General features: G+C 59.6%; 57 protein-coding genes and 2 tRNA genes (2 of these 59 only partly in view). 21 read left to right on the top strand and 38 right to left on the bottom strand.

From position 1 onward, the window contains the following. The 3 genes in view from IEV88_RS05195 to IEV88_RS05185 are tightly spaced (at most 46 nt apart) and all read right to left on the bottom strand, a layout consistent with a single transcriptional unit that may run on beyond the window. Positions 1-789, bottom strand: partial view of a homoserine dehydrogenase gene (locus tag IEV88_RS05195; RefSeq protein WP_188160199.1) — the 5' portion only. Its footprint begins 519 nt before the window's first position; only the first 789 of its 1,308 coding nucleotides appear in the window; its start codon is at positions 787-789; the stop codon falls past the left edge of the window. A gap of 46 nt (positions 790-835) precedes the next feature. Beyond that, positions 836-2,020 carry an LL-diaminopimelate aminotransferase gene (locus IEV88_RS05190; RefSeq protein ID WP_188160198.1) on the bottom strand — a complete coding sequence of 395 codons (1,185 nt, stop codon included), beginning with the start codon at positions 2,018-2,020 and terminating at the stop codon, positions 836-838. A gap of 42 nt (positions 2,021-2,062) precedes the next feature. Beyond that, positions 2,063-2,527: a hypothetical protein gene (locus IEV88_RS05185; protein WP_188160197.1), complete on the bottom strand. Its 465-nt coding sequence runs from the start codon at positions 2,525-2,527 to the stop codon at positions 2,063-2,065. A gap of 79 nt (positions 2,528-2,606) precedes the next feature. Here IEV88_RS05185 and IEV88_RS05180 point away from each other — a divergent pair, with 79 nt between their 5' ends. Together IEV88_RS05180 and IEV88_RS15220 are read left to right on the top strand one after the other, a co-directional pair. Then, on the top strand, positions 2,607-4,637 hold the full coding sequence (locus IEV88_RS05180) for a PHA/PHB synthase family protein (RefSeq protein WP_188160196.1): 2,031 nt from the start codon (positions 2,607-2,609) through the stop codon (positions 4,635-4,637). Positions 4,638-4,734: 97 nt separating this feature from the next. Then, positions 4,735-4,923 carry a hypothetical protein gene (locus IEV88_RS15220; RefSeq protein ID WP_206711353.1) on the top strand — a complete coding sequence of 63 codons (189 nt, stop codon included), beginning with the start codon at positions 4,735-4,737 and terminating at the stop codon, positions 4,921-4,923. A gap of 137 nt (positions 4,924-5,060) precedes the next feature. Here the strand turns inward: IEV88_RS15220 and rpsI are convergent, their stop codons facing one another. Both rpsI and rplM read right to left on the bottom strand, forming a co-directional pair. After that, on the bottom strand, positions 5,061-5,552 hold the full coding sequence (gene rpsI, locus IEV88_RS05170; RefSeq protein WP_188160194.1) for a 30S ribosomal protein S9: 492 nt from the start codon (positions 5,550-5,552) through the stop codon (positions 5,061-5,063). A gap of 12 nt (positions 5,553-5,564) precedes the next feature. Beyond that, entirely contained in the window at positions 5,565-6,032 is a 468-nt protein-coding gene (rplM, locus tag IEV88_RS05165) for a 50S ribosomal protein L13 (protein WP_188160193.1), read from the bottom strand. Positions 6,033-6,185: 153 nt separating this feature from the next. On the opposite strand from rplM, the gene IEV88_RS05160 reads away from it, so the two are divergent. Beyond that, positions 6,186-7,463: a hypothetical protein gene (locus tag IEV88_RS05160; RefSeq protein WP_188160192.1), complete on the top strand. Its 1,278-nt coding sequence runs from the start codon at positions 6,186-6,188 to the stop codon at positions 7,461-7,463. On the opposite strand, the gene IEV88_RS05155 is transcribed toward IEV88_RS05160, so the two are convergent. Next, entirely contained in the window at positions 7,460-8,665 is a 1,206-nt protein-coding gene (locus IEV88_RS05155; protein ID WP_206711352.1) for a COX15/CtaA family protein, read from the bottom strand. The genes IEV88_RS05160 and IEV88_RS05155 overlap by 4 nt on opposite strands. Positions 8,666-8,696: 31 nt before the next feature. Here IEV88_RS05155 and IEV88_RS05150 point away from each other — a divergent pair, with 31 nt between their 5' ends. Together IEV88_RS05150 and IEV88_RS05145 are read left to right on the top strand one after the other, a co-directional pair. Next, complete coding sequence (locus IEV88_RS05150) at positions 8,697-8,915, top strand: DUF2842 domain-containing protein (RefSeq protein WP_188160191.1); 219 nt, start codon at positions 8,697-8,699, stop codon at positions 8,913-8,915. A gap of 105 nt (positions 8,916-9,020) precedes the next feature. Then, a tRNA-Pro gene (locus tag IEV88_RS05145) sits at positions 9,021-9,097 on the top strand. 29 nt (positions 9,098-9,126) lie between these two features. Here the strand turns inward: IEV88_RS05145 and IEV88_RS05140 are convergent. The 6 genes from IEV88_RS05140 to IEV88_RS05115 all read right to left on the bottom strand — a co-directional run bounded on the left by IEV88_RS05140 (position 9,127) and on the right by IEV88_RS05115 (position 13,320). Next, the gene (locus tag IEV88_RS05140) at positions 9,127-9,621 is read right to left on the bottom strand and encodes a MerR family transcriptional regulator (RefSeq protein ID WP_188160190.1); all 495 of its coding nucleotides are present in this window, start codon (positions 9,619-9,621) and stop codon (positions 9,127-9,129) included. An 11-nt stretch (positions 9,622-9,632) separates the two neighbouring features. After that, positions 9,633-9,956: an integration host factor subunit alpha gene (locus tag IEV88_RS05135; RefSeq protein ID WP_188160189.1), complete on the bottom strand. Its 324-nt coding sequence runs from the start codon at positions 9,954-9,956 to the stop codon at positions 9,633-9,635. 114 nt (positions 9,957-10,070) lie between these two features. After that, a complete protein-coding gene (locus IEV88_RS05130; RefSeq protein WP_188160188.1) occupies positions 10,071-11,042 on the bottom strand; it encodes a beta-ketoacyl-ACP synthase III in 972 nt (323 codons plus the stop codon). After that, a complete protein-coding gene (plsX, locus tag IEV88_RS05125) occupies positions 11,042-12,133 on the bottom strand; it encodes a phosphate acyltransferase PlsX (RefSeq protein WP_188160187.1) in 1,092 nt (363 codons plus the stop codon). Before plsX ends, IEV88_RS05130 begins: the two co-directional genes overlap by 1 nt. Before the next feature lie 102 nt (positions 12,134-12,235). Next, positions 12,236-12,763 (bottom strand): YceD family protein, encoded by a 528-nt coding sequence (locus IEV88_RS05120; protein WP_188160186.1) that lies wholly within the window; start codon positions 12,761-12,763, stop codon positions 12,236-12,238. Then, complete coding sequence (locus tag IEV88_RS05115; RefSeq protein ID WP_188160185.1) at positions 12,763-13,320, bottom strand: ubiquinol-cytochrome C chaperone family protein; 558 nt, start codon at positions 13,318-13,320, stop codon at positions 12,763-12,765. Before IEV88_RS05115 ends, IEV88_RS05120 begins: the two co-directional genes overlap by 1 nt. A 122-nt stretch (positions 13,321-13,442) precedes the next feature. Here IEV88_RS05115 and IEV88_RS05110 point away from each other — a divergent pair, with 122 nt between their 5' ends. Continuing rightward, positions 13,443-13,904, top strand: a complete 462-nt coding sequence (locus IEV88_RS05110) for an outer membrane protein assembly factor BamE (protein WP_188160184.1) — start codon at positions 13,443-13,445, stop codon at positions 13,902-13,904. 12 nt (positions 13,905-13,916) lie between these two features. Here the strand turns inward: IEV88_RS05110 and thiL are convergent, their stop codons facing one another. The 4 genes from thiL to glyA are packed head-to-tail and all read right to left on the bottom strand — an operon-like array spanning position 13,917 to position 17,268. Next, positions 13,917-14,906 carry a thiamine-phosphate kinase gene (gene thiL, locus IEV88_RS05105; protein WP_188160183.1) on the bottom strand — a complete coding sequence of 330 codons (990 nt, stop codon included), beginning with the start codon at positions 14,904-14,906 and terminating at the stop codon, positions 13,917-13,919. Positions 14,907-14,951: 45 nt separating this feature from the next. Continuing rightward, entirely contained in the window at positions 14,952-15,449 is a 498-nt protein-coding gene (gene nusB, locus IEV88_RS05100) for a transcription antitermination factor NusB (protein WP_229731408.1), read from the bottom strand. Beyond that, positions 15,446-15,919 (bottom strand): transcriptional regulator NrdR, encoded by a 474-nt coding sequence (gene nrdR, locus IEV88_RS05095; protein WP_188160182.1) that lies wholly within the window; start codon positions 15,917-15,919, stop codon positions 15,446-15,448. Before nrdR ends, nusB begins: the two co-directional genes overlap by 4 nt. A gap of 50 nt (positions 15,920-15,969) precedes the next feature. After that, positions 15,970-17,268, bottom strand: coding sequence for a serine hydroxymethyltransferase (gene glyA / locus IEV88_RS05090; RefSeq protein ID WP_188160181.1), 1,299 nt, complete (start codon positions 17,266-17,268; stop codon positions 15,970-15,972). 300 nt (positions 17,269-17,568) lie between these two features. Here glyA and IEV88_RS05085 point away from each other — a divergent pair, with 300 nt between their 5' ends. Next, on the top strand, positions 17,569-18,036 hold the full coding sequence (locus IEV88_RS05085; protein WP_188160180.1) for a Ros/MucR family transcriptional regulator: 468 nt from the start codon (positions 17,569-17,571) through the stop codon (positions 18,034-18,036). Between the two features lie 54 nt (positions 18,037-18,090). Here the strand turns inward: IEV88_RS05085 and hemA are convergent, their stop codons facing one another. Beyond that, positions 18,091-19,311, bottom strand: coding sequence for a 5-aminolevulinate synthase (gene hemA, locus IEV88_RS05080; protein WP_188160179.1), 1,221 nt, complete (start codon positions 19,309-19,311; stop codon positions 18,091-18,093). 112 nt (positions 19,312-19,423) lie between these two features. Next, on the bottom strand, positions 19,424-19,945 hold the full coding sequence (ldtR, locus tag IEV88_RS05075; protein ID WP_188160178.1) for a transcriptional regulator LdtR: 522 nt from the start codon (positions 19,943-19,945) through the stop codon (positions 19,424-19,426). A 147-nt stretch (positions 19,946-20,092) separates the two neighbouring features. On the opposite strand from ldtR, the gene hemB reads away from it, so the two are divergent. Then, a complete protein-coding gene (gene hemB, locus IEV88_RS05070; protein WP_188160177.1) occupies positions 20,093-21,097 on the top strand; it encodes a porphobilinogen synthase in 1,005 nt (334 codons plus the stop codon). On the opposite strand, the gene IEV88_RS05065 is transcribed toward hemB, so the two are convergent. Both IEV88_RS05065 and IEV88_RS05060 read right to left on the bottom strand, forming a co-directional pair. After that, on the bottom strand, positions 21,094-21,957 hold the full coding sequence (locus tag IEV88_RS05065) for an NAD(P)-dependent oxidoreductase (protein ID WP_188160176.1): 864 nt from the start codon (positions 21,955-21,957) through the stop codon (positions 21,094-21,096). The two genes, hemB and IEV88_RS05065, sit on opposite strands and share 4 nt — an antisense overlap. A gap of 25 nt (positions 21,958-21,982) precedes the next feature. Continuing rightward, positions 21,983-22,468: a flavin reductase family protein gene (locus IEV88_RS05060; protein WP_188160175.1), complete on the bottom strand. Its 486-nt coding sequence runs from the start codon at positions 22,466-22,468 to the stop codon at positions 21,983-21,985. A gap of 200 nt (positions 22,469-22,668) precedes the next feature. Here IEV88_RS05060 and IEV88_RS05055 point away from each other — a divergent pair, with 200 nt between their 5' ends. The 6 genes from IEV88_RS05055 to IEV88_RS05030 all read left to right on the top strand — a co-directional run bounded on the left by IEV88_RS05055 (position 22,669) and on the right by IEV88_RS05030 (position 30,441). Continuing rightward, positions 22,669-24,522 (top strand): SLC13 family permease, encoded by a 1,854-nt coding sequence (locus tag IEV88_RS05055; protein WP_188160174.1) that lies wholly within the window; start codon positions 22,669-22,671, stop codon positions 24,520-24,522. A 103-nt stretch (positions 24,523-24,625) separates the two neighbouring features. After that, positions 24,626-25,366: an arginyltransferase gene (locus IEV88_RS05050; RefSeq protein ID WP_188160173.1), complete on the top strand. Its 741-nt coding sequence runs from the start codon at positions 24,626-24,628 to the stop codon at positions 25,364-25,366. Between the two features lie 82 nt (positions 25,367-25,448). Then, the gene (locus IEV88_RS05045; protein ID WP_229731407.1) at positions 25,449-26,627 is read left to right on the top strand and encodes a TRAP transporter substrate-binding protein; all 1,179 of its coding nucleotides are present in this window, start codon (positions 25,449-25,451) and stop codon (positions 26,625-26,627) included. Continuing rightward, complete coding sequence (locus IEV88_RS05040) at positions 26,627-27,253, top strand: TRAP transporter small permease subunit (protein ID WP_229731406.1); 627 nt, start codon at positions 26,627-26,629, stop codon at positions 27,251-27,253. Before IEV88_RS05045 ends, IEV88_RS05040 begins: the two co-directional genes overlap by 1 nt. Then, positions 27,253-28,875: a TRAP transporter large permease gene (locus tag IEV88_RS05035; protein ID WP_188160171.1), complete on the top strand. Its 1,623-nt coding sequence runs from the start codon at positions 27,253-27,255 to the stop codon at positions 28,873-28,875. Before IEV88_RS05040 ends, IEV88_RS05035 begins: the two co-directional genes overlap by 1 nt. A gap of 78 nt (positions 28,876-28,953) precedes the next feature. Then, complete coding sequence (locus IEV88_RS05030; protein ID WP_188160170.1) at positions 28,954-30,441, top strand: glycosyltransferase family protein; 1,488 nt, start codon at positions 28,954-28,956, stop codon at positions 30,439-30,441. On the opposite strand, the gene IEV88_RS05025 is transcribed toward IEV88_RS05030, so the two are convergent. After that, positions 30,399-31,382: a M48 family metallopeptidase gene (locus IEV88_RS05025; protein ID WP_188160169.1), complete on the bottom strand. Its 984-nt coding sequence runs from the start codon at positions 31,380-31,382 to the stop codon at positions 30,399-30,401. The two genes, IEV88_RS05030 and IEV88_RS05025, sit on opposite strands and share 43 nt — an antisense overlap. 37 nt (positions 31,383-31,419) lie before the next feature. Continuing rightward, complete coding sequence (locus IEV88_RS05020; RefSeq protein ID WP_188160168.1) at positions 31,420-31,986, bottom strand: LemA family protein; 567 nt, start codon at positions 31,984-31,986, stop codon at positions 31,420-31,422. Positions 31,987-32,095: 109 nt separating this feature from the next. Here IEV88_RS05020 and IEV88_RS05015 point away from each other — a divergent pair, with 109 nt between their 5' ends. Further along, a complete protein-coding gene (locus IEV88_RS05015; protein ID WP_188160167.1) occupies positions 32,096-32,773 on the top strand; it encodes a DUF6498-containing protein in 678 nt (225 codons plus the stop codon). A gap of 99 nt (positions 32,774-32,872) precedes the next feature. Here IEV88_RS05015 and parC read toward each other — a convergent pair whose 3' ends face one another. The 11 genes from parC to folK form a co-directional block, all read right to left on the bottom strand. Further along, entirely contained in the window at positions 32,873-35,116 is a 2,244-nt protein-coding gene (gene parC / locus IEV88_RS05010) for a DNA topoisomerase IV subunit A (protein ID WP_188160166.1), read from the bottom strand. Between the two features lie 74 nt (positions 35,117-35,190). Next, positions 35,191-35,931 carry a DNA repair protein RecO gene (gene recO, locus IEV88_RS05005; protein ID WP_188160165.1) on the bottom strand — a complete coding sequence of 247 codons (741 nt, stop codon included), beginning with the start codon at positions 35,929-35,931 and terminating at the stop codon, positions 35,191-35,193. 1 nt (position 35,932) lies between these two features. Next, positions 35,933-36,889: a GTPase Era gene (era, locus tag IEV88_RS05000; protein WP_373291177.1), complete on the bottom strand. Its 957-nt coding sequence runs from the start codon at positions 36,887-36,889 to the stop codon at positions 35,933-35,935. Next, positions 36,873-37,583: a ribonuclease III gene (gene rnc, locus IEV88_RS04995; RefSeq protein WP_229731405.1), complete on the bottom strand. Its 711-nt coding sequence runs from the start codon at positions 37,581-37,583 to the stop codon at positions 36,873-36,875. Before rnc ends, era begins: the two co-directional genes overlap by 17 nt. Positions 37,584-37,587: 4 nt before the next feature. Beyond that, on the bottom strand, positions 37,588-38,406 hold the full coding sequence (lepB, locus tag IEV88_RS04990; protein ID WP_206711350.1) for a signal peptidase I: 819 nt from the start codon (positions 38,404-38,406) through the stop codon (positions 37,588-37,590). Positions 38,407-38,419: 13 nt separating this feature from the next. Further along, the gene (acpS, locus tag IEV88_RS04985) at positions 38,420-38,836 is read right to left on the bottom strand and encodes a holo-ACP synthase (protein WP_188160162.1); all 417 of its coding nucleotides are present in this window, start codon (positions 38,834-38,836) and stop codon (positions 38,420-38,422) included. 5 nt (positions 38,837-38,841) lie between these two features. Continuing rightward, complete coding sequence (locus tag IEV88_RS04980) at positions 38,842-39,636, bottom strand: pyridoxine 5'-phosphate synthase (protein WP_188160161.1); 795 nt, start codon at positions 39,634-39,636, stop codon at positions 38,842-38,844. Then, complete coding sequence (gene pyrE / locus IEV88_RS04975; RefSeq protein WP_188160548.1) at positions 39,636-40,220, bottom strand: orotate phosphoribosyltransferase; 585 nt, start codon at positions 40,218-40,220, stop codon at positions 39,636-39,638. Before pyrE ends, IEV88_RS04980 begins: the two co-directional genes overlap by 1 nt. A 27-nt stretch (positions 40,221-40,247) precedes the next feature. Continuing rightward, a complete protein-coding gene (locus tag IEV88_RS04970; protein ID WP_188160160.1) occupies positions 40,248-42,770 on the bottom strand; it encodes a RelA/SpoT family protein in 2,523 nt (840 codons plus the stop codon). 88 nt (positions 42,771-42,858) lie between these two features. After that, entirely contained in the window at positions 42,859-43,221 is a 363-nt protein-coding gene (gene rpoZ, locus IEV88_RS04965) for a DNA-directed RNA polymerase subunit omega (protein WP_188160159.1), read from the bottom strand. A 91-nt stretch (positions 43,222-43,312) separates the two neighbouring features. Next, the gene (folK, locus tag IEV88_RS04960; protein ID WP_188481201.1) at positions 43,313-43,819 is read right to left on the bottom strand and encodes a 2-amino-4-hydroxy-6-hydroxymethyldihydropteridine diphosphokinase; all 507 of its coding nucleotides are present in this window, start codon (positions 43,817-43,819) and stop codon (positions 43,313-43,315) included. A gap of 100 nt (positions 43,820-43,919) precedes the next feature. Between folK and IEV88_RS04955 the strand changes: the two genes are divergently transcribed. Both IEV88_RS04955 and IEV88_RS04950 read left to right on the top strand, forming a co-directional pair. Beyond that, positions 43,920-44,522, top strand: coding sequence for a LabA-like NYN domain-containing protein (locus IEV88_RS04955; RefSeq protein WP_188160157.1), 603 nt, complete (start codon positions 43,920-43,922; stop codon positions 44,520-44,522). 12 nt (positions 44,523-44,534) lie between these two features. Continuing rightward, positions 44,535-45,215, top strand: coding sequence for a uracil-DNA glycosylase (locus tag IEV88_RS04950; protein ID WP_188160156.1), 681 nt, complete (start codon positions 44,535-44,537; stop codon positions 45,213-45,215). Here IEV88_RS04950 and IEV88_RS04945 read toward each other — a convergent pair. The 3 genes from IEV88_RS04945 to dapA are packed head-to-tail and all read right to left on the bottom strand — an operon-like array spanning position 45,208 to position 46,802. After that, entirely contained in the window at positions 45,208-45,378 is a 171-nt protein-coding gene (locus IEV88_RS04945; protein ID WP_188160155.1) for a hypothetical protein, read from the bottom strand. The two genes, IEV88_RS04950 and IEV88_RS04945, sit on opposite strands and share 8 nt — an antisense overlap. A gap of 23 nt (positions 45,379-45,401) precedes the next feature. Then, entirely contained in the window at positions 45,402-45,887 is a 486-nt protein-coding gene (gene smpB, locus IEV88_RS04940) for an SsrA-binding protein SmpB (protein WP_188160154.1), read from the bottom strand. Positions 45,888-45,908: 21 nt separating this feature from the next. Next, on the bottom strand, positions 45,909-46,802 hold the full coding sequence (gene dapA / locus IEV88_RS04935; RefSeq protein ID WP_188160153.1) for a 4-hydroxy-tetrahydrodipicolinate synthase: 894 nt from the start codon (positions 46,800-46,802) through the stop codon (positions 45,909-45,911). Between the two features lie 237 nt (positions 46,803-47,039). Between dapA and IEV88_RS04930 the strand changes: the two genes are divergently transcribed. The 3 genes from IEV88_RS04930 to IEV88_RS04920 all read left to right on the top strand — a co-directional run bounded on the left by IEV88_RS04930 (position 47,040) and on the right by IEV88_RS04920 (position 50,642). Beyond that, the gene (locus IEV88_RS04930) at positions 47,040-49,376 is read left to right on the top strand and encodes a lytic transglycosylase domain-containing protein (protein ID WP_206711349.1); all 2,337 of its coding nucleotides are present in this window, start codon (positions 47,040-47,042) and stop codon (positions 49,374-49,376) included. Positions 49,377-49,393: 17 nt separating this feature from the next. After that, positions 49,394-50,446, top strand: coding sequence for a glycoside hydrolase family 5 protein (locus tag IEV88_RS04925; protein WP_188160151.1), 1,053 nt, complete (start codon positions 49,394-49,396; stop codon positions 50,444-50,446). A gap of 104 nt (positions 50,447-50,550) precedes the next feature. Then, positions 50,551-50,642 (top strand) — tRNA-Ser (locus IEV88_RS04920). Positions 50,643-50,659: 17 nt separating this feature from the next. On the opposite strand, the gene IEV88_RS04915 is transcribed toward IEV88_RS04920, so the two are convergent. Together IEV88_RS04915 and IEV88_RS04910 are read right to left on the bottom strand one after the other, a co-directional pair. Next, positions 50,660-51,979 (bottom strand): ABC1 kinase family protein, encoded by a 1,320-nt coding sequence (locus IEV88_RS04915; protein WP_188160150.1) that lies wholly within the window; start codon positions 51,977-51,979, stop codon positions 50,660-50,662. Positions 51,980-52,175: 196 nt separating this feature from the next. Then, on the bottom strand, positions 52,176-55,340 hold the full coding sequence (locus IEV88_RS04910; protein WP_188160149.1) for a glycoside hydrolase family 2 TIM barrel-domain containing protein: 3,165 nt from the start codon (positions 55,338-55,340) through the stop codon (positions 52,176-52,178). 245 nt (positions 55,341-55,585) lie between these two features. Between IEV88_RS04910 and IEV88_RS04905 the strand changes: the two genes are divergently transcribed. Next, positions 55,586-55,623, top strand: partial view of a GNAT family N-acetyltransferase gene (locus IEV88_RS04905; protein WP_188160148.1) — the beginning only. Its footprint extends 1,099 nt past the window's final position; the window shows 38 of its 1,137 coding nt (coding positions 1-38); its start codon is at positions 55,586-55,588; its stop codon lies beyond the right edge, outside the window.

The following is a 55,623-nucleotide window of genomic DNA, read 5'->3' as shown; positions in this document are numbered from 1 at the left end:
GTGCACGCTGAGTTCGAGTCCGCTTTCCGAACGCGTCGCAATGCCAAGCAGTCTGATGCGATAGTTGAGCTGCCTGGCGGCGGCGATATCTTCGGCAGTGATTTTTTGAATACCCGAAATGGAGATCGTCTTGAAATCTACGGCGGCATCGAAGCCGATGATCGCGAGGATGCACAGCTTGTGGGCGGCGTCGAAACCGCCGACATCGAAGGTCGGATCGGCCTCGGCATACCCGAGCCGCTGGGCTTCCTGAAGCGCCGCCTCATAGGTCGCGCCGGTTTCGGCCATCTGGGTCAGCATGTAATTGCAGGTGCCGTTGAGGATGCCGACGATGCGATGGATCGAGCTCGCCGCCGCGCCGCCGCGCAGGGCATGGATCGCGGGGATGCCGGCAGCCACAGCGGCCTCATAGAACAGGGACACGCCCTTCTGCTCGGCGAGCCGGGCCAGGTGAAGGCCGTGCTCGGCGATCAGCGCCTTGTTGGCGGTAATGACGTGCTTGCCGGCAGACAGCGCCGCCTCGACGGCGGCACGGGCAGTGCCATCGGCGCCGCCGACGAGCTCAATGAAGATGTCGATATCGGAGCGCGCGAGTTCGACGGGATCGTCATACCATTTGATGCCCTCAAGGGGCACACCGCGGTCGCGATGGCGGTTGCGGGCGCTGATACCGGCGATCTCCACCTCAATGCCGGCACGGTCGAAACGCTCGCTCTTCTGCATCAGGATGGACAGCAGGCCACCGCCCACGACGCCGAGGCCAGCAACGCCAACGCGCAACTTTGTCATCGAAAAACCCTTACCTTTAGACATTCCTGTTAAAGGGAAGGCCTTATCAGGCGGCAGAGCGTCTGGCTAGAAGCTGTTTGATATTTCTTGCCGCCTGGCGGATGCGCTGTTCATTCTCGACCAGACCGATGCGCACGAAGCCTTCGCCCGCTTCGCCGAAGCCGACACCCGGCGCGACCGCGACATCGGCCTCTTCCATGAGCATCTTGGAAAAGGCGAGCGACCCCATATCGGCATATTTCGCCGGCAGGGGTGCCCACGCGAACATGGACGCCGGGGGTACGGGGATATCCCATCCTGCATTGGCAAAGCTCTTGACCAGCGTGTCGCGGCGCGACTTGTAGATCGCGCGGATATCATCGACACAGTCCTGCGGTCCATCGAGAGCCGCCGCAGCCGCGACCTGGATCGGCGTATAGGCGCCGTAATCGAGGTAGGACTTGACCCGGGCCAGCGCCTTGATCATCCGCTCATTACCAACTGCCATACCCACGCGCCAGCCGGCCATTGAATAGGTCTTGGACAGTGAGTTGACCTCGACAGCGATATCGAGCGCGCCCGGCACTTCCAGCAACGACACTGCAGGCTCGTCGAAATAGATTTCCGAATAGGCAAGGTCCGACAGGATCAGCGTGTCATGCTTGCGGGCAAGCGCGACGGCATCCTTGTAGAAGTCGAGATTGACCATCTGCGCCGTCGGGTTCGACGGATAGTTGATCACTACCGCTTTTGGTTTTGGCAGCACGTTCTCCAGGGCATGGGCGACACCGGACAGATAGGTTTCCGGGTCAGGCGCATTGATCGCCTGGATCAGGCCGCCAGCAATGATGAAGCCATAGGCATGGATCGGATAGGCCGGGTTCGGCGCAAGGATGACATCGCCGGGCCCGGTGATTGCCTGGGCAAGGTTGGCAAAGCCCTCCTTCGAGCCGAGCGTCGCGACCACCTGCGTGTCAGGGTTCAACTTCACCCGGAACCGGCGCTCGTAATAGCGCGCGATCGACTTGCGCAGGCCATTGATGCCCTTGGAAGCCGAATACCGGTTGGTCTTGGGCTTGCGCACTGTCTCGATCAGCTTGTCGGTAATGTGCTGCGGCGTCGGCATGTCCGGGTTGCCCATGCCGAAATCGATGACGTCACGCCCCTGCCCGCGCAACTGGGCCTTCAGCCGGTTAACCTCCTCGAAAACATACGGAGGCAAGCGTTGAATACGATAAAACTCTTCTGTCATGTGAATCACGTGCTGTGAAAGATGTCTGCTAAAGGCGCCGGTCTAGCGGTCGCTCTTGGGTGGCTTGCCGCCCAGCTTGGGCAGCGGCTGGCTCGTCTGCCGTTTCGCCGCTGCCTGGTCGGCCTGCTTTGCGGCCTCCAGCCGCACGATGGCCTCCTCGAGGGGAAGCTCCACCTGTTTACCGTTGAGATTTGTCACGACAACCGTTTGCTGGCGCTCGGCTTTGGCCCGGGCAATATCCAGGGTAATCTGTTCGGCGAGCAGGTCATGGTCGCGCATCAGGGAGGTAAACTGGGCCTCTACGACAGCAGGGGTCTCCGGTACCGGACGCTCGTTCGGCCGTTGCGACAGCACGGGAAAGGCAAGGTCCTCACGCTGCTCGACCTCGGCAAAAGCCTCGTTCTCGCTTTCATAGGCGCCTTGTCTTTCGCCAAGGGCCGGTATGCTGCTACAAGAGCTGGCAAGAAGAGCGAGGGCGGCTACATAAAGGCTGGATCTGGCAAGCATATCATCGAGAATCCGGTTTATCTGGTTCTCCCTGCTTACACCAAGACATAGACAAAAATAAGTTCTCATGACCGACAGAATGAAAAAAAACCCCGGCGAAGAGACCGAAACGGCCAAAAAACCGTCGAAAAAGAAGAAATCATCTTCCGGTCGGCCAGCCAGGTCCGCCGAAAAACCCGCCAAGGCCTCTCCCGGACGCAAGAAGGCAGGCTCCAGCAAGCCGAAAGCGACTCAGTCTGCGAGTGACAGGCGCAAGGATGCCGGTGCTTCCGCCAAGCCGGCGCCCGAGCAGATTGCAAAGGCGGCACCTGGTGGCCACTCAGCGAACCATCTGTTCAGTGACTATGAGACGATGGCGACCTATGTCGCGGAACTGCAGGAAAAGGGTCAGGGCATCCTCTCCGGCATGGTCGATCAGCACGCCGCGAAAGGCCGAAACAAGGTACAGGCGCCGAGCGATCCGCTGAATATGCAGGACACGATGGCGGATGTGTTCACCAATGTGTTTTCCGACCCCTACAACGTCATGCGCATGCAGTTCGGCATGTGGGAAGACACCGCACGCCTTGCCGAATCCATGGTCAAGAAAGCGACCGGCAACGACGTCGACCCGGTTGCCGAGCCCCATGCAGGCGACAGGCGTTTCGCCCATCCGGCATGGACAGAAAACCAGACCCTCGATTATCTGAAACAGTCCTATCTGATCCAGTGCAAATGGGCGCGGGAACTCGTCAACAAGGCAGAGGGTGTCGATGAGCACACCCGGCGCAAGGCGAGCTTTTATATGGAGCAGTTCCTCGCCGCGATGGCGCCGACCAATTTCGCCACGACCAATCCGGAAGTGATCGAGGAAGCGATGAAGACGCGGGGGGAAAACTTCCTGCGCGGTTTCCGCAATTTCATCGACGACATGGAGCGCGGCCATGGCGAACTGCTGATGAAACAGGCTGACATGAACTATTTCAAGGTCGGCGAGAACCTGGCGATGACGCCGGGCAAGGTCGTCTATCAGAACGACCTGATGCAGTTGATCCAGTATGCCCCGACGACGGATGACGTCGCGACACGGCCGATGCTGATCATTCCGCCGTGGATCAACAAGTTCTATATTCTAGATCTGCAGCCGGATACATCGCTGATCCGATGGCTGGTCGCTCAGGGCCGGACCGTCTTCGTCGTTTCGTGGGTCAATCCGGGGTCGGATCTCGCCCACAAGAGTTTCGCCGATTACATGCATGAAGGGATTTTCGACGCGCTGGAGGCGATCGAGAAGGCCACCGGTGAAAACCAGGTCGACACGATCGGTTATTGCATCGGCGGGACGCTGCTTGGCTGTACTCTCGCCTACATGGCGGCCAAGAAAGACGAGCGCATCCAGTCTGCCACATTCTTCACCGCGCAGATGGACTTCCGGGAAGCCGGTGAATTGCTGCTGTTCATTGACGACCAGCAAATCGCCAATCTCGAAAAGCAGATCGACGCGGCCGGCGGCGTGATGGAAGCCTCTGCCATGAGCAAGACCTTCAACATGTTGCGTCCGGTCGACCTTATCTGGTCCGTATACATCGACAATTACCTGAAGGGCAAAGAGCCCAAACAGTTCGACCTGCTCTACTGGAATTCCGATTCTACCGGCATGTCGAAAGAGGTCTACCTGTTCTATCTGCGCGAATTCTATCAGAGCAACCGCCTGTCGCAGGGCGAGCTGGTGCTCGACAATGTCCGCCTCGACCTGGGCCGGGTGAAGATCCCGGTCTTCATGCAGGCCGGCGAGAAGGACCATATCGCCCCGCCCCGCTCGATCTATCGGTCGGCCCGGCTCTATGGCGGTCCGACCCGGTTCATGCTCGCCGGTTCCGGCCATATTGCCGGCGTCGTGAACCATCCGGACCGGCGGAAATATCACTATTCCACCAATGATGCGCTGCCGGAAACGATGGAAGACTGGGTCGAAGGCGCGACACGGCACGATTACTCCTGGTGGCCCTACTGGATGGAATGGCTGAACGAGGTCAGCCGAGGCACCGTCCCAGCCCGTGTGCCCGGCGATGGCAAGCTGAAGGTCATCGAGGATGCGCCCGGCTCCTATGTCAAGGTGACCACGGTTTAACGCCGAACCGTCAGGGGCAATCCGTTAAGGAATTGTTAACCATCTCGAATCGTCGCTTACTGATCATGGTCGAAATCTTCTTAATTGGGAGGGTGCCATGTCAGCGAATAAATCTGCTACGAGAGAGCTTTACGAGAAACTCGCCGCGTCACCGCAGCGACGCCGGGCAATTGCCGAAAACATCTTCAGGCAGTTGCGCAATGCCGGCAGTTCCTCTTCTTCGGGCTTCTCGCCGGACGGCGCGACCAGATACACGGCGATGATCCGTACAAGGACGGCTGAATAATTCCCATTTGTTGCCTGCCCACCCCAGAAACCCATCAGGCAACGAACAAAAGCCCCGCTGACAAGCGGGGCTTTCTTCATGGTCAGGGCAATAAAAAACCCCGCTCGAAGGCGGGGTTTTTGGTGTTTCGTCGGGGTCTAGCGTTTGGAGAACTGGAACGAACGGCGGGCTTTTGCCTTGCCGTATTTCTTCCGTTCGACGGCGCGTGAGTCGCGGGTCAGGAACCCGCCCTTTTTCAGGACGCCGCGCAGGCCCGGCTCGTAATAGGTCAGCGCGCGGGAGATGCCGTGACGCACGGCACCGGCCTGACCGGACGGGCCCGAGCCTTTTACGGTGCAGTAGATGTCGAACTGGTCATTGCGCTCGGCGGCGACCAGCGGCTGTTTGATGATCATCTGCAGAACCGGACGACCGAAATATTCGGTGTGATCCTTGTGGTTGACGATGATCTTGCCATTGCCCGGCTTGATCCAGACGCGGGCGACTGCCGTCTTGCGCTTGCCGGTGGCATAGGCGCGGCCATGCTCGTCGATCTTCGGCTCGGCGACAGTGTTTTCCTGCGGAGCGTCGGTCATGCCAGCGGCAGCGGCGACGTCTTTCAGGTCTTCAAGAGTGTTCGTTTCGCTCATCGTGATGTTCCTTTAGCCGCGCAGCGTGTTCTTTTCGTTCATGGATGCAATATCCAGCGGTTCAGGCTGCTGGGCTTCATGCGGATGGTTCGGGCCGGCATAGACCTTGAGGTTGCCAAGTTGCTGGCGCGCCAGCGGGCTTTCCTTCGGCAGCATGCGCTCGACGGCCTTCTTGATCACGCGCTCTGGGAAACGGCCGTCGAGGATCTTGTCCGCGGTGCGTTCCTTGATGCCGCCCGGATAGCCGGTGTGCCAGAAATACTTCTTGTCGGTGCGTTTCTTGCCGGTGAAGACGACTTTATCGGCGTTGACGATGATGACATAGTCACCGCAATCGACATTCGGCGTGTAGATCGGCAGGTGCTTGCCACGCAGGCGCATCGCCACCAGGGAAGCGAGACGGCCGACGACGAGACCCTCGGCGTCGATCACGACCCATTTCTTTTCTACTTCCGCCATCTTGGCGTTATAGGTTTTCATGATGTGTATCCTGTTTGAAGTTCGGAGAAGCGGCTTTTATAGATGTAGCCGTTCAAGTCAATGTCTTTGTGAAAAAAGCAGGAAAAACAACCTCTTTTATGTGCGGTAAATAGATACCACATAAATTCCCCATCAAAATCAGGACTTTGTTTCATGGTAAATTTCTCCAGACGCAGGCTCACAGGCACCGCCGCCCTCCTCGCACTTCTCGCCGCGTGCTCCCAGCAGCAGGGCGGCAGAGAAAACCAGACCGATGAGAGCGCTGTCGAACGCCGCGACGACGTTGCTGTAGAGGACCGGTCAGATGAGGGCCCGATCCAGTCATTGGACCGCGATGACGAGGCCGGTGATGGGGGTGCAACGCCTGCCCCTGAGGAGATGAGAACAGATATCCCGGTGACCGATGAGCTCGGCAGTTTCGCCAGCGAAGTGCATGGCCTGGCATTATGGGCCCACCCGACGGTGGCCTATCAAGGCGCCGTTCTGGCAGCCAATGGCGATGCCGGCCTGATCGCCATCGACTTTGAAAAGGGAAATCCGGATGCCGTTGAAGGCACTTTCGTCGGTGGCCTCGCTGTCACCTATCCTGACTGGACGCGGGGCGATGAATCGCTGATCGCTGCCTATGATGCCGACAGCGGCTATCGCTTCTTCGACATCGACGCGGAAGCACTGACCTTCCGAGAGTGGGAGGTATCCGGTGCCAATGCCCTGCCTGCCGATCCGCTACAGATCTGCGTCGTCGCACGGGGCGATGCTGCTATCGCAGATATTGCAGTGATAGGTCAGGAAAATACCATAAGCCACGCTTCCATAAACCAGAATCAGGATGGAAGCCTGAGCATGTCGGCACCTGTCACGGTTAACGTGCCACAGCCGCTAGCCTGCGCCGGTGATGACAGCCATGGCATCATCGTCATCGCGACCGGAACGGGCAAGCTCGTCGCGGTCGGGACCGGCGGCGAAACGAGTGACGGTTCTGATCCTGATGACAGGCCTTTCGTCGATCGCATCGCGACCTTGCCGTCTTCCGACGTTAATGGCATTGCGACAAGTTTACAGAGCGGCCAAGGCCAGATTCTGCTTTCCTACCGGGGTGAAGATGCCCGGTTTTTCGGCTATGACATCGAGACCGGCGAAGAACTCGGTGCTTTCACGGTCTCGCCGTTGAGCGAGATTGACGGTGTCTCCGGCCTCAACCTGTTTGCGGCCGATGGCGGCAATTTCGGCGGCATCTACCGCAAGGGTGTTCTTGCCACGATCGGCGGCGATGAGACCCGGACTCTCAAATTGGCGCCGCTGTCGACGGCCTTGCGCAACTGGTCCTTGTTCGACGCAGACGTTCTCAATCGCCGGGATATCACCCAGAAAGATGAGCCGGTCGACGACGGCGCTCTCGACTTCTCCGTGCCCGACTTTGAGGACCTTTAGGTCGCGCTTGCTTGCGCCATGGGCGATGCCTTGAGGTGAAAGGCATTGTAAAGAACAGCCGCAATCAGGACGAGCGCGCCAAGCTGGTGCAGCAGCGCGACGGAGACCGGCACCGCCGCCACGATCGTCCAGATGCCGAGCAGCATCTGGAAGAAAACCCCCATCACGATGAGCCCTGCCCGTTTCCGGAATGGTTTGCCAGCCCTTGCCATGGAGAGCCAGAGGGCGATGGCCGCCGCGAAGACCAGATAGGCACCGATCCGGTGGTTGAATTGAACCGCGGCCATCGTCTCGAACAGGTCATGGAATCCTGGATTGGCCGAGAAATATCCGCTCGGGAAGAACTCGCCATTCATCAGCGGCCACGAAGTATAGGCCTTGCCCGCCCGCAGCCCCGCGACGAGTGCGCCCAAAAGGATCTGCAGTCCCATCAGGGCGCCGAACAGCACCGTTGCAAGCCAGAATTTTTGCCGCTCGCCTGACACCTCACCCGCACGGCTGTGCAGGCTGAGATTGAAAGCGAGCCAGAGGAAGTATCCGAAGATGCAGAACGCCAGCCCCAGATGCGCCGCAAGCCGGTATTGGCTGACATCGACCCGATCGACAAGACCGGAGGACACCATGTACCAGCCGAGCGCCCCTTGCAGACCGATGAGCACGATCCCGGCGCCGGTTTTCACTTTAAGGGCGGTCGTTTTCATTGCGCCGGAAAACAGGAAGACCAGCCAAGGGATGAGATAGGCCATGCCGATAAACCGGCCGAGATTGCGATGGCCCCATTCCCACCAATAGATCGTCTTGAATTCCTCGAGGCTCATGCCCTTGTTGACCCGCTGATATTCGGGGATCTGGCGATATTTCTCGAACTCTTCCATCCAGGCCTGCTCACCAATGGGCGGGAATGCCCCCATGATGACGTCCCATTCGGTGATCGACAGCCCTGAATCCGTCAGCCGCGTCGCGCCGCCGACAGTGACGATCGCCGCGACGAGACCGCACATCACGTAGAGCCAAATGGCCATGCGCCTGGCGGTGCGCTGGTCGTGCGCGCCATAGAACTGGCGAACGGGAAAAGACCCGGCGCGGGCCTGTGCCTTTTCTTCAAGCGCCGCTGCCGGCGTGGCGCCGCCTGCGGCTTCTGTGACGGGTGACTTGTTCATGCCATCGCCATATAGAGAGCCTTCGAGACGGGCAAGTGCCATAGCGCCGCGCCCCTGACCCGAAAGACAAGAGATGAAACTGCACCCCAGAACAAAGAAGCTGATCGGCCTGATCCTGTTCCTGCCAGCGCTGCTGATCTATGCCGGGATCGTCGTGACGATTGCCGATCACATTCCCGATCACTGGGCAGTGTATCTCGTCTATTACGTCATCATGGGCACCATCTGGGCGTTCCCTCTGAAGCCTGCCATGGCGTGGATGAACCGGCCAGTCGATGACACGGACGACTGAAAAGAGCCCGCCAAAAACCTGCTCTGAAGCGTCGATGAGTTGTTGCGTGCCATGGTCGACCGACATATAGTCCGCCCCTCGCCGGGATGACCCGCCGGCGAATGTCGGAGCGTAGCGCAGTCTGGTAGCGCACTACACTGGGGGTGTAGGGGTCGTCGGTTCAAATCCGGCCGCTCCGACCATTTTTCTCATCCGGCAAAGCAGAAGCACCTCAGCTCTCGTCCAGCGCGACGATCGTGTCGATCGCCAGCGTCGCCTCGTCGAGATTGTCCTGCACCGCCTCGAGCCGCCTGAGCAGGTCGCGCAGGGTCTCCTTCGAGATCACGACATGATCTTCCTCCCGGATCGCCGGGATGGCGCGCGCCGGTGCATCGTCCTGCCCGTCCTCATCGTCCGCCGGGGCCGGCTTCATCTCGATCTCTTCACCGGCAAAGGCGCGGCGGCCGATCTCCGCGACGAACTGGGCACCATTATCCTTGAAAATCTTCTGTACGCCCTTGGTAGTGTACTGTTCCTTGTACAGAAGGGTCTTGACGCCATTCAGCAGCTCCAGGTCATAGCTGCGATAATAACGCCGTCCCCCTGCCCGGCGCATCGGCCGGATGGTGCCGAACACATCTTCCCAATGGCGCAATACGTGCTGGGGCAGGTCGAGCTGCTCCGCCGCTTCGCTGATGGTTCTGAATGCGTCCGGTGCTTTCGCCATAATTGAGCGGCCTAGTCCGCCGCCTTGCCATTGAGGGCACGCATGGAGTCGTTGATCTGGTCCTTGAGGACATGGGATGGACGGAACGTCAGCACCCGTCGCGGTTTGATGGGCACTTCCTCTCCGGTCTTGGGATTGCGCCCGATTCGCTGGTTCTTTTCACGAACGGAAAACGTGCCGAACGAAGAGAGCTTCACGGTCTCGCCTGTCTCGAGTTTTCCAGCCATGGTTTCGAGGATCGTTTCCACCAGTTCAGCGGACTCGTTACGGGAGAGACCGACATTCCGGTAGACGGCTTCGGTAAGGTCGGCCCGCGTGAGTGTTTTGCCTGACATGCTCGTTCCTCAATCGGTGAGGCTTAGGATTAAACAGCCTAAAGTCACGGCGGTCAACCAAGGAAAGCTTATAAGTCCTTGAAAAAAAGGGAATTTAGCGGCGCAGAAACAGGCCTAGTAGCGTAGTAATGCGGCGCCCCAGGTCAGCCCGCCACCCATGCCTTCCAGCATGATCAGGTCGCCGCGCTTGAACTTGCCGTCCTTCACGGCCTCGTTGAAGGCGAGCGGGATTGAGGCGGCAGAGGTGTTGCCGTGCATCGCTATTGTGGAAATCACCTGGTCGTCGCGCAGGTCGAGTTTCTTGGCGACGCCATTGATGATGCGCTGGTTCGCCTGGTGGGGGACGAACCAGTCGACGGTCGTCGGATCGATGCCGGCAGCAGCGGCAGCGCCTTCCATCGCCTCTGAGATCTTATTGACGGCTTCCTTGAACACCTTGTTGCCCTGCATCCGCAGGTGCCCGATCGTGCCGGTCGCGGAGACGCCGCCATCGACATAGAGTAGCTCGGTCAAGCGACCATCGCAGCGCAGATAGCTGGAAAGGATGCCGCGGCCATTGGCTTCGTCCTCATCCATGGCAGAGACGACAAAGGCACCGGCACCATCGCCAAACAGCACGCAGGTGCCGCGATCTTCCCAGTCGAGGATGCGCGAGAAGGTCTCAGCGCCGATCACCAGCGCCCGCTTGTGTTGTCCGCTGACGAGGAATTTTTCGGCGATCGAGAGGGCATAGACGAAACCGGTGCAGACCGCCTGGATATCGAAAGCGGCACCCGCCGTAATGCCGAGCTTTGCCTGGGTAATGGCAGCGGTTGCAGGAAAAGTCAGGTCAGGCGTTGCCGTGGCTATGATCACGAGGTCGATATCATCCGGCCCGACACCGGCATGGTCCATCGCACGGCGGCCGGCCTCGGTGGCGAGATCGGAGGTTCTCTGTCCTTCAGCAGCGACATGGCGCTGACGGATGCCGGTGCGTTCGGTAATCCACTCGTCACTCGTGTCGACCCGGGCAGCCAGTTCGTCATTCGTCACGACACGGTCTGGCAGATATCCACCAACCCCTTCGACCACAGCCTTCAAACTCATTAAACTACTGCCTCTCGCGGTTCGCCGCTGTCGTCTGTCTCGCTGGCTGGCGGAAGCTTTTCTGCCCGTGCCTTGACCTTGGCGATGGTAGACTTGATTTCGTCCTGGAACGGTTGGCGTACCAGACTGTCAGCAACTTTCAAGGCCGATGCGACGCCTTCGGCGTCAGCCCCGCCATGGCTTTTGATCACCAGCCCGTTGAGGCCGAGCAATGGCGCGCCATTGACGTTGGACGGGTTTGCCTTCGACCGCATTTTCGACAGGCCGCCATACATCAGCAGAGCCCCGAGTTTCGCGGCAAGATTGGATGTCACGGCCTCACGCACCCAGCCGGCGATCATCCGAGCCGTCCCCTCAGCCGCTTTCAGGGCAATATTACCGGTAAACCCGTCGGTCACGACGACATCGACCGTGCCCTTGGCAATGTCGTCACCCTCGACGAAACCGGCAAATTCCATTTCGGGGTCGGCATCGCGCAGGGTCAGGGCAGCGGTGCGGATCAGTTCATGCCCCTTAAGCTCTTCGGCGCCGACGTTGAGCAGGCCAACGACCGGCTTTGCCTTGCCCGTCATGGCGCGATAATAGGCCTCGCCCATGATCGCAAACTGGACCAGTTGCTCGGCGGTTGCCTCGACATTGGCGCCGACATCAAGCACCACCGTCTTGCCGTCTTTCATTGTCGGCCAGAGAGCCGTGATCGCCGGGCGGTCGACCCCTTCGATCATGCGCAGCTGCATCACGGACATTGCCATCAGCGCGCCGGTGTTGCCGCAGGAGACGACAGCCGCCGTCTGGCCTTCCTTGACCGTCTTGATCGCGTTCCACATGGAGGTATTGCGGCCGCGGCGCACGGCCTGGCTCGGCTTGTCGTCCATCGTGATGACGCCGTCGGCATGGATGATGTCGTAGCGGCCATCGGGAAAAGCAATTTTTTCCTCGGCGATGATGCGGCGCAACTCGGCCTCGTTACCGACGAGGACGAGCCTAGACTTCAGTCCCTCGTTCAGCGCCTTGGCGCAGCCGTTCAACATGGCTGAGAGGCCGCCATCTCCCCCCATCACGTCTACGGCGATCGACAGATCTGTGGTCATACTGTTCCAAACGTTTCAGTAGCGGGTGTGTGCAAAATACAGAGTCTTTCCCGTCGCGCAATGGACAGGGAGACGCCTCTTACCCCCGGTTGACCGAAATTGCTAATCCTGCTTGAGCGATTTGAGCGAAGCGAACGGCGACAATGATGGCTGCTCCGCCTCGTCCTTCACCGGTTCGGCCCCCTCCTTGCGCGGGAACGGCTCCATGGCGAGCGACACCTGCTGGACGGCCTGCTCGGCGAGGTCGATCGTGTCGCCCGTGATCGGGTCGGGCGCTTCGATATCGATCTCCACCTCGCCGGCGAGGTCCGGCACTTCATCAACCACTTCAAGTTCGAAGGAAAAATCATCGTCGATGCCTTCATCCATCGGCTCAAGACTTGTGACGCAGGTTCGGACGAGCTGTGCCTTCACATGGCCCTCGATCAGGATGATCTGACCGCTGCGGCTGATCTCGAAAGATGCCTCGACGGATGAGGCGGATTCGGTCTCCAGCCTGTGCGCCACCTTTTGGAGCGCATTCTCCGGAAAGACGACAGTGTACGATTTCGGTCGGGGGGAGATGTCGTCGATCCGGATCGGTTTTTCGAAGCCATTATCCGGCTTTTGATCGGTGAGATGGTCTATCATCAGGCGGTTGCTCCTGTCATGGCGGGCTCAGGAAAACTGACAAAGCCGAGCATCAGGCGTTCCACTTTCTGATTGCCGAGTGTTGCGGCGGCCTGGCGGACATAGGCGGCCAGCGGTTGCGCTACCTCCCGGGCCTCGGCTTCGTCACCCGGCAGGCCGAGGATGTTCCGGCTCAGGGCATCGGCCAGGGCACTCTCTTCCTCATCATTCAGCGCGCGGTCATAGGCATTGATGCGACCATAAAAATCCTCTGCCAGCTTGCGCACGCGCTTGCCGACGATGAGATCGCCGACCCCCATCTCGCGCAGGGAATCGTCCATATTCTTGAACATGACGTCGAACAGGGCCTGCGAGAATTCCGAGGTCCGGCCCTCCTCAGGTTTCAGCCGCCGCATGACGAGAAACATGTGAAGGCAGATCATGTCAAAACGCCCATCGACGGTATCCGGAACCCCGGCCTCGTAAAATGCCGGCTTGCGCGCCTGAACGATGATGTCGCGGTAGAGTTCACGCGCCCTGTCTCTGGTTCTGTCTTTCTTGAAAAATCGGGAAAGCATGATGCTCCTGCGTGCTACATTGAATCTTTGTCATATGCCAAACGCCGCCCGGGCTTGGCAAACACTTCGCTATCGAGGTAAAGAGATAGTCAATTATCTGCGTTTAGGAACAGGTCTTCTCTATGTTACGTGCCATCACGCTTGTCGCTGTCATTATCGCGCTCAGCGCCTGCGTTTCCACGCGGGCCCGCCACGGCTACATTATCGAGCGGGGCGAAACCGAACTGACTGCCGAACAGGGACTCGACTCCCGCGAGAGCGTCCTTGCCCGATATGGCGAGCCGACACTGCGCCCGGCCCTGAACGATAACACCTGGTATTACGTCACCATGACGACCAATGCCCGCGCCTTTTTTCGCACCCAGACCACAAACCGGCAGGTGGTTGCCTTCAATTTCGACAATGAAGGCAGCGTGACGGCGGTCGAGACCTATGCCCTGGATGATGCGATGAACATCAATCTCGTCGATCGTGAAACGCCGACCCGCGGCAAGCAGCTGACCTTCATCGAACAGCTCGTCGGCTCTGTCGGCCAGCTGCCGCCAACGCAGGGCCCACAGGTCCCCGGACAGGATCAGCGCTGATAGCGTCAGCCCTCAGGCAAAATGGTCATGACCCCGTTTCGGCGGGGTTATTTCCTTTCCGCCGGACAGAACAGCTACTCCCTCGCCTTCGCGGCACTGTCCGATGACGGTCACGGTGACGCCGCTGTCAGCCGCCCTTGCCTTGAGGGCAATCATCCGTGGCGCAGGGGCAGTGAACAGGATCTCGTAATCGTCGCCGAAAGACGCCAGCTGTGACAGGGCCAACGCCGTGTCGGCCTGCTGTGAGACCCATGATTGCGCCGCAGGCGAGAGGGGCATTTTGTCGAGATCGAGATCGATCCGCAACGCGGAGGCTGACGCGATATGCCCTGCATCGGCGATGAGGCCGTCAGATATGTCGAGGGATGCGGAGGCGCTAATGGCAATCGCGGGCGCCAGTTCCTGGCGCAGTACCGGCACACGGTAGCGTCGCATCAGGAATTCATCTGCCTCCGGATCGAGCCGAAGATCTGCCTGTGCAACCGCCAGCCCCAGTCCCGCATCGCCGATCGTGCCCGTCACAGCCAGCACGTCACCCGGCGCCGCGCCGGATCGCAGAACCGGCCTCAGGCCCTCCGTCATCTTTCCGAACAGCGTTATCGAAATGACCAGAGGACCATCACCGGCATGCCGGGTCGTGTCGCCGCCGAGAAGGTGGATATCGAAGACCTGCTGGTCATGGGACAAGCCATCGGCAAAGCGCTGTAGCCAGTCGGCATCGCACAGGCGCGGCAAGGCCAGCCCGAGGAGATAGCCTGCGGGTTTTGCACCCTTGCAGATGATGTCGGAAATATTGGCGCGCAGGGCCTTGCGGGCGATCAGGTCGGGAGGATCGTCAACCAGGAAATGTGTGCCGGCAATCAGCAGGTCCTTGGTGACGATATCAGCCCGTTGTGAAAAAACAGCCACGTCGTCCGTCAGGTTCAACCCGTCCTCCCCGGCAAGGGGACGGAAAATCTCCCGGATGATATCGAATTCGCCAAGCCGGCTGTTCGTCGCCACGCCGTGCCAGCCTTTCCTCAGCGAGATGGCTGATTGCTATTGCCGTTAAAATTCGTCTGGCCGCACTTCATGCCCGGCCTTGTCCAGCACGGCATTGATGAAAGAGGCCTCGTCGCTGCCTTCATCGAAGAAAGCGTTGGCGAGCTCGACGCTCTGGTCGATCACCACGCGCGCCGGCACATCCGATCGGCGGATAAGTTCGTAGACAGCGCATCTCAGGATCGCCCGGGCCGTTGCGTCGAGACGCTTGAGAGTCCAGCCTTTCGACAAATGCCTGTTGATGAATGGATCGACCTTGCCCTGGAGTTCCAGAACACCGCGCACCAGGTCCTCGAAATAGTCGGGGTCTGCATCGCGGATCGCCTCGCCATCCAGTTCGCCGCCAAGGCGATAGTTCTGGAATTCGCGGATCACGCCATTCACGCCGATGCCCGAATGCTCCATCTGGTAGAGCGCCTGCACGGCACCGAGCCGCGCGAGCGAGCGCCCGTCCATCGGATCAAGCTTTTTGATCGCGGTTGTGTCCATGGCATCAGCCATCATTCTTTACTGTCCTTACTCACATCGGCGGCCATGCGGCCGAGAAATTTCTCGAAATCCTCGACCCGGCCGAAATTATTGTAAACGGAGGCATAGCGAACGAACGCCACATCATCCAGTTCCTGTAGTCCCTGCATAACGAGACCGCCCAGCTCGCGCGACTCAATTTCGCTGTCGCCACGGGATTCAAGCCTGCGGACGATACCGGAGACCATCTGTTCGAGCTGTTCCGGGTCGATATTGCGCTTGCGTGTCGCGATATTGATCGACCGCATCAGCTTCTCGCGATCAAACGGCACTTTCTTGCCGGAGTTTTTCAGAATCGTCAGTTCGCGAAGCTGCACCCGTTCGAAGGTCGTGAAGCGGCCGCCGCAGGCAGAGCACTGGCGGCGGCGGCGGATCGCGGCGGAGTCCTCCGTCGGCCGAGAGTCCTTTACCTGGGTATCTTCATTGCCGCAGAACGGACAGCGCATCTATTCTTATCCTGTATTCAGGCGCCGGTCCTGGCCCCGGATCAGGCGGCTCAGCTGTATATCGGGAAACGCGCAGTGAGCGCTTTCACCCTGGCCAGCACCGCCTTTTCGATTTCTGCGTTATTCTCGCCGTTCTCGGCCAGTCCGTCCAGCACCTCCGCGATCAGGCGGCCGACTTCCTGGAATTCGGCGACCCCGAAGCCCCTGGTCGTGCCGGCGGGAGAGCCGATCCGGATGCCTGAGGTGATGGCCGGCTTCTCCGGATCGAACGGGACGCCATTCTTGTTGCAGGTGATCCCTGCCCGCTCGAGGCTCTCCTCGGCCATGTTGCCCTTGACGCCCTTGGGCCGGAGGTCGATCAGCGCGAGATGGGTGTCAGTGCCGCCGGAGACGACGGCATAACCGGCATCGACCAGCACTTCGGCCATCGCCTTGGCGTTTTCGATGACCTGCTTTGCGTAAGTCTTGAATTCGGGTTTCAGCGCCTCGCCGAAGGCAGCGGCCTTGCCCGCGATGACATGCATCAGGGGGCCGCCCTGGATGCCCGGGAACATGGCGGAGCGGAATTTCTTGGCTAGCGCCGGGTCATTGGTCAGGATCATGCCGCCGCGCGGACCACGAAGCGTCTTGTGCGTCGTCGTCGTCGCGACATGGGCATGGTCGAGCGGGTTCGGATAGTGGCCACCAGCGACGAGCCCGGCGAAATGCGCCATGTCGACCATCAGATACGCATCGACCATGTCAGCGACCTCGCGGAAGCGCTTGAAATCGATGATGCGTGAATAGGCCGAGCCGCCGGCAATGATGACCTTCGGCTTGTGCTCTTTGGCCAATGCCTCGACCGCGTCATAATCGATGCGCTGGTCATCTTCATTGACACTGTAATGGATGGCATTGAACCACTTGCCGGACTGGTTGACCTTGCTGCCATGGGTCAGGTGGCCGCCTGCGGCCAGGTCCATGCCCAGGAAGGTATCGCCCGGCTGCATCAGCGACATGAACACGGCCTGATTGGCCTGGCTGCCGGAATGCGGCTGAACCACGGCCTCCTCGCAATTGAAGAGCTTGCAGGCCCGTTCGATCGCAATCCTTTCGACTTCGTCGACGGACTCGCAGCCACCATAGTAGCGCTTGCCCGGATAACCCTCGGCATATTTGTTCGTCAGAACCGATCCCTGTGCTTCAAGCACGGCGCGCGAAACGATGTTTTCCGAGGCGATGAGTTCGATCTGTTCCTGTTGACGATGCAGTTCATCCTGCATAAAGCCGAACAGCACAGGGTCACTGTCTTTCAGGGATGAAGAGAAAAACCCGTCCTGTTTACCCTGGTGGGATGGTGTCGCGCTCATGATGGCCTCCATACTGTCATTTACGCACGCATATACAGACCTGAGCCGCTGAGGACAATCCGATTCGAGGGATCAGCCCCGCGCCCAAAGGAAGCGGTACCGGACTTTCGGGTTGCGGCGATTACAGTAATTCTCGAGCCAGTATTTTAATCTTAAATGAATGCAACTATTTATACGTTGTAAGCATTTAGCAACATGTCTAGTAGATAAAACGCTGCTGCAACGAGCAATTCACTTGATCATTCATTTCAAGATATCCAAACAGGCCACAAGACATTCTCACAAGAAAGGAAGCTGATAATGGCTGACGACAAACAACAGATCGATGCGGATGATATTCTGCACTTAACAACCGATATTGTTTCGGCATACGTAAGCAACAATAAATCCAGCGCCGACGAAATCCCGCAACTGCTGGAAAAGACGTTTGCGATGCTTACGAGCCTTCGCGCCGGTGGCGACAGCGAAGTGACCAACAAGGAGCCGGCTGTCCCGGTCTCCAAGTCGATCACACCTGATTTCATCATCTGTCTCGAAGATGGCAAGAAGCTGAAAATGCTGAAACGCTATCTACGCACTCAATACGACCTGACGCCGGAAGAGTATCGCCGTAAGTGGAACCTGCCGGCTGACTATCCGATGGTCGCCCCGAATTACGCCAAGAAGCGTTCTGCCTTCGCCAAGAAGATCGGCCTTGGCAAGGCTGCCGGAACGGCCACGCCGACCAAGAAGACGACACGCAAACGCGCTACCAAGAAGAAAGCCTGATCAGGCATTCACACCCTGTTTGAAAACCCCGGCCTTGCGCCGGGGTTTTTCTTGTCAGGCCGCAGCGCGTTTCAACTGAAGATCGGTCCAGACAACGTCCAGGGCCTCGACCAGCTGCTCTATGTGAGCATCGGTGTGGAGCGGCGTCGGGGTAAAGCGCAGTCGTTCTGTACCTCGAGGGACGGTAGGATAGTTAATTGGCTGCACATACATGGAATGGTCCGTCAACAGCCGGTCGGACACGGCCTTGCAGGCCACCGGGTCACCGACGAAGACTGGCACGATATGACTGACGGACGGCATTACCGGGAAGCCGGCATTGGACAGGACTTCCTTCATCCGGGCGGCACGCTCCTGATGGCGCGCCCGCAGGTCTTCGCTCTTCTTGAGGGTGCGGACGCTTTCGAGCGCTCCGGCAACCAGAACCGGCGACAGGGCCGTCGTGAATATGAAGCTGGAGGCGTAGGAGCGAACGGCATCGATCAACGCCGACGAGCCGGCAATATAGCCACCCATCACACCAAAGGCCTTGCCGAGCGTACCCTCGATGACATCGACGCGGTGCTCAACGCCATCCCGTTGGGCAACGCCGCCGCCCTTCTCGCCATACAGGCCGACGCCATGGACTTCATCGAGATAGGTGAAGGCATTATATTTGTCTGCCAGATCGCAAATCCTGCCGATAGGCGCGATGTCGCCATCCATCGAATAGACGGATTCAAATGCGATGACCTTGGGCTTGTCTGCCGGCAGGTCTTTCAAAAGCGATTCCAGATGGACGAGATCGTTATGGCGCCAGATCAGCTTCGGGCCCTTGCCGCCCCGGATGCCGTGAATCATCGATGCGTGGTTCAGTTCATCAGACAGGGTAATGCAGTCCGGCAGCAGCTTGCCGAGTGTCGACAGCGTCGCCTCGTTGCCGACATAACCGGAGGTGAAAAGCAGCGCCGCTTCCTTGTTGTGAAGGTCGGCCAGCTCTTTTTCGAGGCGGACATGATAATGTGTCGTCCCGGCAATGTTGCGCGTTCCGCCGGCCCCGACACCGACCTGGTCGATCGCGGTTTTCATGGCCTGTGCCACGTCCGGGTGCTGGCCCATGCCAAGATAGTCGTTGGAGCACCAGACGGTCACTTCCTTCGGATCAGAGTTGCCGTCATGATAGCGCGCCTGCGGAAAGCGCCCGCTGATTCTTTCCAGATCGGCGAAGACACGATAGCGGCCTTCCGATTTTACGGCTGAGACGGCTGTCTGGAAGGCTTTTTCGTAATCAAGCATGATGGGCGCGATACTCTGATTGTCTGATCCCGTCTATATGCGAAAAAAAAGCCGCCCCTGCAATGCGACAGGACGGCTTATTGGGTGATTACGCTATGATTTTGAAGGCGGTTTAGAGCCGGAAGCGAATCTGATCACCCCAGAAGCGTTCAAGTCTCTCCAGCGTGATGCTCGCTGACGCCATCATTTCCGCGTGGACATCGCCGACCTGCTCGACGGAACCGAGCTGACGCTCGAACATATCAACCAGCATGTCGCGGATATCACAGCCCTTGTCCGTCAGGGAAACGCGCACAGACCGGCGATCGGTCTTGCTGCGTTCATGGCTGATATAGCCGGCATCGACGAGCTTCTTGAGATTGTAGGAAACATTGGAGCCTAGGTAATGCCCACGGGTACGAAGCTCGCCCGCTGTCAATTCGGCATCACCGATATTGTAGAGAAGCAATGCCTGCACCGCATTCACATCGGTCTGGCCGACGCGTTCCAGCTCGCTCTTGATCACATCCAGAAGCTGGCGGTGCAACCTTTCGATCAGTTGCAGAAGCTTCTGATAGGCTGCCTCAAGATCAGTATTTTCACGGCCCGACAGAGTTTCTTTCGTCTGTAGCCCGGATGAAAAGCCCGCTACCATAGTAATCCCCTTAGGTGTTTTCTAACGCAACAGTGGTGAAGGCTATCAGGCAAAATCTAAGGGCTGGTTAAGCCGACATGCTTTTTTTTATGTTTAGTGGCCTGAAATCATTTACGGATTGGCCGCAATTGTGCTGTGGAAACCGTCATGAGCAAACTAGCCTTCACCCCCCGTCACTATCCGGCAACCCGATTGCGCCGCCCCCGGGCACAGACTTGGTCGCGTAACCTCATGCGCGAAACGCGCCTGTCGCCGGACGACCTGATCTGGGCCATCGTGCTCAAGGACGGAAAGGGTGTGAAGGAGCCCGTCGACCACATGAACGGGGTCTTCCGGCTGTCGCCGGACGAGGCGGTGAAGGCGGCACAGGAGGCCCGCGCGCTCGGCATCAATGCCCTCGCCCTCTTCCCCTATACTGACCGTGGCCAGCGTTCCGCCGATGGTGCCGAGGCACTGAACAGCGATAATCTGATGTGCCGGACCGCGAAGGCGATCAAGGATGCCGTGCCGGACGTCGGTCTGATCTGCGACGTCGCCCTCGACCCCTACACCGATCATGGCCATGACGGGTTGATGCAGGACGGGATTATCCTGAACGATGAAACGGTCGAGGTGCTGTGCAGACAGGCGGTCGTCCAGGCCGAGGCCGGGTTCGACATCGTTGCCCCGTCCGACATGATGGATGGCAGGATCGGGAAAATCCGCGAAGCGCTCGATGGCGCCGGTCTCGGCGACCGCCAGATCATGTCCTATGCGGTCAAATACGCTTCGTGCTTCTACGGTCCCTATCGCGGTGCCATCGGGTCGGGTGACCTGCTGAAGGGCGACAAGAAAACCTATCAAATGGACCCCGCCAATGCCGACGAAGGCCTGCACGAGGTAGCGCTGGACCTGGCGGAAGGCGCTGACAGCGTCATGGTTAAGCCGGGGATGCCCTATCTGGACATGATTACGCGGGTCAAACAAACCTTTGGGGTGCCGACCTACGCATTCCAGGTGTCCGGTGAATACGCCATGATTGCAATGGCCGGCGATGCCGGCGCGATTAACCGTGATCAGGCCATTCTCGAATCGCTGGTGTGTTTCCGCCGGGCCGGGGCTGACGGAATAATTAGTTACTTTGCTAAAGAGGCTGCAGAATTAATGACTTAGGAGGAGTTCTTGTTGAGTCTTGAAACCAGACTGGACGTATCCCAGCGCCGTCCTCCATTCTCCTGCACCTGGGCGTAGAACTGGTCGACGAGAGCCGTCACCGGCAGGCTCGCCCCATGGCGCCCAGCTTCATCGAGCGCAATGCGCAGGTCCTTGCGCATCCAGTCGACGGCGAAGCCGAAATCGAATTCGCCCTTGTTCATGGTCGCCCAGCGGTTCTCCATCTGCCAGCTTTGCGCCGCGCCGCCGGAGACCGCTTCGTAGACCTTGTCCATGTCGATACCGGCACGCGAGCCGAAATGAACCGCTTCCGAAAGCCCCTGCAGAAGTCCCGCAATGCAGATCTGGTTGACTGCCTTGCAGAGCTGCCCGTGGCCCACCGGCCCTATATGGACGATGCGCTTGGCGTACCGGTCCATTACCGCTGCAGCGGTGGCAAAGTCGGCATCCGATCCGCCGCACATGATCGACAAGGCGCCGTTCTCGGCCCCCGCCTGACCGCCTGACACCGGCGCATCGACGAAGCCGATCCCGCGCTCCGCCGCGCGCCTCGCAATTTCTTCAGCGCAGGCCGCCGATGTCGTCGTGTGATCGACATAGAGCGCGCCCTCTTCCATGCCTGACAGGGCGGCCGTTGCAACGGCGATGCTGTCATCATCATTGCCGACGCAGGCAAGAACGATCCTGGCGTCCCTGCAGGCCGATACGGGGTCTGGTTCCATCGCGCCGCCATTTTCCGCCACCCATTTCGCGGCCTTTTCCGACGTTCTGTTGAAGACGGTCACGTCATGGCCGGCCTTCAGCAAGTGGGCGGCCATGGGATAGCCCATGACACCAAGGCCCAGAAAAGAGAGCTTCATGGAAATCCTCCCGGTTTACGCGTGTTCAGACAATCTCGGGCCCGGTCAGATAGCTGCGGGCGACATAGATGAGCGGCTTGCCCGGCCGGTAATCGCAATCGACAATTCGTCCGACGAGAATGACATGATCGCCGGCGTCGTGCCGCGCCTCGACCCTGCAATCGATCGCTGCAAGGCGTTGCTTCAGGACGGGCGCACCGGTCACCATCGTCTCCGTCTCGCCCTCCGCGAAGTCATGGTTTCCGGGTGTCGCGAACCGGGTCGAGATATCCGCCTGATCATCCCGAAGAACCGACACGGCATAGTCGTCCGCGCCGTTAAACGCCTCAAACACGCCTGAATGCCTGTCGATGCACCACAGCACAAGCGGCGGATCCAGGGACACGGAGGTAAAGGAATTCACGGTAATGCCGATCGGCTTATCGCCACCGGGGGGGATACAGGACACTATGGTCACGCCCGTCGTATAGCGGGTGAAGGTATTTTTCAGGTCGTTGATGGTGAAAGTCATTAGGGATCTTGCGTTGGCGTGGAGGAGTGCGGGCTGCGTCCCATTGGGTCGTCCCGGTATACAGGGCGATATATAAGGCGATTTGGATAATTGTTTCAGTTATTTGCTCATTTCGCAAATATTGCTACGCCTGTCGATTGATATTGAAATCCTGCCCGCGATGCCGATAAGTGTCAGTCCGGCAGGATCAGAGGGAGACAATGGAAAATCTGCTTTTTCCAGACTGGCAGATGTGGACGGCGATACTCATCATCGCGGTTGGCGTCGTTGCCTATGCATCGGACCGATTCTCCCTCGAGATGGTGTCAGCGGCGATCATCATCGCGCTGATGGTCTTCTTTCACATGTTTCCGGTACAGGGACCTGGCGGCGAAAATGTTCTCGACGCCAGGATGCTGCTATCAGGCTTTGCCAGCCCCGCGCTGTTCGCGATCATGGGGCTGCTGATCATCGGCCAGGGCATGTTCCAGGCGGGTGCACTGGAATATCCGACGCGGCTTTTGCTGACCGCCTACAACAAATCGCGCTACATCGCGATCGCCTCAGTGTTCCTGCTGGTCATGATTGTGAGCGCGTTCTTGAACAACACGCCCGTTGTCGTGATGTTCATCCCGATCATGTCGGCCATCGCCGCGCGCAGCAAGGTTGCGCCATCGAAATACATGATCCCTCTCTCCTTCATGTCGATCTTTGGCGGCATGATCACGATCATCGGCTCTTCGACAAACCTTCTGGCTGCCGAAGCCTACACGACCGTGACCGGAAACCAGATCGGCTTCTTCGCCCTTGCTCCCATCGGCCTCGTGCTTGCCGGTGTCGGGGCGTTATACATGTTCGCGACGCGAACCTTTCTCTTGCCTAACCGGGAGGCGCAAAGCGTCAGCGGGTCCGATGGCGATGGCAAACAGTTCATCGCCCAGATCGAGATTTCGCGCGGACACCCGCTAATCGGGCGCGGTGCCGTTGCCGGGCTGTTTCCGGACCTGCCCGATGTGACCGTGCGCATGGTCCAGCGCCGTGAGGAAGCCATCGTGCCTCCCTATGACGATTTCGTCTTTCGCCTGCACGACACTGTTATCGTCGCTGCGACCCGCAAGGCCCTGACCAATCTGCTGCGATCGAAGCCGGACATTCTCGCCGGCGTCATGAGCGAAGTCGAGTTGAAGGAAGAATCGCAGAACAAGGGCGAACTGACCATGGTTGAGGCAATCGTGGCGCCGGGCTCGCGCATGATCGGCCGTACCATCGCCCAGATCGGTTTTCGCTATCAGACCAATTGCGTCATTCTCGGCATTCAGCGGCGCAGCCGCATGATCCGCTCCCAGATGAATTCCATCCGGCTCGAGGCGGGTGATGTCCTGCTTCTGCTCGGGGATATCGATGACGTGCGCTCCCTTAGAACCGACCGCGACATCGTGTTGCTGGAATGGTCGATGCAGGGTCTGCCCGACCCCAGTAACGCCGCTCGGGCTGCCATCATCTTTTTCGGCGTCATTGCCGCATCGGGTCTTGGCCTTCTGCCAATTGCAGTGTCCGCGTTTCTCGGCGCCACACTGATGATCGCCTCCGGCTGCCTGAACGTTCGACAGGCATCACGCGCCATCGACCGGCGCATTTTCCTGCTGATCGGTGCGGCCCTCGCCATGGGCATGGCGCTGGAGCGCACGGGGGGCGCCCAGATGATCGCGGAACAGGCTGTTTCCATTGCCGAATCCGGCGGACCTGTCGCGCTGATTTCGGCCTTTTTCATTATCTGTGCCGCGACGACCAACGTCCTGTCCAACAATGCGACGGCAGTGCTGTTTACACCGATTGCGGTCAGTGCTGCCCAGCAGGCCGGGATCGATCCCTTGATCCTCGTCCTGACTGTCATCTTCGGGGCAAACTGCTCCTTCGCGACACCTGTCGCCTATCAGACCAACCTGCTTGTCATGTCTCCCGGACACTACCAGTTCAAGGATTACCTGATCATCGGCCTGCCCCTCATCCTTGTCATGTGGATCGTTTTCAGTTTCGTTGCGCCTTATTATTTTCGCATGACCGGACTTCTTTAACCAGTTTGTGACATGCTCTCCCTCCTGGTGTAGTAAGGCCGGGCCTTGCGGGAGAAAATGACCCTGCTAGGATTTGAAGTTGCGTAATGACAGGGCATCCACCTTGACCAGGCCTTTCGACCAGTCCCGTACAGAATTCTATCTCACCTCGCCATCCCGCTGCCCGTATCTGCCTGACCGGATGGAGCGCAAGGTGTTCACCTTCCTGTCCGGTACGACGGCCCCGCAATACAACGCGATCCTGACCCAGCGCGGCTTCCGCCGGTCGCAGAACATCGTCTATCTGCCGGCCTGCGATGCCTGCAACGCGTGCAAGCCGGTCCGTATCGTTGCCACTGAGTTGGAGGATAAACAGGCATGGCGCCGCAATCGCCGTCGCAATGGCGATATTTCGCGTGAGATCAAGGCGCCGAAAGCGACGTCGGAACAATTCTCTGTCCTGCGCGGCTATCTCGATGAGCGTCACGCCGATGGCGGCATGTCCGACATGACCGTCCTCGACTATACCAGCATGGTTGAGCAGACAGCCGTCGATACCATGCTGATTGAGTACCGCGATGGCGACGGCACGCTGATTGCCTGTGCGCTGACCGACCGCCTGCCCGACGGGTTGTCGATGGTCTATTCCTTCTTTGAGCCGGACGCCGCCAGCCGGGGTCTCGGAACCTACATGATCCTCGATCATGTCGCCCTCGCACGGGAATTGGGCCTGCCCTACGTCTATCTTGGCTACTGGATCGATGGCAGCACGAAGATGGACTACAAGGCCAAGTTCGCGCCACTGGAGAAATGGTCCTCCAAGGGCTGGAAACCCCTCAAAAAGCCCGACGCCGTACGCAAATAGGGCCGATCGTCTGCTTCAGTCCTATCTGGACGTCCCCCGTAAATCCCGGCACAGTGCTTCAAAAATAGTCATGGGGGACGACGTGCCAGAGGACAATGCCACGACAGTGGAAGCGGGCAGCAGACCGGCAAAAGTCAATCGCCGCAAATTCATGACTGCAGGCGCGCTGGGAACCGCAGCCCTCGCCGCCGGATGCGACTGTGCCGAGCGATGCAATGTCTCCCCCGCAGCCGGGGGCTTTGCCAATGACGGTATCGTCGAGCGTGAGCTGAAAATGGTCACGACCTGGCCACGGGATTTTCCGGGGCTGGGCGACGGTGCGGAACATGTGGCCCGCCATATCACGGAGATGAGCGGTGGCAAGATGCGCGTGCGTCTGTATGCGGCCGGCGAACTCGTCGGTGCCTTCGATGTGTTCGATGCCGTTTCGGGCGGTTCGGCCGACCTGTATCATGGCGCCGATTATTACTGGACGTCCCGCTCGCGCGCCTATCCCTTCTTCACGGCCGTCCCATTCGGCATGACGATTTCGGAAATCATGGGGTGGACGGAATATGGCGGCGGCCAGGAATTGTGGGACGAGCTCGCCGGCCAGTTCAACATCAAGCCGTTTGCCGCGGGCAATACCGGCCACCAGATGGGCGGCTGGTTCCGGCGGGAAATCAACTCTCTCGAAGACCTGCGGGGTCTGAAGGTCCGCATGCCGGGAATCGGCGGCGAAGTGATGCGCCGCACCGGCGCCGCATCCGTGACCCTGCCCGGTAACGAGCTCTATCAGGCGCTGCAATCCGGCACGATCGACGCCACCGAATGGGTGGGTCCCTGGAACGATCTGGCTTTCGGCTTTTATCGCGAGGCGAAATTCTATTACTGGCCGGGCTTCCACGAGCCAGGGGCCCAGCTGTCGGTCGGCATGAATCTCGACCTCTGGAACGATCTCTCCCTGCAGGAGAAATCCATCGTGACCAATGCCTGCCGCGCCGCCAACAACCAGATGATCGCTCAGTATGCGCATAACAACGCCATTGGGTTGCGGTCGCTGGTTGAGGATCACGGCGTCCAGCTGCGCGAGATGCCGCGGGACGTGATGGCGGCGCTGGCGGAAAATACCAAGGCCGTTCTGGAGGAAATCGCCGCCGAGGATGATCTGTCGCGGCGTATTTACGAGAGCTATCGCGATGCTCTCAACGCCGGGTCGCGCTGGAGTGCGATTTCCGACGAAGCCTATCTCGCCGTCCGCCGCAACCTGTTCTCGCTGTGATGCTCGATCTGGTCGGTGACATGCTGATGCTGGCCGCACTGTGCGGCTGTGCCCTGCTCTTGCTGCCGGCGCTGACGCTCGCCTTGCGGACGCCATTTCTCTTCAGACTGACAGACACGCTCGCGGCTCTGTGCGCTCAAATCGTCGCTGGCGTTTCGAAAGTGGTGATGTGGGCAGGGCTTGCGATCGTTCTCATTCAGGTCGCGGTCGTGATCATGCGGTATGTCTTTGGCGTCAATCACATCTGGCTGCAGGAACTGATCGTCTGGCTGTTCGGTGTCATGTTTCTGATGACGGCCGCCTATGCCTTGCTGTCGGATGAACATGTACGCGTCGACATCTTCTATCGCGACGCTTCACCCCGCCGGAAGGCGCTGGTGAATTTCATCGGGACCTATCTGTTCCTGTTTCCTGTCTGTATCCTGATCGTCTGGGCAGCTGGACCCTATATCTTCAGGGCGTGGGACGTGTTGGAAGGTTCTCGCGAGACGAGCGGTCTGCCTGGCGTCTTCCTGCTGAAAAGCATGATCCCTGCCTTCGCCATCCTTCTTGCTCTCGCCGGCTTCGCTCTTGCCAGCCAGTCCGTTGCCGTCCTGTCAGGCCGTAGCGCTGAGGAGAAAGGCTGATGGAAGGCTTCCTCAACGACGTCGTGTTGTGTCTGTGCGCCTGCGCCAACTGGCTAGATATTGCCATGGTGCTGACGCTGTGCGCCCTGTTGCTGGCAGGATATCCGGCGGCTTTCAGCCTGGCGGGCACCGCGCTGTTTTATGGATTGCTTGGCCTTTCGATGGGGGCGTTCGATATTTCTTTCTTCGCCGAGCCCTATCCCATCCGCATATTCGGCATCATGAACAATCAGGTGCTGATCGCCGTACCGCTCTTCATCGTGATGGGCGTGGTGCTGGAGAAATCGCGCATCGCCGAAGACCTGCTCGACAATATGGCGCGCCTGTTCGGCTCGCTCCATGGCGGTCTCGGCATTTCGGTGACGATTGTCGGTGCCTTGCTTGCCGCCTCGACCGGGATTGTCGGGGCAACCGTCGTCACCATGGGGCTTCTCTCGCTACCGACCATGCTGCGCCGGGGCTATGACCCGGCGTTTTCCGCCGGCTCGATCGCGGCGGCAGGGACGCTCGGCCAGATTATTCCGCCCTCGATCGTCCTGATCCTGCTCGGTGACCAGATGTCCAATGCCTGGCAGAAGGCGCAGCTGGCCCAGGGCGTCTATGCGCCGGAGACGGTATCGGTCGGCGACCTGTTCGCCGGGGCTCTTTTGCCGGGTCTGATGCTGGTCGGGCTCTATCTTTTGTACCAGACAGCCGTCGCCTCGATCACGCCGAAAAAAGCGCCGGCTCTGCCAAAGGAAGAGCGCGGCGAGTACGGCGCGGCACTGTTGGCCGCGCTGAAGACGCTGCCGCCGCCCCTGGCCCTGATCGTCGCGGTCCTCGGATCGATCCTCGCCGGCATCGCCACGCCGACGGAGGCCGCCGGTGTCGGCGCCGTCGGGGCGATGCTCATTGCGGGCTATAGGCTGGCCCCGAAGGGGCATTCTGCCCGGATGCTCATCCTCATCAGCGCCGCCGCAACGCTCGTCCTGGTCTTGCTCAGCTCCCTGCTTGATTTGCGACTTGGCCGCACGAGTATTCCGCCAGCCGAGCAGGCAGGCATCATCGCCGCCGCTCTATGCTGCCTGCTGATTGGGACCGGTGTCGTCGCGAGCCTCGTCGTGATGCGAAAAGACAGGCTGATAAATTCAGTCGTGGAAAAGAGCGCCAGCGTCACCACCATGGTCTTCACCATCCTGATCGGCGCCGCTCTCTTCTCCCTCGTCTTCCGCGGACTGGGTGGCGAGGAGACCATTGCCAGTGCCCTGGCAGCGACACCGGGCGGCGCCGCCGGGGCGATCATTGCCGTGATGATCGTGATGTTCATTCTCGGCTTTGTTCTTGATTTCATTGAAATCACGCTAGTCGTCGTGCCGCTGGTGGCGCCGGCACTGCTGATGATGGGTGTCGATCCGGTCTGGCTCGGCGTCCTGATGGCGGTCAACCTGCAGACCTCCTTCCTGACGCCGCCCTTCGGCTTTGCGTTGTTCTATTTGCGCGGCGTTGCGCCGGAATCCGTTCGCACGATGCAGATCTATCGCGGTGCCCTGCCCTTCGTGCTGATCCAGATCCTCGCCCTCGGTATACTGGCGCTGTTCCCCGAAATCGCCACATGGCTGCCCTCCGTCATGTACACGGACTGATCCGCAGATTGTTGCACGGCAACAAGATATCCCGTATTTCTGAATGATCGTGAGAAGCGGAGTATCTGAGGGACCGGCATGACAGCGAGGAGCGGACCCGCCGAGCGCATGGCGCTCTATTCGATCCTCGCCTTAGTCATCGCGGCGACACTGATATCCAGGTATGTCGTCGGCATTCTGGTCCACGACCAGGCCGAACTTGTCGTCTATTCCCAGACCCTGTCATGGACCTATGATGAGCAGATGCCGGTCCTCACCTGGCTGACGACGCTGCTTCTGAATATCACCAGCTATTTCATCCTCGTGCCCGATATCGTAAAATATGCCGGCGTCGTCGCGGCTGTGATTGTCATATTCCGCATGACGCAGACGATGACCGGCTCCGGCCGCGCCGGCTTCATCGCCGCTACGGCAATGTTCCTCATCCCGACGATGAACGAGGACATGCTGCGCGAATATACGCACACGGCATCGCTCATCGCCTTTTCTGTCGGCAGCTTCGCGTTCTTCATCGGTCGCGACGGCCTGAGGATGCCAACGTCGCTCGTGTTTCTGGCTCTGGTTTGGGCCGGGGGATTACTCTCCAAATACACCATGCTCCTGATCATGGCCGGCCAGATCGGGGCGTTTGTATTCCTGATCCGCCCGCCACGCGAGACCATCGTCCGTTTATTGGTGGCCGCTCTGGGAGCTGTTGCGATCGCGAGCCCGATCTATCTGCTGATGGTGTTCAACCAGGCGCCGGTACAGACCGGCTTATCGGAATTCCTTGCGACCGGGGAAGGCTCGCGCCGCCTCGCCGGGATGATCGATTTCGCCTCATCGATGCTGATGGAAGGCGGGTTGATGTTCCTGGCCCTTTGGATAGCAGGCTCCCGGCTCGGCAAGACCAGCGTGAGCCGGGCGCAGCCCGGCTACGGGATCATCCGCAGCGAGAGATTCTTTCTGGTCAGCACCGCCATGGTCCTCGGTCTGTTTTGCGTGGTCATCCTGGTCGCCAACGTCGATGTCGTCCGCGACCGCTGGCTGGCGCCGGCCATGATTATGCTGGCGCCGGTCGCGGCCAGCTGGTTTTCTCGGGCGCACGGCAACCGTACCAATCTGTTGGTCGCCGTCTTTCTCGGCATCTGGTTGATTGCCTTTGGCACCATGAGAGCGGCGGAACCGTTCATCGATGGGGCAACAGGAGAATATTCCGTTGAAAACCATCCCTATACATTCATTGCCGACGAGGCATTGGTTAAGGCGGCAGGCCATGACGCGATCCTCAGCAATAGTGCTCACTTCGCGGCCACGCTGAAGGCGCGCGAGCCGCGGCTGAGGGTCTATGCCCCGAAGACCCAGGGCAATATCCCCGCCGATGCTGCATCGATCCTGATCGTCAGTACCTTTACCCGCGCCGACAACGCAATCGTGCTCGGCGCAGAATGGCAATGTGATGAAGAGGAAATGCGCGCGGCGCCTCTACGGTTCGCCCGGAATGCGACCTTCCCCTATGGCTACCAGGTCTGCCATAAGGAGTATCAGGCAGGATCGCCTGCCGGGGCCCCGATGCCGCCGGCATAATCGACAAGCGCCTCGATCCGTTTATCGACCGGCGGGTGGGTGGTGAAGATGCCTGCAAAGGCCTGGGAGTTGTGGACGGCCATCTGGCGCACGTCATTTGGCGCATCGAATTGCGAGTTGGCGGAGATTTTCCTCAGGGCAGAGATCATTGCGTCCGGATCCCGGGTCAGGTCGACGGCCCCGGCATCCGCCAGATACTCCCGCTTGCGCGACAGGGAAAAGCGGATCGCGAGCGCGAGCAGATAGGCGATGACGATGATGGCGACAGCGATGAGGATGATCACACCACCACCCCGGCTGTCACCATTCCGGCCGCTGGAATAACCGCTTGTTCTTCTGCCGATATAAAACATCCGCCGGAAGACGATTTCTCCAAAAAAGGAAAAAATGCCGACAAAAATGACGGCGATCACCAGCAGGCGCACATCGCGGTTACGGATATGCGTCAGTTCATGTGCCAGCACCGCCCGAAGCTCACGCTTGTCCAGCGTATCGAGAAGGCCGCTCGTGACAGTGATCGTATAATCCTTGTCCTGCATTCCGCTGGCGAAGGCATTCAGCGCCGGCGTTTCGATGATCGCAAGGCGCGGCATGGTGATGCCGCGCTCGATGCAGAGATTCTCCAGAAGGTTATAGAGTTCCGGATTATCCCGCCGCTCCAGCCCCTTTGCCCCGGTAACCGCGCGGATCATTGCATCGTGAGAGAACCACGCGATGGCAAACCAGATCGCTGCCGCCCCTATAGCGAGGGGCCAGAACCGCAGGGTCAGGTCGAGGGATTCAGCCCCTGCCGTCGCCAGGCTGCCTGAGCCACCGACCCCGACCATCAGCAGAAAAAGCGCATAGATCAACAGGCACAAGAGAACCGGAAAACCGATCAGCAGCAGGATCGACTTCAGATTATTGTTCCAGATATGGGACTGCAGACCATAGGCGCCCATCGGGTCAGCCTTTCACGAACTCAGGGACACCAACAGATCAATTGAAGCTGACCTGCGGTGCCGTTTCGGCTTCTGCCCGGCTGGATTCTGGGATCTCGAAGAAATCGCGCTTGCTGAAATTGCCCATCGGGGCGACGAAATTTCCCGGGATCTGCATGATCGCCGTATTGTATTCCTGGATCGAATTGTTGAAGAAGCGGCGCGCGGCGGCGATCTTGTTCTCGATGTCGGAAAGCTCGCGCTGCAGTTCGAGGAAGTTCGTGTTCGCCTTCAGGTCGGGATAGGCCTCGGCAAGGGCGAACAGGCGGCCGAGCGCCTGGCTGAGCATGCCTTCCGCCTGCGCCTGATCGGCCGGGCCGTTGGCCGCGACCGCGGAGTTGCGGGCAGTAATGACGGCGTCGAGCGTCTCTTTTTCGTGGCTGGCATACCCCTTAACCGTCTCGACGAGATTGGGTACGAGGTCCTGCCGCTGTTTCAACTGCACATCGACATCGGCAAAGGCCTGGTCGGCGCGCTGATTGAGGTTGACGATCCGGTTGTAGATCCCGATGACGAAAAGGCCGACGACGACGACGAGGCCGACAAGAACCAGAAGTGAAATCATTTACTCTCTCCCTGCGCGATAGGCGGATAGCTGAATTGAAATCACCATAACTTGCTTCGATCAAAAAAACATTGAATTAATTGTTCGAAATCAAGGGGGAAGAAAAGCGATGCATCTGCATCATGTCAGAAATGCCGGCCTGTTCGCCCTGACCGTGCTGATCGCCTGGCTGCAGGATTGGCGCGCTGCCGATATCGCCTGGAGCATGTGGATTTCGAGCCTCGTCACCGGTTACGCCTGGATTGTCGTGACGATCCTGACTTCCGGTCATCAGATCATGTATAGCGACGGTTTCGGCGGGAAAATCCCTGTGAGTGTCGAGACGCGCCCGCCTGCAAGCGCGATGATCGCGCTTGGCCTGTTCCTGCTTGCCTTCTTCACCGTTCACTTCGGCGGTTTTCACTTCGGCCACGCGCAGTTCCTGAAGATGTTCTTTCCTGTCGAGGGGATTGACGCGGACACCGGTTTCAAGACGATCATCCTGACCACCCTGGCTCTGTATTGGCCATTCGTGACGGTCACCATGGCGGAGCGGAGCATGGCGCTCATCAACGCAGCCAGGGAAGGCAGGACCTTCAATCTGTTCGCGCCCTATCTCGCCGTGGTGAAGAACCACCTGATGATCATCCTCATCGGCTTCACCTCCCTGCTGATAAAACAGGAGCTGGTCCTCTGGCTTTTGCTCGCCTTCTACTTCTTTCCGTATGAGGACGTGTTCAAGGGCAAGGAAAGCCCGTTCACGGACACCGTTCCCGGCAATAGCGAGCAAGACGGCAAGGCGGTTTAGAGCAGCCGGCGTCTTTTTAGACGCAGACAAGCTGCTCTAACATTTTGGTAGCGAATAACTTTTCTGCATTCAAATGATTCGATATGGATGAAGGTTGGTCTAATCCTTGCCGAAACTCAATGTGCGGGAGAAGCCCTTCGGCACGATTTTGCCCGCCTGAGCCCGTTTGCCGAGCCAGTCTTTCCACCCGGCCTCCGACTGCACGCGCCCTGCCCGGTCCTTCCAGCTCAGTTCGTCCTTTTTGCTGAAAGTCTTGGCATCGGCGAGACTGCCGCCGGTCACCTTCTGCAGCACGACGCCCTTGCCGCGGCTCATCGTCGGCAATTCCTCCGCCGGGAAGATGAGCAGCTTGCGGTTAGTGCCGAGCGAGGCAAGCATAGTGTCCTTGCCCGGCGCCTCGTCCATCAGACGGCAAACAATGGCTTCCGAGCCTGACGAAACATTGAGAACCTGCTTGCCCTTCTTCGTTGTCGCCAAAATATCGTCCTCATTGGCGAAAAACCCGTGCCCGGCAGTCGACGCCAGCAGGAGCGTGCGCCCGCCCTTGAATACGAAGACCTCTGCAATCGATTCATCATTGCCGAGATCGATCATCAAGCGGATCGGTTCGCCATTGCCACGCCCCCCGGGCAGATCCCTCACATCGAGCGTATAGAACTTCCCATTGGTGCCGAACAGCATGACCTTTTCATTGGTCATGGCGTACAGGACATGCCCTTCCTTGTCGCCTTCCTTGTACTTGATGTCGGCCATGTTCTCGACATGGCCTTTCATCGTCCGCACCCAGCCCTTGTCGGACAGGATGACGGTAACAGGCTCCTTCTCGATCAGGTCGTCGAGATTGACCTCGATTTCGGCAGGGGCATCGGCAATCTCGGTCCTGCGCTTGCCGATACCGGATTTCGGATCGAAGCTCTTGCGCGTCTCACGCAATTCGTCAGTGATCTTCTTCCACTGGGCGTCATCGGACTTGAGAAGCGCATTCAGCTCCTTCTGCTCTTTCTTCAACTCCTTGTGCTCTGTCTTCAGCTCCATCTCCTCGAGCTTGCGCAGAGAGCGAAGCCGCATATTGAGGATCGCCTCGGCCTGCACATCCGTCAGCTTGAACGTCGCCATCAGCTCTTTCTTGGGCTCATCTTCTTCCCGGATGATGCGGATAACCTCGTCGAGATTTAGGAAGGCGATGAGATAGCCATCGAGGATTTCGAGGCGATGCTGGATCTTGCCGAGGCGATAGTTCGAGCGGCGGACCAGCACTTCCTTGCGATGGTCGAGAAAGGCCTGCAGCACTTCGCGCAGCGACATGACGCGCGGTGTACCCTGCGCATCGAGCACGTTGAGGTTCAGGGAAATGCGGCTTTCCAGATCCGTCAGCTTGAAGACGGTTTCCATCAGCACCGCTGCATCGATGTTCTGCGATTTAGGCTCGAGGACGAGACGGATATCCTCGGCGGACTCGTCGCGCACATCCGACAGGATCGGCAACTTGCGGGTCTGGATCAGCTCGGCAATTTTCTCGATCAGGCGCGACTTCTGGACCTGATAGGGAATCTCGGTGATGACGATCTGGTACTTGCCGCGGGTGAGTTCTTCCTTTTCCCATCTGGCGCGGACGCGGAAGGACCCCCTGCCGGTCGCATAGGCTTCGATCATCGACGCCTGCGGCTCGACGAGAACACCACCGGTCGGGAAGTCCGGCCCCTTGACGTATTTCTCGACCAGCGTCTCTGCCTTGGCGTTCGGTGCCTTGATGATATGGATCGCGGCGTCGATCAGTTCGGCGACATTGTGCGGGGGGATGGAGGTCGCCATGCCGACAGCGATACCGGTCGTACCGTTTGCGAGCAGGTTCGGGAAGGCTGCTGGCAGGACAGACGGCTCTGTATCGTTGCCATCATAATTCTCGCGAAAATCGACCGTGTCCTGATCGATTCCCTCAAGCAGCAACATGGTGCCTTCGGTCGTGCGGCATTCGGTGTATCGCATGGCGGCGGCGTTGTCGCCGTCGATATTGCCGAAATTGCCCTGCCCGTCGACAAGCGGGAAGCGCGAGGCAAAGTCCTGTGCCATACGCACCAGCGCGTCATAGATCGACGCATCGCCATGCGGGTGATATTTACCGATGACATCACCGACGACACGCGCAGATTTCTTGTGCGCCCCGGTTGGCGTCAGCTTCATCTGCAGCATGGCATAAAGGATGCGGCGCTGGACTGGCTTCAGCCCGTCGCGCACATCGGGCAGCGCCCGCGAGGTGATGGTGGACAGCGCATAGGCGAGATATCGCCGGGACAGCGCATCGGACAGGGGCTCGAGGAAAATATCTTCATTCAGGTCGCTCATGCCCCTTGAGTAGAGCGCATCGCAGCCCGCTGGCAAGCGTTTGCGAGGGCCTTTACCTCACTTCTTTTCCAGTCTCAGCCTCGATATTTCTGTTTCAGCCGGGTCAGCAGCCGCTGGCGGGCATCGGGCAGCTGGCGGTCGGCGGGAAACAGGATGCGCTCTTCCAGGAAATGCCCGGTCAGGGCGAAACCGGCCAGCATATCGCCGACATCCGGCTCCCCGCGCGCGATGAGAAAGGGCGGCAGGGGCAGAAGGCGGTCCTTGTAGGGCATGCCGGCGTCATAGCTGACGGCACCGCCGGAGCGGGGCGATACGAAGGTCAGGTCGGCGCCATCCTCCAGCGTCGCGCCGCTTGCCACGCAGCGATCGAGGATCAGGCCGTAGCCGACGGCCGCTAGCAGCCCCAGTTCCCATTTGACCATGATCACCGGCCAGACGTCGCTGTCCTCCATCAGATCGAACAGGACCTTGGTCGCATCATAGAGCTGTGGCAGGGACTGGCGTTCCGGCAAACAGAGCGACAGGAGCGACGTCGCTGCCGTCAGCCCGGTCAGCGCCAGCGCGTCCTGCATCAGCGTCGCGGCGCGCGGTTCCACAAGTTCGAGCGAGAAGTGACCGAGGCTGTCTTCCGTCCGGCCTTTCCACGTGGCAGAGACGGTGTTGCCCTGCTGGATCACCGGCTGGCGTGTCTTGCCCTGCCCGCCATGAACGAGCGCGGCGACACGACCGGCCGACGGGGTAAAGATATTGACGACGGCATGGTTCTCGCCATGGGGCTGGGCGCTGAGGACGATGCCTTCATCCGTGAACTGCATATCAGCCCTTGGGGGCTTCCAGCCCCATCTCGCGATAGCGTGCCGGGTCTGACGACCAGTTCTCGCGCACCTTCACGAACAGGAACAGATGCACCTTGACGTCCAGCATCTGTTGCAGTTCCTCGCGCGCCGCCTGGCCGATCGCCTTGATCGTATGACCGCCCGCGCCCAGGACCAGTTTCTTCTGGCCGTCGCGTTCGACATAGATCACCTGCTCGATCCGGATATCGCCGCCTTTCTGCTCCTTCCAGCTTTCCGTTTCCACGGTCAGCGCATAGGGCAGTTCCTGGTGCAGGCGCAGGAAAAGTTTCTCGCGCGTCACCTCCGCCGCCATCAGCCGATCTGAAATGTCGGAGAGCTGATCCTCCGGGTACATCCAAGGCCCCTCCGGCATTCGGGAGATGAGATAGTCGCGCAGCGTCTCCAGACCGCGGCGCTTCTCCGCCGAGATCATGAACGTCTCGGTGAAGTCCGCAGTCTCGTTCAGGGTTGCTGTAATGGCGAGCAGATGATCGCTCGGCATCAGGTCGATCTTGTTCAGGACGAGGATCGCCTTGACGCCAGCCAATTTCAGCCCCTCGACGATACGATCGGTGTCGGCAGCCGACTTGCGCGCCGCCGCTTTCGCATCCCCCTTGAGATTTTCATAGTAGGCTGGCGCATCGACCATCAACAGCGTGACGTCAGCGCCCTCATTGCCTTCCCAGGCGGCGGAGACCATGGCCTCGTCGAGCTTGCGGCGCGGCTGGAATATGCCGGGCGTATCGGTATAGACGATCTGCGTTTGTCCGTGCACGGCGACGCCGCGAATCCGGGCACGCGTCGTCTGCACCTTGTGGGTCACGATAGATACTTTGGCGCCAACCATCTGGTTGACGAGGGTCGATTTGCCGGCGTTCGGTGCGCCGAGCACCGTCACAAAGCCGCAATGGGTGGGGTCATCAGTCAATGTCGTTATCCGTCCAGATCTTTTCACGCAACAATATGGCCTGAGCCGCAAGCATCTGCGCCGCTCGTTTGGAACCCGCCTCGCCTTTTGCCGGTTTCAGGCCCGCAACAATTGCCTCGACCACGAAGACAGGCGCATGGGCCGGGCCATCGGTCGAGATGGTCTTGTAGACGGGCGCGTTCTTGCGCTCGCTTTGCGCCCATTCTTGCAGGGCAGTCTTGGCATCCATGAAGCGCGCAGCGAGCTTGTCGAAATTCGCGCCCCAATAGACGTCGAACACCTTCTGCGCCGCTTTCAATCCGCCATCAACATAAAGTGCACCAAGCAGGGCTTCACAGGCATCGCCGAGGATCGCATCCTTGTCCCGGCCGCCGGCATCCTCTTCGGACGCCGACATCCGCAGCGCATCGGCAAGACCGATAGCGCGCGCCGCATTGGCGCAGGTCTCCTTGCGTACCAGAGCGTTCAGGCGCGGCGCCATGTCGCCTTCTGAATAATCCGGAAAGCGGCGCCACAGCGTTTCCGCCGTTAGCAACCCAAGGACCCGGTCACCGAGGAATTCCAGCCTTTCCAGATCGCGCACTGTACCCGATCCGGACAGGCTCGAATGGGTCACCGCCCGTTCGAGAAGGCTTCTATCCCTGAAGCGATGGTCGATCCTGTCCTCGAGGGCGGCGAGTTTGTCGTGCCCTTGATCAGTCAACGGCCTACTCCACCGGGTCGAATATCCGGCCCCAGCGGATATGGGTTGGCCAGTTCCAGAACTGGAAGATATTGGTGTCATGCCCATCGACAGAAAAGACCAGGCGCTGCGCGCGACCGACAATCTGGTCAGCCGGCACGAAGCCGACCTGCGGCGTGCGGCTGTCCTGCGAATTGTCGCGATTGTCGCCCATCATGAAGTAGTGACCGGCGGGCACGAAGAGCGGCCCGATATTGTCAAGCTGGTCGTTATCGCCTTCGCATTCCTGGATCCTGTAGGTGACGCCATTGGGCAGGGTCTCGATATAGCTCGCAGCATTGCCGCGGGTATTGTTGCACCAGACCGGATCGTCGCTGACTTGCTGGCGGGGCACCGCCTGATCGTTGAGGTACAGAACGCCGCCAATCATCTGCACCTTGTCGCCGGGCACCCCGATGACGCGCTTGATATAATCGCGGTTGCGATCCGCCTGGTTCTTGAACACGACGACCTCGCCTCGGTCCGGTTCACTGCCGAACAGTCGTCCTTCAACCGGCAGGCGCGTCAGCGGGTAGATCAGCGACGCCTTGGAATAGCCATACTCGAATTTGGAAACGACGAGGAAGTCACCGACCAGCAGGTTCGGCCGCATCGAGCCCGACGGAATGTTGAAGGGCTGCCAGGCAACCATCCTGAAAACCAGGGTTATCGCGACCGCAAGAAGAATGGTCTTGAGAATGTCCCATGCTTCTTCTGCCGGGGTCATTTCATCCCCGCCGGACTTGCCGATCCGCTCACCTTCCATACCACCCTTGCCGGAGATAAGCTCTTTTACAGATTTCATGCGCAAGTCCTGCTTACTGTTCAACCCTGTCCCGGTCCGGAACAGCGTATATGATGACAATTGCCTGCGCCAACGGAAAATCGTCGGTGATTGTCAGGTGGATTTCGGCTTTCATGCCGGCAGGCGTGATCTGTTCCAGTCTTTTGGCTGCGCCACCAGTCAATTGCAAGGACGGCTTGCCACCCGGCAGGTTGATCACTCCCATATCGCGCCAGAAAACGCCGCGTGAGAGGCCGGTGCCGAGCGCCTTGGCGCAGGCTTCCTTGGCGGCGAAGCGCTTGGCATAGCTGGCAGCGCGGTTGTGACGGCGGTCGGATTTCGCCTTTTCGACCTCCGTGAACAGGCGCCCGGTGAATCGCGCGCCGTGCCGCTCCAGCGTCTTTTCAACGCGGCGGATGTCGATGAGATCATTGCCGAGACCGATGATCATGGGCGCTATACCAGCATGCCCGAGCGGGCATCGTCGATCAGGCGGCGCATTTCGCGGATCGCCTCATGCAGCCCCATGAAGACCGACTCGCCGATCAGGAAATGGCCGATATTGAGCTCGCGGATCATCGGCAGGCCGGCAATCGGCTGTACGTTGTAAAAATCGAGACCGTGACCGGCATGGATTTCAAGGCCGAGATCCTGGCCCAGCGTCGCTGCCGCTTCGATCTTGTCGAACTCGTCCTGGATGCGGGCCGGTGTCGTGGCGAGGGCAGCCTGATGATAGGCGCCGGTATGCAGTTCGATGACCGGGGCGCCCAACTCAGCCGCCGCCCGGACCTGCGCTTCCTGCGGGTCTATGAACAGCGACACGCGGATACCCGCCTCGCCGAGCCGGTCGACGAACCCGGCAAGCATATGCCGCTGCCCGGCGACATCGAGTCCGCCTTCCGTCGTGCGCTCCGTCCGCTTCTCCGGCACGAGGCAGACCGCATGCGGGTGGACGTCGAGGCTGATCGCCAGCATTTCCTCGGTCGCTGCCATTTCGAAATTCAGTGGCAGGCCGACTTCGTCCTTCAGGCGGTACATGTCCTCGTCGCGGATATGGCGGCGATCCTCGCGCAGATGCGCTGTGATGCCATCAGCGCCGGCCGACGCCGCCAGCAGGGCCGCGCGGATCGGATCGGGGTTCGCGCCGCCGCGGGCATTTCTCAACGTGGCGACGTGGTCGATATTCACGCCAAGACGCGCGCGCGGCTCGTCCGCCGCCGGATTACGCTGTAATGGCTCGCGCTCGACCATCAGGAGAGCCCCCGGCTGCCGGGTTTCACGGGCGGGACGTTTTTCAGATGATCAGGCAACTGGTCGGAGCGATAGGCCGGCACATCGAGTTCGGCCAGCGGCAGGATCGGCAGACCCACATTCGCCTTGCCACCCGAGCGGTCGATCAGGCAGGCAACGGCGAGCGGTGTGCCGCCATGGCGCTTGACCGCCTCGACGCACTCGCGCGCTGACAGGCCAGTCGATATAATGTCCTCCACAATCAGCACACGGCCATTTCCTTCGATCTGGAAACCGCGGCGCAACTCGAACTGGCCGTTGACGCGTTCGGTATACATGAATGGCAGCTCGAGAGAGCGGGCCGTCTCGTAGCCATATATGATGCCGCCCATGGCCGGCGAGATGACATAATCGATCGCATCGCCCAACTCTTCGTGCGCCTTCAACGCGAGAGCCGCGCACAGGCGGGCCGTGCGATCCGGATACATGGAAACGATGGACTTATTCAGATATGTATCGCTGCGCAGGCCGGAAGACAGGATGAAATGACCGTTCATCAGGGCACCGCAGGCGGTAAACTCCTCCAGAACCTGGTCCTTGGTCATGGCGTGCGTGGCGGATACTGCCATCGTCTATCGTCCTTCTTCTTGAATGGAAGCTGTTTCTACATCCGTGCGGCGCTCGGCGGCAAGCACGTGTTCCGACGCCCTGAGGCCAGTCAGGACATTGCTCAGATGCTTCACGTCGCGCACAAGGATGTCGATCAGGATATCATTGAAGTCGACCTCGCGGTGACGCAGCCGGATATCGCGGATATCAGCTTCATACTGCGTCATCATCAGGGCGACGTGAGCGAGCGCGCCGGTGCGGTTCTTCACCGTCACCTTGATCGGTGCGATGAATTCCTCCTCCGTATCGCTGCGCCAGCGCAGGTCGAGCCAGCGTTCCTCGGAAATCGCTGTCCGGCCCAAAGTGTCGCAGTCGATGCGATGCACATGGACGCTGCCATCGTCGCCAGGAAGCCCGATGATCCGCTCGCCCGGCAGGGGCGAACAGCATGGCGCGAAGCTGAACGACACGCCGCCGGTGAGACCCTGTATCGGGATCGAGTGCTGGTGGCCGCCCTCATAGCTCTGGCGCAGCCGGCGTTTCGACTGATCCGTGCCATCCGTACCAGGATAGATGATCTGGCGGACTGCCTTTGCATCGAGCCGCATCGACCCGACCGCCTCATAGACTTTCTTGACGCTTGCATAGCCCAGCTTGTCGAGCGCTTCCTCGATCGAGCTTTCCGACCATGAAAGGCCATGGGTCGAGAATTCGGATTCAAGGATACGGTGGCCGAACTTGACCTGCTCTTTCTTCTGCAATTGCTTGATGCGCCGCTTGATCCCCGACTTCGCCCGGCCGGTGACCGCCATCGTCTCCCAGTCCTGCGGTATCGCAGCGTTGTCAGAGCGCAGGATTGAAACGACATCGCCATTGCGTAATGGCGTGCGCAAGGGCTTTGTCACCCCGTTCACGCGCGCGCCAACGCATGTATCGCCTATATCCGTATGCAGGGAATAGGCAAAGTCGATAGCCGTCGCCCCGACCGGCAGGGAGATGACCCTGCCCTTGGGGGTGAAACAGTAAATCGTGTCCTGGAATAGTTCCAGCTTGGCGTTTTCCAGGAACTCTCCGACATCGTCCCCATGCTGCAGCATTTCAACGGCATTTCGTGCCCATTCATAGGGGTCGAACTGACCTGCCCGGTCGATCTCGATTTGTCGTCCAGCGGCGGAGAAGGAGGTTTCGTCCTTGTACCGCCAATGGGCAGCGATCCCGCGTTCGGCAGTTTCATGCATTTCCTTGGTGCGGATCTGGATCTCGACACGCTGACGAACGCCGGTTTCGTCCACCGGCGCCAGGACGGCTGTGTGGATCGAACGGTAATTGTTGGGCTTGGGCACCGAGATGTAATCGTCGAATTCGTGCGGGATCATCGGAAAGGACGAGTGGATGACGCCCAATACCTTGTAGCAGTCCTCGACACTGTCGACGAGAACACGGAAGGCATAGATATCCGCCAGTTCATCGAAGGCGTTGCCCTTGCGCTGCATCTTGCGCCAGATCGAAAATGGCCGCTTCTCGCGGCTGTAGACCTCGGCCCTGACCCGTGCAGTTTCCAGCTTTTCACGCAACATCTGCGATAACTGCACGACTGAGCGCACCGTATCCTTGCCGAGCTTGCGCAGGCCATCGCGGATCGCGGTATAGCCTTCCGGGTCGAGATATTTGAAGGACAGGTCCTCCAGCTCATCGCGGAATTTCTGCACGCCGATTCGACCGGCAAGCGGCGCGTAGATCTGCATCGTCTCCATGGCGATGCGCTGGCGCTTATCCTTGCGCTTGATGTAATGCAGCGTCCGCATGTTGTGCAGGCGATCCGCCAGCTTGACTAGCAGCACGCGAACATCCTGTGCCATGGCCAAGACGAACTTGCGGAAGTTCTCAGCCTGCTTGGTCTCGGCAGAGCGCATTTCCATCAGTGACAGCTTCGTCACCCCGTCGACCAGCTCAGCGACAGACGGCCCGAAAAGCCGCTCGATGTCTTCGACCGTAGTGTCGGTATCCTCGACCGTGTCATGCAGCAGCGCGGTGACGATCGTCTCCGGGTCGGCCTTCAACTCCGTCAGGATCGCGGCGACGGAAATAGGGTGGGTAAAATAGGGATCGCCGGATGAGCGCGTCTGCCCGCCATGGGCCTTCATCGAGAAGACATAGGCGCGGTTGAGCAGGTCCTCGTCGGCCGCAGGATCATAGGCCTTGACGCGCTCGACCAGTTCGTACTGACGAATGAATCCGACCGGATAGGAGCTTGTGCGCGCTACGCTCTTCTTCGCCGGTTTTGCCGTCTTTGGCGCTTTTGCTGCGCTCCCGGACTGACCTTCCGGATCCGCTGGCGCACGCGATGTTTTCTCTTTCGCGCCGCGAGCAGGACGTTGAAGTTTTCCTGTCTCTTCTGACTGTAGAACAGCCGTATCCGTCTGGCCGCCAGTACCCCGTGCAGCCTCACTCTTTCCAGTTTTCGTCGCTGGTTTCTTCTGGACTGCAGACGAAACCTTTTCAGTGGTCTCATGAGTTCTGGACGTTCCGGCTTTCTGAGTGCTCATTTCCAACCCGACGGTCAGGCCGGACGGTTCAGCGCCCGCGCCCGAAATCTCGATTTAACTTCAAGGGCTGGATCAGCGGTGGCCGGTCTCAGCCTTTGTTCTGAACCGGCGACATGCCCGTCGTCTGAAGGGCACGCAGAAGGTCGTCCTCGCTCATCGTGTCATGCTCCGGCAGGTCAGCCTTCTCGGCAGCAGCGCCTTCGGCGTCTTCCGGCTCATCAACGTCGAGCTGTTTCTGCAGCGAGGTCACGAGGTCTTCGCGGACGTCATCCGGCTTGAGGTTGGAATCGGCGATCTCGCGCAGGGCGACGACCGGGTTCTTGTCATTGTCGCGGTCGACGAGAATCGGCGATCCCGAAGAAATCGTCCGCGCGCGGTGGGCAGCAAGCAGAACGAGATCGAAACGGTTGTCGACCTTTTCAACGCAATCTTCAACAGTGACGCGAGCCATTCATTATCTCCTAATCGGCGAAACCGCACTCGTACAGTGTCATATCGCCGAAATCAACTCGAAACAGACCTGTATTGCCCGGATTTAAACGCTAAATCCGGGTCGCTGTGACCTGCGGCAGGGCTGAAATCATCTCGTCCACAGATAGGGATGATTCCGGATGCTGCCAAGATGGGACGATATCCTGCAATGGCAGCAGGACGAAGTCGCGCCGGGACAAGGCCGGGTGCGGCAGATGCAGGCCATTCGGGCCGTTAGCGCGCCTCTCCCCGTGAAAGGCTATCAGGTCCAGATCCAGCGTGCGCGGCGCATAGCGCAGGGACGGGTTCTGCCGGTACGCCCTCTCCCGTCCGAACCCGTCTTCTATGGTATGAAGAGCAGCGAGCATTTCCTCGGGCGTATGATGGCTCTGATCAAATGCAGTGACGGCGTTTACATAGGGCGGTTCCGACGGATCGGGCCAGGCCGGGCTCAAATAGAGCCCCGAGCGCTTCTGGCCGGTGCCGAAATCTGCAAGCGCGTTCATGGCCTTGACGATAATTTCACCCGGCGGTTGTCCGCAAAATGACTTGTTCGACCCTAGCGCGATAATGATCATGGTAGTTTGACTTGAGGTTGATTTTTCCAAGGATTCAAATACGTTACGCCATCTATATCAGATCACGACATATTACAGGCAATATTGGGAAGGAATGATAATGCACCCCTGGCTTGGACTGGATGAAGACGATCGCGCGGCGATTTTTATCGACGGCGCCAATCTCTACAAGACCGCTCGCAATCTCGGTTTCGACATAGACTATAAGAGCCTTCTGAAAAAGACCCGCGAGGAAAGCCGGCTGATCCGCGCCTATTACTACACCTCGATGCAGGAGGACCGCGACCAGGACTATTCTCCGCTGCGCCCCCTCGTCGACTGGCTCGACTATAATGGCTACACCATGGTCACCAAGATTGCGCGGGAATACACCGATGCGCAGGGCAAGAAGCGGTACAAGGGGTCTGTCGATATCGAGCTTGCCGTCGATATGGTAATGCTCGCCGACAAGCTGGACGCGATCGTCCTGTTTACGGGCAATGGCGATTTCCGCCGCGCGATCGAGGCCGTTCAGGGCAAGGGCGTCAAAGTCACGCTCGTCTCCACGGTCAAGACCACGCCGCCCATGGCCAGCGACGATATCCGCCGCATGGCAGACCACTTCATCGACCTTGCCGACCTGCAGGGCGTCATCGGCCGCAAGGGCGCGCCGCCGCGCAAGACCAACGAAGAAGAATTTTTCGCTGAAGAAGACGAGTTCTGATAGTCGTCACTCATGGCTGCCAGCACAGAGATAGTACCACCCGAGCCGATAGCCGATTGCCCGTTTTGCCCGCGCCTCGTCGCGTTCAGGCGCGAGAATGAGGCGGCTCATCCGGATTGGTTCAACGGCGCGGTTCCTTCTTTCGGCCCGCCCGAGGGTGACGAGGCTGTCGAAGTGCTGATCGTCGGCCTCGCACCCGGCCTGCAGGGGGCCAACAGGACGGCGCGTCCCTTTACCGGCGATTATGCCGGCGACCTGCTCTATGCGACGATGCTGCGCCATGGCTTCGCCAGAGGCAGTTACGACGCGCGACCCGATGACGGGCTAACTCTGCACAAGGCGATGATCACCAATGCCGTGCGCTGCGTGCCGCCGCAGAACAAGCCGACCGGTGACGAAGCAAGGACTTGCCGCAAATTCCTGGTTTCACGCCTGGCCACCCTGCCCGCCCTGAAGGTCGTCATGTGCCTCGGGCGTATCTCTCATGACAACACCCTGTCGGCGCTGGGCATGAAGCGCTCAGCCCTTGCCTTCGGTCATAATGCCGTACACGATATAACGCTCGATAGCCGCCCCGCTGCCTTGATCGACAGCTATCACTGCTCCCGGTACAATACGAATACGGGACGGCTCACCGAAGCGATGTTCGATGACGTTTTCGTCTCGATCAGGAACCGGCTGAAGGCTATTTGAAGAAATTCCAGTTCAGGAAAAGAGCGTAGAGGATCAGCGGCACGAGCAACAGCACGCTGTCATAGCGCACGCTGAAATAGACGAACGGGATAGCCACGGGAAACCACAGGGCCAGCATTTTCAGCCAGCGTTTCCACTCGAACAGCTTTTCCGGTTCGAACATCCGTCTGCTCCCTCCCCGGGGCGTTAGCTGTTTTCGCGCAGCAGGCGCTGCTTCTGGCGTCCCCAGTCGCGGGATTTCTGCGTCTCGCGCTTGTCGTGCATCTTCTTGCCCTTGCCGAGGCCGATCTTGATCTTGGCGATGCCGCGATCGTTGAAGAACAGGCGCATCGGTACGATTGCATAACCCTTCCGCTCAACCGCGCCGGTGAGGCGGTTCACCTCGCGCTTGTGCAGCAAAAGCTTGCGGTTACGCTTCGGATCATGGTTTTCGCGATTGCCCTGCTTGTACTCCGGGATATTGCAATTGATCAGCCAGATCTCGACGGTGCCGACATGGCTTTCGGGCGTTGCATAGCTCTCGGCAATATTGGCCTTGCCGGTACGCAGGGATTTCACCTCGGTACCGGTGAGCACGAGACCGGCATCGAACTCCTCTTCGATTTCGTATTCGAAGCGGGCGCGCCGGTTTTCGGCGATGACCTTGAAGGGTGTGGATGCAGGTTTGGCCATGAACTCAGGATATTCCGTCGATTAAAGAAGACCGAGACCGGCCAGCGCCGCATCGACCTTGCTGCAGGCAGCCTCGGAGGCGCCGACCAGCGGCAGCCTGATCTCGTCAGAACACAGGCCGAGCCGGGAAAGTGCGTATTTCGTTGGCGCTGGGCTGGTGTCGGCGAAGACCGCCTCGTGCAGCGGCGTCAGCCGATCCTGGATATCGACGGCCCTCGTCCAATCACCCTTGAGACAGGCCTCCTGCATCTGGGCGCACAGCTCGGGCACGATGTTTGACGTCACCGAGATACAGCCCGAACCGCCCATGGCGTTGAAGCCCACCGCCGTGATGTCCTCGCCGGAAAGCTGGATGAACCCTTCGGCACAGGCAAGACGCTGCTGCGGTACCCGCGCGAGATTGGCCGTTGCGTCCTTGACCCCGATCACCCGTTCCAGCTCGGAAAGCCTGGCGAGGGTTTCCACCGTCACATCAGAGGAGGTCCGCGCTGGCACGTTATAGATTACGAGCGGGATCGAGACGGCATCGTGCACCGCCTTGAAGTGGGCGTAGATCCCCGGCTGGGAGGGCTTGTTGTAGTAGCCGGTCACCGTCAGCAGGGCGTCTGCACCGGATTTTTCCGCATGCCGCGCCAGCATGATCGCTTCCTGTGTCGAGTTCGAGCCGGCCCCGGCAATCACCGGAATGCGCCCGGCAACGATTTCGATGCACAGATCGACGACGCGGGCATGCTCTTCATGGGTCAGGGTCGGCGACTCGCCTGTCGTGCCGACCGGCACAACACCATGGGTGCCGGCCTTGACCTGGCGTTCTACCAGACCGGTGAACGCCTTTTCATCGACCTTGCCGCCCTTCATTGGCGTGACCAGTGCTGTGATTGACCCTTTTAACATCGGCCCGGAATTGTCTGACATATCATGTTTCTTTCCATTCTCAGCGCATGGTTAGCTGCCTTGCCCCGCAGTGGCAAGGAGGCTGGACGACGACATGAGTTGCCGACTTTGCGATCGGGTGCCGCCGGTGTTGCAATCGTGCCTATATGATCGTCCATGTGTTCGCGCAGGCCTTACGGGCCGGGCCGAATATCGTTACAATGACGGATAGCTGGGGATTTTGTCACGAACAGGGCCGAAAGAGAACTTATGTACCGGATGGTTACGCGGTGTTTTGATTGCTGCCGCAATAATGTGAATTCCCTGCTCCTGACGAGCGTGCTTGTTTTGGCCGTCTCGACCGGTGCTAGCTCGGCGCAGGCGCCCGTACCGCGCGTGAAACCTGACGCGCCCGGGCCCGTCTACGTGTCCGAGGGCGATCACGCCATCCTCAACCTGTATTTCGAGGCGCTCGATCGCAGGCGCTGGGACGTTGCCGATTCCTATCGTCCGCAGATCAGCGATTCCGTTGCCCGTACCGTCGCCGACTGGGCCTGGTATCGCGCCGAACCAGATAATCTCGACTGGCGGGCGCTTGGCCGCTTCCTCGACGAGAATCCCGACTGGCCCAACGATTTCACCATTCAGCGCACCGCCGAAGAGGAGATGACGGAGAACGACGCCCCGGCGGATATTCTTGCTTTCTTCAGGAACAAGCAGCCCGTTTCAGGCTATGGCAAGATCGCCCTCGCCCGGGCCCTCCTCGACAGCGGCCAGACCGACGAGGGCAAGCGCCGGCTGCGCGACGCCTGGGTCAACCATAATTGGCCGGTTTCGGATGAGCGCGATATCGCGAGGGAGTTTGCCTCTCATCTGAGTGAAGACGATCATTACGCAAAGGTCGACCGCCAGCTCTTCGACATCATCGCGACGGACTCCGTTCGCCTGCTTGACTATCTTGCGGCAAACCACCGGCAGATGGCAGAGGCCCGTATCGCCCTGCTGCGCCGCGATGGCAATGCCGTTCGGCTACTGGAAGGGCTCAGTCCCGAACAGCTTCGCGATTCCGGCGTCCTGCACGCCGCCGCACGCTATTACCGGCGCGGCGATAATGAGCCCACAGCCATCGGCTATGCCGCGCAGGCGCCGGTCAGCTCCGACTATCTGCGCTATCCGGAAGCCTGGTGGGGCGAGAAGAACCTGCTGATGCTGTGGGCGTTGCGCGATGGCCTCTACAAGGATGCCTATCGCATGGCAGCCTATTCCGGCCTGAAGGAAGGCGGGAATTTCGCGGAAGCGGAATTTTATGCCGGCTGGATCGCGCTGCGCTTCTTGAAGGAGCCGGAGCGCGCCCGGCGCCATTTTGCCTATCTTGATGCCAATGTGTCCTCCCCCATCTCGAAATCGCGGGCACAATACTGGCTCGGCCGCGCCTTTGCCGCCGAAGGCAACCGCGAGCGCGCCCGGCAGTATTATGCCGTCGCAGCCGCCTACCCGTTTACCTATTACGGGCAACTTGCACAGGAATCTCTCGGCACGGAGAATGCCCCCGGCTTCCCGCCCGCGGTCGAGCCGAGCGCAGAGGATCGCGAGATGTTCAATTCTCGTCCACTCGTTCATGCCATGCGCATTCTGGCCGAAGTGGATGAGGAATACCGTTACATTGCCTTCGCGCGGCAACTGGACGATGTGCTGGCAACGCCTGGCGAATACGCTCTTTACGAGGACCTCGTCAGGCGCGAAGATATGCTTTTCCTGTCCGTCCGCGCTGGCAAGGTCGCCGTCGGACGTGGCGCCGAAGCGCCCAGCGTCGCCTGGCCTCGCATCCTTGTTCCCGGTCAGGCGTCAAACTATGTCGAGGAACCCCTCATTCTCGGCCTGTCGCGGCAGGAAAGCGAGTTCAATCCCCGCGCCTATTCGTCGGCCAATGCACGCGGGCTGATGCAATTGCTGCCGTCGACGGCGCAATTGACCGCCCGCAAGGAAGGCTTTCCGTACTCGACGCCCCGCCTCATGGACGATCCATTGTATAATCTCGTCATCGGATCGGCCCATCTCAGCCACCTGATCGAGCGCTTCGAAGGTTCGTACATCCTCACGCTCGTCGGTTATAACGCCGGGCCAAACAGGGCGAGCCAGTGGATCGAGCGCTATGGCGATCCGCGCAACCCGGATGTCGATCCGGTCGACTGGGTCGAACTGATCCCGTTCGACGAGACCAGAAACTATGTCCAGCGTGTGCTGGAGAACACCCAGATTTACCGGGCCCAGGTCGAGGGCGGGCCCATTGCCGGCAAGCTCGCCAGAGACCTTGTCCGTGGTGGCGGCACGACCACGGCGATCGGGCTGGCGCAGCCAAGTCCGATCCTGTCGGCCAAGGCGAGCCAATGGGACGGCAAGGCGATGACCGATGACCGCATGGCCGGTCTTGCCGTGCCGGCCGCATTCTCCCAGGAGGTGCCGGACCCGGTTGCCATGCTCGCTTCCTTTAATCAGCCTCTGGTCGGGGAGCGGAGCAAGATTTCGAATGAGATCGACCCCTGTGAGGCCGACGCCGAAACGCTGAATCGCCTGGCCCTGGATGACGATGTGGAAACTGTGGAATCAGCCTGCTGACCTGATAGGGTTCCGGCATGACACCGAACCCGTTTCCGCTGTTCATTCCGCTTGCCGCACTGATGGCGGGTGTCTCCGCTTGCTCATCCCTGTCCTCCGGTAACGGTCCGGTGCCGCAAAAAGGGTTTAGCGTTGCCGGAGACCGGTTGCTTGACGCAACGGATACGCCCTTCGTCATGCGCGGGATCAACCATCCCCATGCCTGGCAGCGTCAGCGGACAGCCAAGGCTCTGCCAGAAATCGCGGCAACCGGTGCCAATATCGTCAGGGTCTCGCTTTCCTCCGGCGCGCCATGGGGCGAAACGCCGAAAGAAGAGGTTGCAGAGATTATCCGGCTGGCGAAAGCCCACGACATGATCGTGATGTTCACCGTTCACAACACCACCGGCTATGGCCAGCAGGACTGGGCCATCCATCTCGCCGAGACGATCCCCTACTGGATGTCGCTCGCAGATATCCTGATCGGACAGGAAGCCTATGTGCTGATCAATCCGGGCAACGAGCCGACGGGCAATTCAATCGCTCCTGCTGTCTACACGGAAATGCAGATGACCACGATCAAGGCACTGAGGGCGGCAGGGTTTACCCACACAATGGTCATTGATGGTCATGACTGGGGACAGGACGCGAGACAGACCATGCTGACCGAAGCGCCGGCCCTGGCCGCCGCCGACCCTCTCGCCAACACGATCTTCAGTGTGCACATGTATCAGGTTTATGCCGAGGCAGAGAGCATCGCGCGCTACTTCGCGGCTTTCGACGCGATGGACCTTCCGCTGATCGTCGGCGAGTTCGGTCCCGACCACCAGGGCGAACCGGTCGACGAGGAAACCATTTTTCGCCTGACCAATGAGATGGATATCGGCTATATCGGCTGGTCATGGTCCGGTAACAGCGCCATCGTCGAGGATCTCGACATTACGGTCGATTTCGATCCGGACACGCTGTCGCCTTGGGGCGATCAACTCATCAACGGGCCGGGCGGTATCGGCGAGACATCGTGCCCGGCCGCCGTCTTCCGGGAAGAAATATCCCGCCCCCGCTTCCACAAACTGCGGCTTCGCGGCTGATACAAAGCCGCCGTTCAATCAATCCCTGGCAATGTGCGGAAAAATCAGTCAATTAGCCGATCTTTCGCCTTGCATATCTGAAGAATTCTGACATTTTCGCCGGTGGAGTGGTGGCCGAGTGGTCGAAGGCGCTCCCCTGCTAAGGGAGTATGCGGCTTAAACCGTATCGAGGGTTCGAATCCCTTCCACTCCGCCACTCGCCTGGGCGGAACATCAGATATAGCGCTGGGCAAGGGCTCTTAGGTCAACGCGTGCCTTGAGGCGCGTCGCCAGCAGATACATGCCGCCGATCTTGCGATGCAGGAAAATCGTCACCGGCGGCGGGATGTGATCGAAGCCACTCTTGCGCAGGGTCATTGCCTTCTCGCTCAGCCTGCCGGCAAGGTCCGATGCGCCGAAATCATAAGCCCCTGCCACGGAGAGCGGTTCCACGGCCATCACGAAAACCTCGCGGATCATCGTCTCGACCTCATCCGCGAGATCGTCCGACATCAATCCCATGGTGATGGCGACCGCGCGGGCCTGATCCCAATCGGCATTCAGCCCCGCCGTCAGGAGCCGGCGATAGCCGTCGGAGAGGCCCTGGGGGATCTCGCGGGTCGCGCCGAAATCGAGCAGCACGATCCTGTCGCTGTCGCGGTCATAGAAATAATTGGCAAAATTCGGATCGGTCTGCATGAGACGGAGATCGAGCAACTCGTCAAGGAGCAACGTCATGAGACGCACCATAATGGAATCGCGCGCTTCCTGGTCCATGTCCCCGAGTTTTTCGATAGGATCACCGCTGACGAAACTCATGGCGAGGACGTCGCGTGTTGTCAGGTCTCCATAAGCCTCGGGCAACAGGAACCCCTCGCGGCCGCCAAGCGCGTCGCGGTAGCGATCAAGATACGCCGCTTCGCGCAGGTAATCCGCCTCTTCGCGCAGCTGTGTCTTGGCTTCCTCCAGCACGGGTCTGATGTCGACATTCTTTGGCAACAGGCCGGACATGCGCACAAGCGTTGCGACATTGTCGACGTCGCTGTCGATGCTCTCCCGCACACCGGGATACTGGACCTTGATCGCGACATCGCGGCCATCGAGTGTGCGGCCCCTGTGGACCTGGCCGATGGAGGCGGCTGCAATCGGCTTGACGGTGAAGCTTTCGAATTTCCTGCGCCAGTCATTTCCCCAATTATCGTTCAGTACACGTTTCAGCTGGTGCGGCGGCATCGCATGGGCAGAAGAGCGCAGACGACCCATGATATCGGCCAGCTCCGGCGGAAGGAAATCTCCGTTGTCGAGGGATACCAATTGTCCGACCTTCATCGCCGCGCCGCGCAGGCGCGACAGCTGGTCCGCAGCCTTTCCTGCATTCTGCGGGGTCAGCAGGAGATCCTGAAGGGACGGTCTCTCGCCGCGCGACAGACGCCTCGCGCCATCGACAAGCATATTGCCGGCAATACCGGCACCAAGACTGCCGATCCCGCCGAGCCGGGACAGGCGCCCGCGCGGTACTGACCTTGTCCTGTCGTCTTTCTTGTCTCTTGCCATCACATGCCACTCATATCGAGATCGATCGCGCAGACCGCCCAACGTCATCTAGTCAGCACGGTCGCGCGAGCAAGCCTCTTTGCCCGCCGGGGCCAGAGCGGCCGGCAGCGGGGTAGGCACAGAGAAGCGGCCCCAACACCTTGGAAACGATCACCTTTTCTGCATTCGAATGAGTCCGGTCGAATGCAGGTTGCGTCTAGTCCGCGACGCGAAGGCGCGCAAATGCCGCAGGATCGGTCCCGGCTTCATAGCCCCTCAGACGGAAAGAATAGTCATAGCGCTGTACCGGCAGCCGGTATTCTTCCAGCGGCCAGAAGCCCCAGGAATTATCACCGCCGACCCCCATCTGGGCCAGGTCGATATTCAGTGTCACGACATCCTTCACTTTCAGGTCGGCTCCGTGGCGCTGTCCGCCCTCGACATAGGCGAGATCCTCATAGGGGAAGGGCAACGCCGTCACGCTGAGCATGGGCTGACCGATAACGCCAAGCCCCGTACCGGCGTCATCCGCGATCGCCAGCCAGCGGACATCCACCTTGTTGCCGGTTTCCTGAGGGCGCGAATAGTCATGGAACTGGTCAGCCACCTGTCCTTGATAAAGGCCAATTGCGGCACCGGCCTTGCGGTCGGCATAGGAGGAATGAGGTCCCCTGCCCAGCCATGTCAGATTGCCCATCGCTCCGGGCGCTGTCATCGTCATCCCGACCCGATAGAACTCCGGCAGATCGCCGGTTTCAGGGATGACGGCGTTTTCGACAACAACATCGCCAGACCCGAAAATCGTATAGGTGCTGTCATAGGATAATGCGCCATCGCCATAGCTCGCTTCAGCCACGAGCCTGACTTCTGTTGCAGATACCTTCTCGGCACGGAGATTTTCCAACACGCGGCTTTGGCCCATGTCTTTCCAGATGCCGAGTGTTTCATGGATGCGGCCGCCGACATCATTGTCGATCGGGGCGCGCCAGAAATTCGGGGCTAGGGGCGACAGCATGGTTTCCTTTCCCGCGACGAGATAGGAGGTGATCAGGCCGGTTGTCGCATCGACGGCGACGCTGAAGCCATCGCCGCTGACCTCGATCAGGTCGTCTCCCTTGACCAGGTCGAGGGCCGGCAGTAACGCAGTCTGCAACGGCTGCGCTGGCGCCGACCATGGCAGGGGGAACTGTTCCCAGGCGACCAGATGACCGGCGGGCACCAGCGCCTGATACGTGTCACTGGCCGTTGCCCTTATGGTCAGGAAATACTCCCGGCCCGGCTCCGGATCTATGTCCGGCAAGGCGACCGTGATACTGTCCGTTTCACCGGCTGCCGTAGACAGACTGTTGAGCCTGCCATCGGCAATCTCAATCCCGTCCTCTTCGATGACCCACGCAATATCTAGCTGCGACAGGGGGATAAAATCATGGCGGTTGGCCACGCTGATCGCGCCGGTCGCCGGATCATCGCTCTCAAACAGAACGGGCTGCATGACTTTCTTTGCCTCCCAGGCATGCGGGTTGAGCGTGCGGTCCGGCTGGATGATTCCGTTAGCGAGGAAGTTGCCGTCATTGCGGCCTTCATCGTAATCGCCGCCATAGGCCCAGTAGGGCGTGCCATCCTCTTTGTACTCGAGGAAAGTCTGGTCGACCCAGTCCCAGATAAAGCCGCCCTGTGCCATTGGCTCGTTCCAGATCAGGTCCCAATATTCCTTGAAGCCACCCAGCGAATTGCCCATGGCATGGGCATATTCAAACAGGATGATGGCTTTCGACCCGTCTGTCTCGAGATAGTCGCGCATTTCTGCGACCGTGTCATACATCGGGGTATACAGATCGAGATAGTCCCGCGGGTTATGAATGTCCGTCGACTGGCCGGTGCCTTCATAGCCGACGACCCGGCTCGGGTCGCGCTGCTTCATCCACGCAGCGCCATCCTCGAACGCATAGCCGAGACCGGCTTCATTGCCCAGCGACCACATGATGATCGAAGGATGGTTCTTGTCACGTTCGACCATGCCTTTCCAGCGCTTGAAATGGGACTCGTAGAAATAATCCTTGTTGCCGAGCCAGATATCCGGTCCGCCATTCATGTAGGCGTGGGATTCGACATTGGCCTCATCGACGATATAGATCCCGTAGCGGTCGGTCAGATCGTACCAGCGCGGATCATTGGGGTAGTGGGATGTGCGCACGGCGTTGAAATTGAGCTGTTTCAACAGCTCGATATCCCGGATCATCAGTTCCGTACTGACCACCCTGCCATCGACCGGATCGGTCTCGTGACGATTCACTCCCCGCAAGATGACAGCTTTGCCATTGACGAACAATCTCCCGTCGATCGTCTCTACACGCCGGAACCCGATCTCATCGGAGATCGCCTCGATAATGTCGCCATCACCATCCTTCATCTCGATGACCAGAGTGTAGAGATTGGGGGTCTCCGCTGACCATTGGCGCACCCCGGCAAGCTGTTTATTGAAACGGACCAGCCCTTCCCCGCCGGCGACGGCCTCTCCCGTGAGCACTTCCGTATCCCCGTCGAACAGTGAATAGGCCACCGACAGCGTCGTCGCGTCAGGGCCCCGAAGCTCGACACTCAGGTCGAGGGTGCCAGTCGACAGGTCGCTCTTGGACAATCCGGCATTGGCGAAGAAATCCCGGATATGGGTTTCCGGCTGGGCGATCAGATCGACTGTCCGCTCCAGCCCTGAAATTGACCAGAAATCCTGATCCTCCAGATAGGTGCCGGAAGACCATTGATAGACCTCCGCCGCGACCATGTTCTCGCCCGGCTCGACAAACTCGCTGATATCGAATTCTGCAGGCAGCTTTGAATCTTCGGTGTAGCCAACCTGTTGTCCGTTGACCCAAACATACATGCCCGAATTGGCAGCCCCGAAACGCAGGAAGATGCGCCGGTCATCCCAGCTTTCGGGCACCGTGAAGGTCCGGCGATAGGACCCTACCGGGTTGTCATCAACCGGCACGACCGGCTCCTGCGCCCCGAAAACATAATCCGCGTTGACATAGCGGGGTAGGCCATAACCGCGCCGCTCCCAGTTCGAGGGAACATCGATATCGTCCCAGCCGCTGACATCATAGTCCTGCCGCCAGAACTCGGCCGCCCGGTCCGCAGGACGCGGCGCCCAGCTGAATTTCCATGTGCCATCGAGGGACTGATAAAAGGCTGACCGGTCCGGCGTGTCCTGGCGGGCAAGCTGCGTGGTTTCATAGGGAATGAAGCTTGCCCGGGGTGCTTCTTCGTTGACATGGACAATTTCCGGGTCCTGCCATTCGAGCAAGACGCCGTTGCCGTCACGCAGGAAACGGGGTTCGGCCCCTCGCGCCTCGCCGCATCCGGTGACGATTGATGACGACACAATAAGACCGCAAATAGCTGAAAGTCTGAAGAAAATCACGCTTGCCTCCTGTCCATTCCGACGCATTCATGGCTCATGCCTTGGTATCATTTATATTATTATTCGACAATGATATCCGGCTCGCGACCCGGATTTCCGCAACCTCGGCCGGGCGGCGCCAGAAAAACTTTCGGCATCAATGCATCTGCAGGTCTAACCTGCACGAAACTTGCTAGACACCGCCTATGAGTGTGCAGGATTTATCCATGGAACAACCCGATCTGGCGACATGCCGTCTGCATGT

The organism is Aquisalinus flavus (assembly GCF_014640095.1).
In the GTDB taxonomy this organism is placed as follows: Bacteria; Pseudomonadota; Alphaproteobacteria; order Caulobacterales; family Parvularculaceae; genus Aquisalinus; species Aquisalinus flavus.
Note: the sequence above shows the minus strand (reverse complement) of the source record. Positions and strands in the feature narration are given on the sequence as shown.

What these genes read in the sequence shown, in the direction of transcription:
- IEV88_RS05115 (WP_188160185.1), bottom strand. Translation starts at nt 13,320, where the DNA reads ATGCTTTCCCGATTTTTCAAGAAAGACAGAACCAGAGACAGGGCGCGT.
- pyrE (WP_188160548.1), bottom strand. Translation starts at nt 40,220, where the DNA reads ATGACCAAGGACCAGGTTCTGGAGGAGTTTACCGCCTGCGGTGCCCTG.
- IEV88_RS05020 (WP_188160168.1), bottom strand. Translation starts at nt 31,986, where the DNA reads ATGATTTCACTTCTGGTTCTTGTCGGCCTCGTCGTCGTCGTCGGCCTT.
- IEV88_RS05160 (WP_188160192.1), top strand. Translation starts at nt 6,186, where the DNA reads ATGGTAAATTTCTCCAGACGCAGGCTCACAGGCACCGCCGCCCTCCTC.
- IEV88_RS05085 (WP_188160180.1), top strand. Translation starts at nt 17,569, where the DNA reads ATGGCTGACGACAAACAACAGATCGATGCGGATGATATTCTGCACTTA.
- hemA (WP_188160179.1), bottom strand. Translation starts at nt 19,311, where the DNA reads ATGCTTGATTACGAAAAAGCCTTCCAGACAGCCGTCTCAGCCGTAAAA.
- IEV88_RS04950 (WP_188160156.1), top strand. Translation starts at nt 44,535, where the DNA reads ATGGCTGCCAGCACAGAGATAGTACCACCCGAGCCGATAGCCGATTGC.
- nrdR (WP_188160182.1), bottom strand. Translation starts at nt 15,919, where the DNA reads ATGCGCTGTCCGTTCTGCGGCAATGAAGATACCCAGGTAAAGGACTCT.
- plsX (WP_188160187.1), bottom strand. Translation starts at nt 12,133, where the DNA reads ATGACCACAGATCTGTCGATCGCCGTAGACGTGATGGGGGGAGATGGC.
- IEV88_RS05190 (WP_188160198.1), bottom strand. Translation starts at nt 2,020, where the DNA reads ATGACAGAAGAGTTTTATCGTATTCAACGCTTGCCTCCGTATGTTTTC.
- acpS (WP_188160162.1), bottom strand. Translation starts at nt 38,836, where the DNA reads ATGATCATCGGTCTCGGCAATGATCTCATCGACATCCGCCGCGTTGAA.
- IEV88_RS05025 (WP_188160169.1), bottom strand. Translation starts at nt 31,382, where the DNA reads ATGGGCGCCTATGGTCTGCAGTCCCATATCTGGAACAATAATCTGAAG.
- IEV88_RS05110 (WP_188160184.1), top strand. Translation starts at nt 13,443, where the DNA reads ATGTTACGTGCCATCACGCTTGTCGCTGTCATTATCGCGCTCAGCGCC.
- IEV88_RS05155 (WP_206711352.1), bottom strand. Translation starts at nt 8,665, where the DNA reads ATGGCACTTGCCCGTCTCGAAGGCTCTCTATATGGCGATGGCATGAAC.
- rpsI (WP_188160194.1), bottom strand. Translation starts at nt 5,552, where the DNA reads ATGAGCGAAACGAACACTCTTGAAGACCTGAAAGACGTCGCCGCTGCC.
- lepB (WP_206711350.1), bottom strand. Translation starts at nt 38,406, where the DNA reads ATGAAATCTGTAAAAGAGCTTATCTCCGGCAAGGGTGGTATGGAAGGT.
- IEV88_RS05030 (WP_188160170.1), top strand. Translation starts at nt 28,954, where the DNA reads ATGACAGCGAGGAGCGGACCCGCCGAGCGCATGGCGCTCTATTCGATC.
- IEV88_RS04915 (WP_188160150.1), bottom strand. Translation starts at nt 51,979, where the DNA reads ATGGCAAGAGACAAGAAAGACGACAGGACAAGGTCAGTACCGCGCGGG.
- hemB (WP_188160177.1), top strand. Translation starts at nt 20,093, where the DNA reads ATGAGCAAACTAGCCTTCACCCCCCGTCACTATCCGGCAACCCGATTG.
- folK (WP_188481201.1), bottom strand. Translation starts at nt 43,819, where the DNA reads ATGATCATTATCGCGCTAGGGTCGAACAAGTCATTTTGCGGACAACCG.
- rplM (WP_188160193.1), bottom strand. Translation starts at nt 6,032, where the DNA reads ATGAAAACCTATAACGCCAAGATGGCGGAAGTAGAAAAGAAATGGGTC.
- IEV88_RS04955 (WP_188160157.1), top strand. Translation starts at nt 43,920, where the DNA reads ATGCACCCCTGGCTTGGACTGGATGAAGACGATCGCGCGGCGATTTTT.
- IEV88_RS05185 (WP_188160197.1), bottom strand. Translation starts at nt 2,527, where the DNA reads ATGCTTGCCAGATCCAGCCTTTATGTAGCCGCCCTCGCTCTTCTTGCC.
- IEV88_RS05150 (WP_188160191.1), top strand. Translation starts at nt 8,697, where the DNA reads ATGAAACTGCACCCCAGAACAAAGAAGCTGATCGGCCTGATCCTGTTC.
- rpoZ (WP_188160159.1), bottom strand. Translation starts at nt 43,221, where the DNA reads ATGGCTCGCGTCACTGTTGAAGATTGCGTTGAAAAGGTCGACAACCGT.
- IEV88_RS04980 (WP_188160161.1), bottom strand. Translation starts at nt 39,636, where the DNA reads ATGGTCGAGCGCGAGCCATTACAGCGTAATCCGGCGGCGGACGAGCCG.
- IEV88_RS04925 (WP_188160151.1), top strand. Translation starts at nt 49,394, where the DNA reads ATGACACCGAACCCGTTTCCGCTGTTCATTCCGCTTGCCGCACTGATG.
- IEV88_RS05135 (WP_188160189.1), bottom strand. Translation starts at nt 9,956, where the DNA reads ATGTCAGGCAAAACACTCACGCGGGCCGACCTTACCGAAGCCGTCTAC.
- glyA (WP_188160181.1), bottom strand. Translation starts at nt 17,268, where the DNA reads ATGAGCGCGACACCATCCCACCAGGGTAAACAGGACGGGTTTTTCTCT.
- IEV88_RS04930 (WP_206711349.1), top strand. Translation starts at nt 47,040, where the DNA reads ATGGTTACGCGGTGTTTTGATTGCTGCCGCAATAATGTGAATTCCCTG.
- dapA (WP_188160153.1), bottom strand. Translation starts at nt 46,802, where the DNA reads ATGTCAGACAATTCCGGGCCGATGTTAAAAGGGTCAATCACAGCACTG.
- nusB (WP_229731408.1), bottom strand. Translation starts at nt 15,449, where the DNA reads ATGATGGCTGATGCCATGGACACAACCGCGATCAAAAAGCTTGATCCG.
- IEV88_RS05055 (WP_188160174.1), top strand. Translation starts at nt 22,669, where the DNA reads ATGGAAAATCTGCTTTTTCCAGACTGGCAGATGTGGACGGCGATACTC.
- IEV88_RS05035 (WP_188160171.1), top strand. Translation starts at nt 27,253, where the DNA reads ATGGAAGGCTTCCTCAACGACGTCGTGTTGTGTCTGTGCGCCTGCGCC.
- recO (WP_188160165.1), bottom strand. Translation starts at nt 35,931, where the DNA reads ATGCAGTTCACGGATGAAGGCATCGTCCTCAGCGCCCAGCCCCATGGC.
- IEV88_RS05140 (WP_188160190.1), bottom strand. Translation starts at nt 9,621, where the DNA reads ATGGCGAAAGCACCGGACGCATTCAGAACCATCAGCGAAGCGGCGGAG.
- IEV88_RS05180 (WP_188160196.1), top strand. Translation starts at nt 2,607, where the DNA reads ATGAAAAAAAACCCCGGCGAAGAGACCGAAACGGCCAAAAAACCGTCG.
- IEV88_RS05120 (WP_188160186.1), bottom strand. Translation starts at nt 12,763, where the DNA reads ATGATAGACCATCTCACCGATCAAAAGCCGGATAATGGCTTCGAAAAA.
- ldtR (WP_188160178.1), bottom strand. Translation starts at nt 19,945, where the DNA reads ATGGTAGCGGGCTTTTCATCCGGGCTACAGACGAAAGAAACTCTGTCG.
- IEV88_RS04945 (WP_188160155.1), bottom strand. Translation starts at nt 45,378, where the DNA reads ATGTTCGAACCGGAAAAGCTGTTCGAGTGGAAACGCTGGCTGAAAATG.
- IEV88_RS05060 (WP_188160175.1), bottom strand. Translation starts at nt 22,468, where the DNA reads ATGACTTTCACCATCAACGACCTGAAAAATACCTTCACCCGCTATACG.
- IEV88_RS15220 (WP_206711353.1), top strand. Translation starts at nt 4,735, where the DNA reads ATGTCAGCGAATAAATCTGCTACGAGAGAGCTTTACGAGAAACTCGCC.
- IEV88_RS05040 (WP_229731406.1), top strand. Translation starts at nt 26,627, where the DNA reads ATGCTCGATCTGGTCGGTGACATGCTGATGCTGGCCGCACTGTGCGGC.
- IEV88_RS04970 (WP_188160160.1), bottom strand. Translation starts at nt 42,770, where the DNA reads ATGAGCACTCAGAAAGCCGGAACGTCCAGAACTCATGAGACCACTGAA.
- smpB (WP_188160154.1), bottom strand. Translation starts at nt 45,887, where the DNA reads ATGGCCAAACCTGCATCCACACCCTTCAAGGTCATCGCCGAAAACCGG.
- IEV88_RS05015 (WP_188160167.1), top strand. Translation starts at nt 32,096, where the DNA reads ATGCATCTGCATCATGTCAGAAATGCCGGCCTGTTCGCCCTGACCGTG.
- parC (WP_188160166.1), bottom strand. Translation starts at nt 35,116, where the DNA reads ATGAGCGACCTGAATGAAGATATTTTCCTCGAGCCCCTGTCCGATGCG.
- IEV88_RS05130 (WP_188160188.1), bottom strand. Translation starts at nt 11,042, where the DNA reads ATGAGTTTGAAGGCTGTGGTCGAAGGGGTTGGTGGATATCTGCCAGAC.
- IEV88_RS05065 (WP_188160176.1), bottom strand. Translation starts at nt 21,957, where the DNA reads ATGAAGCTCTCTTTTCTGGGCCTTGGTGTCATGGGCTATCCCATGGCC.